This is a genomic window from Streptomyces sp. NPDC059371 (assembly GCF_042751995.1).
GTDB lineage: Bacteria > Actinomycetota > Actinomycetes > Streptomycetales > Streptomycetaceae > Streptomyces.
Map to the genome: position 1 here is coordinate 1 of NZ_JBHYXD010000071.1, position 46423 is coordinate 46423.

41 protein-coding genes and 1 riboswitch are annotated in these 46423 nt (G+C 71.0%); of the genes, 28 read left to right on the plus strand and 13 right to left on the minus strand.

The features are described 5' to 3' along the window. Positions 1–165: 165 nt before the first annotated feature. The 3 genes from ACFXGX_RS30370 to ACFXGX_RS30380 all read right to left on the minus strand — a co-directional run bounded on the left by ACFXGX_RS30370 (position 166) and on the right by ACFXGX_RS30380 (position 3208). Entirely contained in the window at positions 166–1191 is a 1026-nt protein-coding gene (locus ACFXGX_RS30370; RefSeq protein WP_384797218.1) for an ABC transporter substrate-binding protein, read from the minus strand. Positions 1192–1340: 149 nt separating this feature from the next. Further along, positions 1341–2105 (minus strand): amino acid ABC transporter ATP-binding protein, encoded by a 765-nt coding sequence (locus ACFXGX_RS30375; protein ID WP_384797330.1) that lies wholly within the window; start codon positions 2103–2105, stop codon positions 1341–1343. Between the two features lie 98 nt (positions 2106–2203). Continuing rightward, the gene (locus ACFXGX_RS30380; protein WP_384797221.1) at positions 2204–3208 is read right to left on the minus strand and encodes an amino acid ABC transporter permease; all 1005 of its coding nucleotides are present in this window, start codon (positions 3206–3208) and stop codon (positions 2204–2206) included. Between the two features lie 651 nt (positions 3209–3859). After that, positions 3860–4004, plus strand: a riboswitch (SAM riboswitch). A gap of 36 nt (positions 4005–4040) precedes the next feature. Here ACFXGX_RS30380 and ACFXGX_RS30385 point away from each other — a divergent pair. Together ACFXGX_RS30385 and ACFXGX_RS30390 are read left to right on the plus strand one after the other, a co-directional pair. Continuing rightward, positions 4041–4106: a putative leader peptide gene (locus tag ACFXGX_RS30385; protein ID WP_355773383.1), complete on the plus strand. Its 66-nt coding sequence runs from the start codon at positions 4041–4043 to the stop codon at positions 4104–4106. 112 nt (positions 4107–4218) lie between these two features. After that, on the plus strand, positions 4219–5010 hold the full coding sequence (locus tag ACFXGX_RS30390) for a glutathione S-transferase C-terminal domain-containing protein (RefSeq protein WP_384797224.1): 792 nt from the start codon (positions 4219–4221) through the stop codon (positions 5008–5010). Between the two features lie 219 nt (positions 5011–5229). On the opposite strand, the gene ACFXGX_RS30395 is transcribed toward ACFXGX_RS30390, so the two are convergent. Next, positions 5230–5520 (minus strand): hypothetical protein, encoded by a 291-nt coding sequence (locus ACFXGX_RS30395; RefSeq protein ID WP_384797227.1) that lies wholly within the window; start codon positions 5518–5520, stop codon positions 5230–5232. Positions 5521–5895: 375 nt separating this feature from the next. Between ACFXGX_RS30395 and ACFXGX_RS30400 the strand changes: the two genes are divergently transcribed. Next, positions 5896–7152: an acyltransferase family protein gene (locus tag ACFXGX_RS30400; protein WP_384797230.1), complete on the plus strand. Its 1257-nt coding sequence runs from the start codon at positions 5896–5898 to the stop codon at positions 7150–7152. Between the two features lie 38 nt (positions 7153–7190). Further along, positions 7191–8144, plus strand: a complete 954-nt coding sequence (locus ACFXGX_RS30405; protein ID WP_384797233.1) for an expansin EXLX1 family cellulose-binding protein — start codon at positions 7191–7193, stop codon at positions 8142–8144. 129 nt (positions 8145–8273) lie between these two features. On the opposite strand, the gene ACFXGX_RS30410 is transcribed toward ACFXGX_RS30405, so the two are convergent. The 5 genes from ACFXGX_RS30410 to ACFXGX_RS30430 all read right to left on the minus strand — a co-directional run bounded on the left by ACFXGX_RS30410 (position 8274) and on the right by ACFXGX_RS30430 (position 12272). Next, on the minus strand, positions 8274–9512 hold the full coding sequence (locus ACFXGX_RS30410; protein ID WP_384797236.1) for a PP2C family protein-serine/threonine phosphatase: 1239 nt from the start codon (positions 9510–9512) through the stop codon (positions 8274–8276). A 91-nt stretch (positions 9513–9603) separates the two neighbouring features. Then, positions 9604–10362, minus strand: a complete 759-nt coding sequence (locus tag ACFXGX_RS30415) for an IclR family transcriptional regulator (protein ID WP_384797239.1) — start codon at positions 10360–10362, stop codon at positions 9604–9606. A 442-nt stretch (positions 10363–10804) separates the two neighbouring features. Beyond that, positions 10805–11263, minus strand: a complete 459-nt coding sequence (locus ACFXGX_RS30420; RefSeq protein WP_384797242.1) for a MarR family winged helix-turn-helix transcriptional regulator — start codon at positions 11261–11263, stop codon at positions 10805–10807. An 83-nt stretch (positions 11264–11346) separates the two neighbouring features. Continuing rightward, positions 11347–11706 (minus strand): DUF6204 family protein, encoded by a 360-nt coding sequence (locus ACFXGX_RS30425; protein ID WP_384797245.1) that lies wholly within the window; start codon positions 11704–11706, stop codon positions 11347–11349. 209 nt (positions 11707–11915) lie between these two features. Beyond that, positions 11916–12272, minus strand: coding sequence for a hypothetical protein (locus ACFXGX_RS30430; RefSeq protein ID WP_384797247.1), 357 nt, complete (start codon positions 12270–12272; stop codon positions 11916–11918). Positions 12273–12637: 365 nt separating this feature from the next. On the opposite strand from ACFXGX_RS30430, the gene sigK reads away from it, so the two are divergent. From sigK to ACFXGX_RS30470, 8 genes are all read left to right on the plus strand, one after another. Beyond that, the gene (gene sigK, locus ACFXGX_RS30435; protein ID WP_384797250.1) at positions 12638–13240 is read left to right on the plus strand and encodes an ECF RNA polymerase sigma factor SigK; all 603 of its coding nucleotides are present in this window, start codon (positions 12638–12640) and stop codon (positions 13238–13240) included. Beyond that, entirely contained in the window at positions 13237–13971 is a 735-nt protein-coding gene (locus ACFXGX_RS30440; protein WP_384797253.1) for an anti-sigma factor domain-containing protein, read from the plus strand. The genes sigK and ACFXGX_RS30440 overlap by 4 nt, the downstream gene beginning before the upstream one ends. A 202-nt stretch (positions 13972–14173) precedes the next feature. Continuing rightward, the gene (locus ACFXGX_RS30445; protein WP_384797256.1) at positions 14174–15019 is read left to right on the plus strand and encodes an MIP/aquaporin family protein; all 846 of its coding nucleotides are present in this window, start codon (positions 14174–14176) and stop codon (positions 15017–15019) included. Positions 15020–15043: 24 nt separating this feature from the next. Next, positions 15044–16561 carry a glycerol kinase GlpK gene (gene glpK, locus ACFXGX_RS30450; protein WP_384797259.1) on the plus strand — a complete coding sequence of 506 codons (1518 nt, stop codon included), beginning with the start codon at positions 15044–15046 and terminating at the stop codon, positions 16559–16561. A 289-nt stretch (positions 16562–16850) separates the two neighbouring features. Beyond that, a complete protein-coding gene (locus tag ACFXGX_RS30455) occupies positions 16851–17342 on the plus strand; it encodes a peptidylprolyl isomerase (RefSeq protein WP_384797262.1) in 492 nt (163 codons plus the stop codon). Between the two features lie 377 nt (positions 17343–17719). Next, positions 17720–18307 carry a hypothetical protein gene (locus ACFXGX_RS30460; protein ID WP_384797265.1) on the plus strand — a complete coding sequence of 196 codons (588 nt, stop codon included), beginning with the start codon at positions 17720–17722 and terminating at the stop codon, positions 18305–18307. Positions 18308–18594: 287 nt separating this feature from the next. Beyond that, entirely contained in the window at positions 18595–19032 is a 438-nt protein-coding gene (locus ACFXGX_RS30465) for a DUF485 domain-containing protein (RefSeq protein WP_384797268.1), read from the plus strand. Continuing rightward, positions 19029–20639: a cation acetate symporter gene (locus ACFXGX_RS30470; protein WP_384797271.1), complete on the plus strand. Its 1611-nt coding sequence runs from the start codon at positions 19029–19031 to the stop codon at positions 20637–20639. The genes ACFXGX_RS30465 and ACFXGX_RS30470 overlap by 4 nt, the downstream gene beginning before the upstream one ends. 115 nt (positions 20640–20754) lie before the next feature. Here the strand turns inward: ACFXGX_RS30470 and ACFXGX_RS30475 are convergent, their stop codons facing one another. Further along, complete coding sequence (locus tag ACFXGX_RS30475; RefSeq protein WP_384797274.1) at positions 20755–22248, minus strand: long-chain fatty acid--CoA ligase; 1494 nt, start codon at positions 22246–22248, stop codon at positions 20755–20757. A 428-nt stretch (positions 22249–22676) separates the two neighbouring features. Between ACFXGX_RS30475 and ACFXGX_RS30480 the strand changes: the two genes are divergently transcribed. The 9 genes from ACFXGX_RS30480 (at position 22677) to ACFXGX_RS30520 (ending at position 32683) form a co-directional block, all read left to right on the plus strand. Continuing rightward, positions 22677–23678: an AraC family transcriptional regulator gene (locus ACFXGX_RS30480; RefSeq protein ID WP_384797277.1), complete on the plus strand. Its 1002-nt coding sequence runs from the start codon at positions 22677–22679 to the stop codon at positions 23676–23678. Positions 23679–24057: 379 nt separating this feature from the next. Beyond that, complete coding sequence (locus tag ACFXGX_RS30485) at positions 24058–25110, plus strand: 3-keto-5-aminohexanoate cleavage protein (RefSeq protein WP_384797280.1); 1053 nt, start codon at positions 24058–24060, stop codon at positions 25108–25110. A gap of 241 nt (positions 25111–25351) precedes the next feature. Further along, positions 25352–26326, plus strand: a complete 975-nt coding sequence (locus ACFXGX_RS30490; RefSeq protein ID WP_384797283.1) for a quinone oxidoreductase family protein — start codon at positions 25352–25354, stop codon at positions 26324–26326. A 149-nt stretch (positions 26327–26475) separates the two neighbouring features. Then, positions 26476–27384: a TauD/TfdA dioxygenase family protein gene (locus ACFXGX_RS30495; protein ID WP_384797286.1), complete on the plus strand. Its 909-nt coding sequence runs from the start codon at positions 26476–26478 to the stop codon at positions 27382–27384. Between the two features lie 128 nt (positions 27385–27512). After that, positions 27513–28799, plus strand: a complete 1287-nt coding sequence (locus ACFXGX_RS30500) for an MFS transporter (protein WP_384797289.1) — start codon at positions 27513–27515, stop codon at positions 28797–28799. Then, positions 28796–29479, plus strand: coding sequence for an RBBP9/YdeN family alpha/beta hydrolase (locus tag ACFXGX_RS30505; protein WP_384797292.1), 684 nt, complete (start codon positions 28796–28798; stop codon positions 29477–29479). Before ACFXGX_RS30500 ends, ACFXGX_RS30505 begins: the two co-directional genes overlap by 4 nt. Positions 29480–29509: 30 nt before the next feature. Beyond that, a complete protein-coding gene (locus ACFXGX_RS30510; protein WP_384797295.1) occupies positions 29510–31510 on the plus strand; it encodes an acetoacetate--CoA ligase in 2001 nt (666 codons plus the stop codon). A gap of 171 nt (positions 31511–31681) precedes the next feature. Beyond that, positions 31682–32056: a hypothetical protein gene (locus tag ACFXGX_RS30515; protein ID WP_355775584.1), complete on the plus strand. Its 375-nt coding sequence runs from the start codon at positions 31682–31684 to the stop codon at positions 32054–32056. A gap of 204 nt (positions 32057–32260) precedes the next feature. Continuing rightward, entirely contained in the window at positions 32261–32683 is a 423-nt protein-coding gene (locus ACFXGX_RS30520; RefSeq protein WP_384797298.1) for an ArsR/SmtB family transcription factor, read from the plus strand. Between the two features lie 151 nt (positions 32684–32834). Here ACFXGX_RS30520 and ACFXGX_RS30525 read toward each other — a convergent pair whose 3' ends face one another. Then, positions 32835–33809 (minus strand): helix-turn-helix domain-containing protein, encoded by a 975-nt coding sequence (locus tag ACFXGX_RS30525; RefSeq protein WP_384797301.1) that lies wholly within the window; start codon positions 33807–33809, stop codon positions 32835–32837. A gap of 200 nt (positions 33810–34009) precedes the next feature. Between ACFXGX_RS30525 and ligA the strand changes: the two genes are divergently transcribed. Then, entirely contained in the window at positions 34010–36103 is a 2094-nt protein-coding gene (gene ligA, locus ACFXGX_RS30530; RefSeq protein WP_384797304.1) for an NAD-dependent DNA ligase LigA, read from the plus strand. On the opposite strand, the gene ACFXGX_RS30535 is transcribed toward ligA, so the two are convergent. Both ACFXGX_RS30535 and ACFXGX_RS30540 read right to left on the minus strand, forming a co-directional pair. After that, positions 36091–36663, minus strand: a complete 573-nt coding sequence (locus ACFXGX_RS30535) for a GNAT family N-acetyltransferase (protein ID WP_384797308.1) — start codon at positions 36661–36663, stop codon at positions 36091–36093. The genes ligA and ACFXGX_RS30535 overlap by 13 nt on opposite strands. Before the next feature lie 65 nt (positions 36664–36728). Further along, positions 36729–37139 (minus strand): Fur family transcriptional regulator, encoded by a 411-nt coding sequence (locus tag ACFXGX_RS30540; RefSeq protein WP_355767177.1) that lies wholly within the window; start codon positions 37137–37139, stop codon positions 36729–36731. 592 nt (positions 37140–37731) lie between these two features. On the opposite strand from ACFXGX_RS30540, the gene katG reads away from it, so the two are divergent. From katG to ACFXGX_RS30570, 6 genes are all read left to right on the plus strand, one after another. Next, the gene (gene katG / locus ACFXGX_RS30545) at positions 37732–39954 is read left to right on the plus strand and encodes a catalase/peroxidase HPI (protein WP_384797312.1); all 2223 of its coding nucleotides are present in this window, start codon (positions 37732–37734) and stop codon (positions 39952–39954) included. Positions 39955–40112: 158 nt separating this feature from the next. After that, positions 40113–41513 carry a dihydrolipoyl dehydrogenase gene (lpdA, locus tag ACFXGX_RS30550; protein WP_384797315.1) on the plus strand — a complete coding sequence of 467 codons (1401 nt, stop codon included), beginning with the start codon at positions 40113–40115 and terminating at the stop codon, positions 41511–41513. 18 nt (positions 41514–41531) lie between these two features. Next, the gene (locus tag ACFXGX_RS30555) at positions 41532–42266 is read left to right on the plus strand and encodes a hypothetical protein (RefSeq protein WP_384797318.1); all 735 of its coding nucleotides are present in this window, start codon (positions 41532–41534) and stop codon (positions 42264–42266) included. A 155-nt stretch (positions 42267–42421) separates the two neighbouring features. After that, positions 42422–43255 carry an ABC transporter ATP-binding protein gene (locus tag ACFXGX_RS30560; RefSeq protein ID WP_384797321.1) on the plus strand — a complete coding sequence of 278 codons (834 nt, stop codon included), beginning with the start codon at positions 42422–42424 and terminating at the stop codon, positions 43253–43255. 261 nt (positions 43256–43516) lie between these two features. After that, positions 43517–44257, plus strand: a complete 741-nt coding sequence (locus ACFXGX_RS30565) for an FAD binding domain-containing protein (RefSeq protein WP_384797324.1) — start codon at positions 43517–43519, stop codon at positions 44255–44257. 417 nt (positions 44258–44674) lie between these two features. Further along, positions 44675–46237: an MFS transporter gene (locus ACFXGX_RS30570; protein WP_384797327.1), complete on the plus strand. Its 1563-nt coding sequence runs from the start codon at positions 44675–44677 to the stop codon at positions 46235–46237. Positions 46238–46423: the final 186 nt, after the last annotated feature.

Here is a 46423-nt window from a genome sequence, read left to right on the forward strand (position 1 = left end):
AGGACACCGGGGCGTGCCGGGCGCAGACCCTCGTACTGGACGTACTTGGGTCTTCGCCCGGTGCGGCGAGTGGGGGTCCCCCCTGCTCGCAGAGCTTGGGGAAGCGTGCCAGACGCCGCCGGGCAGGCGCGACTTTGCGGACACGACCTAGGGGCGGGCGGTGGTTCAGGAGTTGTCGAGCGGCAGGCCGGGCGGGTTGACCTGGGAGGTCTCCACCGCCTCGTTCGAGAGGTTCCAGGCGGCCAGCCACTTCGCGTACTGGCCGTTCTTGATCAGGTAGTTGATCGCGTCGGCGACCGGCTTGGCGAGACCGCTGTCCTTCTTCGCGGTGGCCGCGATCAGACCCTGGATCGTCGCGCCCGCGCCGGAGAACTGGCCGGCGTTGCGGGTCGGGTGGGGGGACTTGGCGTTCTGGGTGACGTGGTAGGCGACGGCCGGGTTGGGGCCGAAGGAGGCGTCGATCTTGCCGCTGTTCAGCGCCAGGGCCGTGGCGTTGTTGTCCTGGTAGTACTTGACGGTGAGCTTCTTGCCCGCCTTGGCCAGCTTGTCCTTCCACTCCAGGAGGATCTTCTCCTGGTTGGTGCCGGCGCCCACCGCGACCGTCTGGCCGGCGAGGTTCCGGTAGTCGCCGTCGAAGTTCCACGTGCTCTTCTTCGGCACCTCGAAGGCGAGGTTGTCCTGGCGGTACGAGGCGAACTCGTACTTCTTCTTGCGCTCCTCGGTATCGGTGACGTTGGAGAAGGCGACGTCGACCTTGCCGCTGTCGACCCCGACGAACAGGTTCTCCCAGGTCGAGTTCTTCACCACCGGCTTCAGTCCGAGGACCGCGGCGACCAGCTTGCCGAGGTCGGGTTCGCTGCCGGTGAGCGTCTTCTGGTCCTGTCCGACGAAGTTCAGCGGCGGCGACCCGGCGGGCAGTGCGCCGATGCCCACCACCAACGTGCCTCTCTCCGCGACGGACTTGGGCAGTTCGGCGCTGATGGACTTCACCTCGGAGACCTTCAACGTGGCCTCCTTCGCGGCCCCGTTGGAGAGCGCGCCCACGGTCACGGTTCCGGCCGCGTCGGTCTTCGTCCGGGTGGCGGCGTCGCTGTCTCCGCCGCAGGCGGCGAGGGAGACGGCGAGGGAGGCGACGGCGGCGGTGGCGGCGACGCCGCGGAGGGCTGTGCGGTTCAGGCTGAGGGTGCGCATGGCTGTCCTTGTCGAGTGTGCGATGAGAGATGTGGGGGAACGGTCCCGGCGGGCCGCCGAATCGGGGGTCCGCCCCGAACGTGGGTCGGGGCGGCAGGGCAGGGAACACCTCGTCGAGCGGTGTCCCGCTGCGCGTCGGGTGGAAGCGGTCAGAGCACCTTGCTCAGGAACTCTCTGGTGCGCGCTTCTCGCGGATGGTCCAGCACCTGCTCGGGCGGGCCCTGTTCGACGATGCGTCCGCCGTCCATGAACACCACGCGGTCGGCGATCTCGCGGGCGAAGCCGATCTCGTGCGTGACGATGACGAGTGTGGTGCCGCTGTGGGCCAGATCCTTGATGACGGCGAGGACTTCGCCGACGAGCTCGGGGTCGAGCGCGGACGTGGGTTCGTCGAAAAGGATGACTCCGGGACGCAGGGCGAGGGCGCGGGCGATGGCCACGCGCTGCTGCTGGCCGCCGGACAACTGCCGGGGATAGGCGGTGGCCTTGTCGGCCAGGCCCACCCGGGCGAGCAGATCGCGTGCGAGTTCCTGTGCCGCGGCCTTGGACAGCCTGCCGGTCGCCACCGGAGCCGCGGCCACGTTGTCGAGCACGGTCAGGTGCGGGAAGAGGTTGAAGTTCTGGAACACGAACCCGATCCGGCTGCGCTGGGCGAGGATGGCCCGCTCGCTCAGCTCTCGCAGGCGGTCGCCGTGCCTGCGTACGCCGATGAGCTCGCCGTTCAGGCTGACATGGCCGATCTCGGGCTTCTCCAGGTGGTTGATCACCCGGAGGAGCGTGGACTTGCCGGAGCCCGACGGACCGAGGACGACCGTCACCTCGCCCGGGCGCACGGTCAACTCCACACCGTCCAGAACCTGTTGGGCTCCGTACCACTTGTGCACGTCGTGCACCTCGACGGCTGCGGGCTCCACCCGCAGCGTGTCGGCGATCTCGTCGGCCGAAACCGCGTCCGCCACCTCGGCGGCCGGAGCCGTCCGCGTCCTCACCGTCGTCAGATTCGTCTCGCCGCTCATATCGCCGTCTCCCTCCGGAACCGGGCCCGCACGTCGCGCAGACCGTTCCGCGCCTTCTGCAACGGAGTCGGCGGCAGCGTGCGCAGGGCGCCCCGCGAGTAGTGCCGCTCGACGTAGAACTGGACGACGGACACGACGCTGGTGAGGATCAGGTACCAGGCGGTGGCGACGAGGAGCAGCGGCACGATGTCGCCGGGGTAGGTGCTGCCCATGCTCTGCACGGAGCCGAAGAGATCCAGCAGCGACACGTAGAAGACCAGCGAGGTGCCCTTGATCAGGCCGATCAACTGGTTCACGTAGTTGGGGGTGATGGAACGCAGCGCCTGCGGAAAGACGATCTTCGCGAACTGGTAGCGCCTCGGCAGACCTAGGGCGGAGGCCGCCTCGTGCTGGCCCTGGTCGACGGAGAGGATGCCGCCGCGCACGACTTCGGAGGCGTAGGCCGCCTCGTTCAGGCTCAGTCCGATGACGGCGACGGCCATGTCGGTCGCCAGTCGGGACTCGTCGAAGGTGAAGAAGGCCGGCCCGAACGGCACTCCGACGCTCAACGTCTGGTACAGCGCGCTGAAGTTGTAGAGGAAGAGCAGGACCACGATCAGCGGCACCGACCGGAACAGCCAGGTGTAGACCCAGCTCACCGCCCGCAGCACCGGGCTCCGGGAGAGCCTCGCCAGGGCCAGCAGGATGCCGCCGAGCAACCCCAGGAGCGCACTGTAGAAGGCGACTTCGAGGGTGATGAGCAGGCCGTCGAGAATGGTCGGGCGCAGGAACCAGTACTGGAAGCGATCCCACTGGTAGAAGGGGTTGGTCACCAGTCCGTGGGCGATCTGGGCGACGAGCACGAGCACGACGGCCGTGACGATCCAGCGTCCGGGCCGCCGGAGCGGAAGGACCCGCTGGGCCGCCGGACGTTCTGACGCGGCGGGGACATCGTTGCAAGGGATCGCCTCGGCGGGCGGTGCTGCTCCGAAGGACACAGCGGCGCCGGGAGGTTGACTCATGGAGAACTCCAGCGGATTCGGACACCCCGGATCACGGAGCGGCGGCGCACCGCCGAGCGGGACGGCTCGGTACACGGCGATGCGCGGGCCCCTGTGGGACGAGGGCTCGACGGGGAAAGGGCGTTTCGCGACAGCGGTGGTCGCCGAGGGCTCGGTGGAACCGGTCGGCGCGAGGTCGTCGCGTGGTCGTCGAAGACCTGGCGGAACCCTCAGCTCGTGATCGCCGCAGGCTCCGAGGAACCGTCGGTTCGTGATCGCGAAGGATTCGGACGAGCCGTCAGTTCGTGATCGCCGGCGACGTGAACGCCGATGACTCGGAGGAGCCGCGCGTTCATGGTCGTCGAGGACTCGGAGAGGCTGTCAGCCTTGGCTGAGGGAGCGACAGCTGCCCGTACACAGGGCGCTGTTGACACGCAGCAGGTCCACGGCGCGGTCGGCGCAGAGCACATTGCGGCCGAGGCGCCGCCATGCGGCCGTCCCGTCAGCTCCGTGCATCGCCGTCACCATTTCTTCTCCGGCCGAAAGGCATCCTGTAATGCGCCGCAGGTTAGGCCTGTCCGGAAAACAATGTCAATGCGGGTGACCACCAGGTGAGACCGCGCTTACGGCCTTCTTGACGGCGCAACTTGGTGCATCGAGACTGGCATGGACGGTCACGATTGTCAGCGCCACGGTACGGGTACACCCCGCTCCAGTGGTCATCGGCCCCGGCCCGCTGACAGGCAACCCTTCCACCGCGACGGGGTGCCCCGGGTGACGACCGGGTCCCGCCGGCGCGGCGGGGCAAGCGTGGTCTCGCGTCTCGCGAGCCCTGAGCCAGGACCGGTGGGAATTGCCCAAGAGCGGTTTGACGAGGCGCCTGCACATCGACCTCCTGCGCGTCTCCAGCGCTTACTGATCCGCGGCCGGTCCGTTCGATCCGGACCGGCGCGACGAGCGCAGTCAATCCGCATCCCGGCCGCCGGTGCCCACAAAGCGGCGGTGGCTTCCGTCTTCCCCCAGGGAGAGTCATGCCCGAGACAGCTTCGCGCACGTCCAGCACTGCCAACTCACGCCCCTGTGACCAGTTTTCGCTCCCCTCGGCCCTTCGGCTCAAGCCGACGACGACCTCGTCCGCACTCCCCCACCGCGTCGACAGCCGCATCGGCGTCGGACTCGCCGGCGGCTTCTACCCGGCTCCGCACCGCTACGAGCTGTATCTGTCGCGGAGTTGTCCGTTCTCGCTGCGTATCGCCATCACGCTCGGACTGCTCGGACTGCGGGACTCGGTCGCCACCACACTCCTGGCGGACCCCGCGCGGACACCCGACGCCTTCGCCTCACTGCGCCGCGCCTACGAGGCCACCGAGCATCACTTCGACGGGCCGCTCACGGCGCCCGCCCTGTGCGACCGGTGGAGCGGACGCATCGTCAGCAACCACCCGCCCGCCATCCTCCGCGATCTCGCCGGGCTGCTCTCCGGTCACACCACGACGTGCCCTTCGACGCTCCGTCCTCCGTCCCTGACCGCCGACATCGAAGCCCTCCGCGATCTGCTGGACCGCGATGTCACCCCGTCCGCCGCGCCTTCGGAACTCGCGGCGGCCCTGGATCTGCTGGACTGCCAACTCGCAGGGCGCACCTACGTGTTGGGCGACTCCCTCACGGCGGCGGACGTGGACGCATGGACGGCGCTCACCGGTCTCGGCCGGTCCCGCGCCCTCGGTTCGCGCCCCCGGCTCCTGGAATACGTACGCCGCCTCGGTGATCACCCGGCCTTCCGGCACGCGCACGACGTGGTGCCGCTCGCGACGGAGGTCTGACGCTTCCGGCGGAAGCGTGCGTGCCGGGCAGGTGGGTGGTTCCTCGCGCGAACGGCAAGCGCCGTACCGCGGCCACCGGCCCGGCGCCCGGACCGTCACCCGCGCGGACCGGTCACCCGCACGGACCGGTGCCTGCCTCGTTCGGACTGGTCACCCGCACGGACCTGTGCCTCGCGCGGACCGGCTCACCCGCGCGGACCGGTCACTCGCCCGGCCCGGTCACTCGCGCGGAACCAGCAGGATGCTGACACCGTTCACTGTGGAGGTCCACCGCCGGCCCTGCTCCAGGACCTCGCGCCCCGGACCCAGAATCCGCTCCTGGAGCACCAGCGCCGACTCGCGGAGTTCCTCCCACGGCTCGGTCGTCTCGAAGACACGCCGGGACCGCTCCACGGAGCCGACCAGAGAGCGGCAGGCCGCTTCCACGTCGGGGACGTTCTGGCCGGCCGATCCGACGCCCTCGAGCGACCACGTCATCCACAGGTGGCCCATGCCATCACTCTGTCCCATCCCCGGAAACGACGCATGCCCGGCGCGCGGAGCTTGCGCCGAGCGGGTCCACCGCTCCGCCCCCGTTCACGCCCGGTCCCACGGCGTTCACCGCACCCCCTGACCGCAGGGTGCACCAGCCCGTTCCACGACCGCACCCGAACCGGCCGTCACCGGCATCGCCCCCAGCCCTTGTAACGCTTACCGCACCCCCGCCCAAGAACAGGTCGGCGGGCCGTGAGACGCCGACCCGCACGTAGGCAATCCGGGCGAAAGTGAGCAATCCTGGCGAAAGCCGCCTCATCAGGGCGTGCCTCAAAGGACCCGGTCCAGGCAGGCGTCTCCATGAAACCCGCACCTCCTGTTGTCCGGCCGCATCCGCAGCGGCCTTCACCGGTGTCACGTCCACCCGCGTCCGGTGGATCCGCCGGGTCCCCGCGGCTGGGCCGGCTGGACGCACTGCGGGGGATCGCCGCGCTGCTCGTGGCGGTCGACCATTCCTCGTACTCCTTCATGGCGGAGTTCCGGGAGCAGGTGATGCCCCAGATCGACATCGGCCGGTACGGCGTCATGCTGTTCTTCCTGGTGAGCGGTTACGTCATTCCGGCCTCACTCGAGCGGCGGGGCTGCGTCAGGAGCTTCTGGATCGGGCGGGCCCACCGGATCTACCCGCTGTGGGCCGTGGTGGTGGGCTCGGCCCTGGCGCTGAACCTGGTCGGCGTCGCGCATCTCGGCACGCGCTTCGAGGGGCGGAATCCCTTCACGGTCGCCGTCGCGCACACCACCCTGCTGCAGGAACTGCTGGGGACGCCGAGCGTCGTCCTCGTCCTGTGGACGCTGTCGTACGAGCTGGCGTTCTATCTGCTGGTCGTCGCCCTGTTCACGGTCCGGCTCCACCGGCGCTCGGCGGGCGTCTCGGTGGTTCTGGGAGCGCTGGCCGCCGTGAGCGCGACCGTGGCGTTCGTGCCACCGGCGTCCGCGCTGTCCTCCGCGGTCGGCGCAGGACCGCTCGTCGCGCTCGCCTCCACGGCGCTCGTGACCGCCGTTCTCTGCGGGAGTTCCGGAAGGTCCCGGCTGCGGGTGCCGGGGGCCGTGGCGGGGGGCGTGCTCGCGCTGGTGCTGGTCTCCTTCAACGGCACCGTTCCGCTCTGGGAAGGCCTCGTGATCCTGGCCGTGATGTTCCTCGGCACCGCCGTCCAGCGTGCGGAGAGCGGGCAGAGCACCTGGCGGCGCGCGACCCGCAACGCCGCCGTGGTGGTGATCTGCGCCGTGGGGAGCGCGTACGCGTACGGCGACACCGCTCCGTTCGCGCGGCGCGGCTGGATCACGGCCTTCCTGCTGGCCGTACTCACCTTCGGCGCGGCCCTGGCGCTGCGCCGCCGGAGGATTCCCCGCGGGCTGACCTGGCTGGGGACGGTCAGCTACTCGGTGTACCTGGTGCATCCGGTCCTGCTGGCGGTGAGCGACAGCGTGATCGGCCGGTCCCGGCACGACAGCCTCGTACTCGAAGCGGTGTTCTTCGCCGTGCTGCTGCCGCTGTGCGCGCTGACCCATCGCTTCGTCGAGGTGCCGGGTCAGGCCCGGGGCCGGGATCGGATCCACCGCGTCAGCCAGAGAGCGGGCGGCAACCTTTTCGCTTCCGGCGGCCACTGAGGGGCAGACCACCGGATCGATCCTCCGAACGGATGCGCATGAAGGAAACGAGGCAGGCCGCGCGACGACGCGGACGTCGGCCGGCGCTGCGGGCCGTCACCCCGATCGCCCTGGTCGCGGTCGGTGCCCTGGTCTGTCTGGTCGTGGCGTTCCGGCCCGGCCATCAGGCCGTCACGGGAGGCAGCGCGGGCTCGGCGGTCGCCGGTTCCCGGGGAACCGCGACGCCCGGCCGGGAATCGGCCGGGCCGACGTCCCCCTCGGCGACCCGGTCGCACAGCCCTGCCGCCTCCCCGACCGCGACGGCCCGCCCCTCCACCGCGTCGGCGCGGCCATCGGCCTCGAACACCTCCCGCACCACGACGACGACCGCTTCGCTGTCGGGACGGATCCGTCCAGGTGTCGGCTACCGGGGTGTGGCGACCATGTACGACGCCGGGAGCGGCGACGGCGCCTGCTCCTACGGTCCGACCGACGACGTCATGACCGCGGCGATGAACCACACCGACTACGAGACGTCCAAGGCGTGCGGGGCCTACGTACAGGTGCGTGCCGGCAGCGGCGCGACCGTCACGGTCCGGATCACCAACGAATGCCCGACGGGCTGCGCCCCCGGCCAGCTCGACCTCAGCGCCCAGGCGTTCGCCCGGCTCGTGAACCCGGTGGCCGGCCGGATCCCGATCACGTGGAAACTGCTCAGCCCCGGCGACTCCGGCACGGTCGCCCTCCGCTACAAGACAGGGTCCAGCCGCTACTGGTGCGCGCTCCAGGTGATCGGTCACCGGAATCCGGTGGCCCGGCTCGAACTCGGCTCCGGCGGCGCATGGCGGCCTCTTCCCCGCACCGCCTACAACTACTTCCTCGCCGAGAACGGCGGCGGCTGCGGTGGCGCGATCCGGATCACCGACATCTACGGTGAACGCCTGACCGTCGACGGCATCGCGCTGCGACCCGACGCCGTACAGACGACCCGGCTCCAGTTCGCGCGCCACTGACCCGTCCCGTCGTCCCATCCCGTTCCGTTGCGTTCCCGGGAGTGCGCCCCGTCGCACGCCGGGGCGCGACCGGGGCGCGCCCAAGGCGACGGCTCCCTCTCCGGAACGGTCCTCTCCTGCCGGGACCGGCTACTCCGCGCTCCTGCCGCAGGCCACACCCGCGGCGGGCGGCCCCGGCGGGGAGGGAACGGTGGCAGAGCCACCACCCGCGACCACCGAGGTGGCCGGCTCGGCGGGTGCCGGTTTGCGGAGCAGCAGCAGGGCCGCGTCGTCGTGCAGCCTGCCGCCCACATGGGCCTGGAGCTCGGCGTCGAGCGCGGCGAGTGTGGAGGCCGGCTCGTCGGACACGTGCCGGGCCAGTCCCTCGGCGAGAGGGTAGAACTCCCGGCCGTGGTCACGGGCCTCGGTGACCCCGTCCGTGTACAGCAGGAGCTGGTCGCCGTCCGCCAGGGGCAGCACCTGGAGGCTCGGGGTCTCCCCCGTCAGGGCCCGCAGCCCGAGCGGCGGAGCGGGGTTCACGGGGTCGAACGACACGACGCTCCCGGACGCCCGGACGTGCAGCGGAGGCGCGTGTCCGCAGTTGACGACCTCCAGCCGGCCCGGCTCCGGGTATCCGGCGACCACGGCGGTCACGAAGTCGTCGTAGCCCAGGTTGCGCGCCAGACTCCGTTCGATCCGGGCCACGACGGTGAGGAGGTCGGGCTCGTCGTAGGCGGCCTCGCGGAAGACTCCGAGCACGAGCGCGGCGGTGCCCACGGCCGGCAGACCCTTGCCCCGGACATCGCCGATGATCATGCGGACTCCGTACGGCGTCGGCACCAGCGCGTAGAGATCCCCGCCGATCCGGGCCTCGGCCGCGGCGGCACTGTAGCGGACGGCCACCTGGAAGGGGCCGACACTCGACGGTATGGGAGCGAGCAGCGCGTGCTGGGCGGCCTCCGCGACGGAGCGGACGGCCGCGAGGACCCGTTCCCGGCGCCAGCGCAGCGCGCTGGCCAGGGCGCTGGCCCCGGTGACGGCCGCCAGGGCGGACAGGACGGCGAGGAGCTCGGCACCCGGAACACCGTCCCGGGTGCCGAGCAGCGCGCTCAGCACCGCGGCCAGGAACCCGACGCACAGAACTCCGAGCGGCCGGCTGGTGGTGGCCGCCAGCGCGGGTCCGGCGGCCAGCAGCGGCAGCCAGATCACCCCCGCTCCACCGGCCAGGTCGATGAGCACGATGGCTCCGACGACCAGTAAGGGCAGCACCGGTGTGCCGAAGGCGAGGTGGGCGGCGCGCTTGCGGGCCGCCGCTCCGGAACCTACGCCCCGGTTCCAGAACGTCCGTTTCGGCCAGTGCTCGCTACCGTGCTCTCGGGCCTGACTCATGCTCGTCCGCAGTCCTCACCTGGGTTCATCCCTGAAATGTCCGGTTGGTCTAGGAAAGACGTTCGAGACCTGAACCACAAGCACGGGGATTTCAAATAGTGAGCGACAGGCTCCTGGTCACCCGGTTCGCGGTCGGGATCAGCCGCGTGAGGACCTCGTCGAGCCGGGACAGCCGCTCGGCGGGGAGCGAGACACCCAGCGAGCCCAACGTGCCCCCGCTGTACACGGGTACGGCGACACAGACCGTGCCGAGAGCGTACTCCTCCAGGTCCGTGACGGCCGGGGCCACCGGCGACGAGGCCAGCCGGCGCAGCAGTTCCCGCCGACTGGTGATGGTCCGAGGAGTGAGATCGGGGAGGGCGTGCCGGGCGAGGTAGTCGTTGCGGGACTCCTCGTCCATCTCACGCAGGACGGACTTCCCCAGCGCGGTGGCGTGTCCGGCGTCCTCGAATCCGACCCACAGGTCGACCCGGGGCGCCCGTGGCCCGTCGACGATCTCGGCGACCCGGATCTCGCCGTCCTCGTAGAAGGTGAGATAGGCGGCCGAGGCGAGTTCGTCACGCAGAGCGGCCAGCGCGGGACGCACCCGGCTGAGCAGCGCCTGTCCGCGGCCCTGGGTGCGCAGCGTCTGCATCTTGTCGCCGAGGATGAATCCGCCGTCGTCGAGTTTGCGGATGTAACCGTCGTGGACGAGGGTCCGGAGCAGGTGGTAGGCGGTGGCGAGGGGCAGCTCGGTCTCACGTGCGAGCTGTTTGGCGGGCGCGCCGTTCTCGTGCGCGCTCACCGCCTCCAGAAGGCGGAAGGCCCGTTGGACGGAGGTGATGAGCGTGGGTCCGTCGCGAGCTCCCATGCCCCCAGCGTGCGCCGAGGCCACGAGACAGGCAAGGCGTCACCGGACACCCGCCCGATCCGGCCCCGCCGCGTGACGGACGCGACGCGACCGGTCACGCCCGGCTACGACGCCACCCGAGACGTCGGAGCCCGCCGGGACGCTGATCCCGGACGCCGCGCCCGGGGTGTCGCAGCCCAGCGGAACAGAACTCGCGCGAGGCACCGCGAGGCACCGCTAGGCACGCGGACTACCGCACTCGCCGACACCGATCCACGGCGAGGTGCCCGACATACCGCGTCGACCGACACCGGCCCCTGGCGAGGCACGCGGGGCATCGGAGCCCAGCGAGACGCCGACGCCAGGCGAGGCACCCGGGGCGTCGGAGCCCCGCGGGACGCCGACCGCGGGATGCCGACCCCGGGCGGAGAGCCCTGAGGCGCCCCGCCCGAGACCGGCGGGCTCAGGAGCCGTCGGGCTCGCGTCGGGTGAACCCGGTGCCGCCGAAGCGGCCGAGGAGACCGGCGAGCCGCGCCGTCTCCTCCTTGGTCCACGCCGGCTCGGCGAAGACCTCCTCGGCGACCTGTTCGGCGGTCACGAGCATCTCCGCCAGGCGTTCCCGGCCGGTCTCGGTCAGGGCCGCGTAGGCCACCCGCGCGTCACGGGCGTCCGGGTCCCGTCTGACCAGGCCGATCCGCTCCAGCGGTACGAGTCCGCGGGTGACACCGGAGGCGGTCAGCCCCAGCGCTTCCGCCAGGTCGACCCGGCGCATACGGTCGCCCGGGGCCTCGGACAGGCGCAGGAGCATCGTGAAGTCGGCCAGGCTCACCCCGTGCAGTCCGCCGAGACTCGCGTCGAACCGCTTCACCAGGGCGGCCTGCGCCCGCACCAGACGCAGTACCGCGTCCAACCCTCCACTCATTGACGTCTCCTTGATTTCTCTTTGATGTCTCTTTGACTACTCAAGCATCTGTGAAGCATAAGTCCCCCTTGGCCTTCAAGGGATCAGGGGGTGTTCTGGGCGATGGCCCGCCGCTGTCGTTTGCCGAGGGGCGCCTGGGAGAGATCCTCGGATTGGGACTTGAGCCGCTTGAAGCCGTAGCCGCGCTCGGTGAGCCAGGCCGTCGCGGCGGCCTCGGCCCGTTCGACGGCCTCCAGGATGTCCTCCTCCGCCTCTCCCGAGTCCAGGTAGCGGAAGGTGAAGGCCGGCCGGGCGGCCACGTCGTAGCTGAGGTGCCCTTCGGGGGTGAAGGCCGCCCGCAGAACGTCGTGTTCCGGGGCGTGTGCCATAAGTTCGGCACGCTGGTCGGCGCTGAGTCCGTCGAAGACACCGCGAACGGTGATACGGAAGGTGCGTGTGGTCATCGGACGAACGTAACCAACGGGATCGGCCCCGCTCCACCGCGTTTCCGGCGAGCTCACCGTCGGCGCCCACCAGGGGCAACGCGCACAGCGGGCGAGCCGGATGCGGGGAGCCCACGAACCGGATCACGGCCGGGGGCGGGGCGGACCGGGGCGGGGACGGACCGGGGCGGGGGTGCCCGCACCCGGTCCGCACGCCGCGACCGGGGCGCTCAGTGGCCGTGGTGCCGGCAGTCCCAGTGAGCCTTGACCCACACCTTGTCCCAGTGACCGGGAACGTAGACCCACTTCTTCACCCAGCCGTCGTGGTGGTGACCGTGGTGCCAGGAGTCCTGGTGGACCCACTTCTTGACCCAGTGTCCGGGCACCCACTTCTTCTCCCAGTGGCCCTTCTTCCACTCGCAGCGGTCGTGGTGACCGTGATGGTCGGGGGCCGTCACCGACGGTGTGGGCGACGGCGCCGGGCTCGCTGCGGCGGCACCGGACGTTCCCAGGGCGGCCCCTCCGGCCAGCAGCGCCGTCGCGGCCGCACCGGCGAGCAGCCGCCGGGGGCTGATGCGTGTGGTCATCGGACTCACCTCCCTCGCAATGTGATGGACGTGCGCAACGTGGCCCGGCGTCCGTGAAGTTCGCGCGGAAGCTGACGGTACGTTTCCAGGTCCTCGATGCGCGGGACATAGGGTATTCGGAGCGACAAAAGGTACGTATGAGGATAGACCTAGGTGGGTTTTTGGTACGAGTTTTCGAGAGGGGGCGGCCGCGGCCCGCCGCCGGGAACGCGCGGGGCCCCCGGCTCATCCAAGGGCCGGGTGGCCACGAATACACGGTGACGAGGCCCCTCCCCCGTCGTGGGACCGGTCGCCGACCGCACCGGTCCCGCGCCTGCCGAACACGACGGACGGGCCGGGCGAGAAGGAAGCAATGGACGGATTCTGTGAGCGATGCCAAGACCGGCCGGGACGGACAGGATTCGCGACGGCACCCTTCGGAGGAGGCGTGGCTGGACGCACGGCTCGAACGCTCCGCGCAGGGTGACCAGGACGCGTTCGCCGATGTGTACGACACCCTCGCGCGGCCGGTCAAAGGCCTGATCTGCCGCGTACTGCGGGACGAGGCCCAGGCCGAGGAGGTGGCACAGGACGTCATGGTGGAGATCTGGCGGACCGCGGACCGCTACCGCCCCGAACTCGGTACCGCCCGGGGATGGGTCCTGACCCTCGCGCACCGGCGGGCCGTCGACCGGGTCCGGCACGTCCAGGCCAGTACGGAACGGGAGCGGCGCAGCGCCCTGCTCGCGGAGGACCGCCCGTTCGACGAGGTGGCCGAGGCCGTGGAGCGGCACGAGGAGCACGACCGCGTGCACCGCTGCCTCGCCGACCTGGAACGTCACCAGCGCGTACCACTGGTGCTCGCCTACTACGAGGGCATGACCTATCTGGAGGTGGCCGCCTGTCTGGCCACTCCGGCGGGCACCGTGAAGTCCAGGATGCGCTCCGGGCTGCGGCTGCTGCGCAGATGTCTGGAGGCCGGCCGATGACGGCCGCCGACGACCCGCATCAGCTCGTCGGGGCGTACGTCCTGCACGCCCTGCCGGCGGCCGAGGAGGCCTCCTTCGAGAACCATCTCGCCGGCTGCGCCGCGTGCCGGGACGAGGTGGCGGAGCTGTCCGAGGTCACCCTGCGGCTCGCCTCGGCCCAGGACGCGACCCCGTCCCCCGAACTGCGCCGGAACGTCCTCGAACAGATCGCCCACACCCGCCAGGAGCGTCTGCCCCGCGCCCTTCCCGTTCACCGGCGGGCCCTGCGGATGGCGCTGGCCGCGTGCCTGGCTCTCGCGGCCGCGCTCGGCGGGATCGCCGTCTGGCAGCACACCCAGGCCGAGGACGCACAGGCCGAAGTCGCCGCCAGGAAGGCACAGGCGTCCGTCCTCTCCGACCTCCTGACCGCCCGGGACGTGAAGATCAGCACGCAGAAGCTGGACAACGGGGCCGCCATCAGCGTCGCCGCCTCCCGTTCCCAGGGCCGGGCGGCCTTCATCGCCTCGGACCTGCCCCGCCTCGGAAACGACCAGGTCTACGAACTCTGGTACGCCGCCGACTCCGGCGCCCTCCGCCCGGCGGGCCTGCTCACGGGCTCCGGCGGCGGGCAGGCCCGACTGCTCCACGGCCCCCTGCACGACGTCAGCGCCGTGGGCATCACCGCCGAACCGGCGGGTGGATCACGGCAGCCCACGAGTGAGCCGCTCGGCATCGTCACGGTGCCTGCCTGAGGGCCCCGAGCGAGCCCACGTCGAAGACCGCGGGCACCCATCGCCGGGAACCGCATCAAAGTTGCGGATTACATGATTTGACGCCTCAAAACAGGATAGTTAACTTTTGATGCAATTCATTCTTGATCATCCTATGCTGATGTGAGGGAGGGCTCGGGCGGCGGTCAACAGCCGGTCCTGGACCGGCGGGAAGCGGGCTTCCATGGCTGAGCGGTTCAAAAACTCGGGGCTGATCGGCGAGTTGTCCGGTGAGTTCCTCGGCACGATGATTCTCATCCTGTTCGGGTGCGGCGTGGTGGCCCAAGTGGTCGCCGGCGGAGCACTCACGACGCCGCCGGGCGGTCTCGGCAACCACGACAGCATCGCGTGGGCCTGGGGCATCGGCGTCACCATGGGCATCTACGTCGCGGCACGGCTGAGCGGCGCCCACCTCAACCCCGCGGTCACCGTCGCGCTGGCCACGTTCAAGGATTTCCCGTGGCGCAAGGTGGCCCCCTACGTGATGGCCCAGATCGTCGGCGCCTTCGTGGCGGCGCTGATCGTGCGCTGGAACTACACGGAGGCCCTGGCGAAGGTCGACCCCGGCCACACCATCAAGACCCAGGGCGTGTTCTCGACACTGCCTGCCAACGGCAACCCGAACCTGCCCGTCCACGAATGGGGCGCGTTCCGCGACCAGATCATCGGCACGGCCATACTGCTCCTGGTGATCTTCGCGGTCACCGACCTGCTCAACACCCCGCCCGGCGCGAACCTCGGCCCGTTCATCATCGGTCTGCTCGTCGTGGGCATCGGCATGGCATGGGGCACCCTCGCCGGCTACGCGATCAACCCGGCACGCGACTTCGGACCGCGTCTGGCCAGTTTCCTCACGGGATACGGAGGGGCCTGGCGAGATCAGTACGGCAACTTCTACTTCTGGGTGCCGATCATCGGTCCGCTGATCGGCGGCGTGCTCGGCGCCGCCGTCTACAAGCTCTTCATCGGCCGGTTCCTGCCGATGGCGGAGCCCGAGCCGCCGGGACAGATCCCGGCCCCCCAGGACTGACACCCGCAACAGAGGCGGCGACCCATGGCTGACTTCGTGGGCGCGGTGGACCAGGGAACCACCAGCACCCGATTCATGATCTTCGACCACGCGGGCAACGAGGTGGCGAAGCACCAACTGGAACACGCCCAGATCCTTCCGCGCTCCGGATGGGTCGAGCACGACCCGGTGGAGATCTGGGAACGCACCAACTCGGTGATCCAGAACGCGTTGCGGCACAAGAACCTGAGCGCCGAGGACCTGGCGGCGATCGGCATCACCAACCAGCGGGAGACCACGGTCGTGTGGGACCCGCGCAACGGCCGTCCGTACTACAACGCCATCGTCTGGCAGGACACCCGGACCGATTCCATCGCCGCGGCCCTGGAGCGTTCCGGCCGGGGCGACGTCATCCGCCGCAAGGCGGGGCTGCCGCCGGCGACCTACTTCTCCGGCGGCAAGATCCAGTGGATCCTGGAGAACGTCGACGGGGTCCGCGAGGCGGCGGAGCAAGGGCACGCCCTGTTCGGCAACACCGACGCCTGGGTCCTGTGGAACCTGACCGGCGGCCCGGACGGCGGCGTCCACGCCACCGACGTGACCAACGCCAGCCGCACCATGCTCATGGACCTCGAGACCCTCGACTGGGACGACGAACTGCTGGGCTTCTTCGGGGTACCGAGGGCCATGCTGCCCAGCATCAACCCCTCGTCCGACCGCGAGGCGTACGGCACGGCACGCACCTCCAGGCCACTGCGCGCCGCCATCCCCATCACCGGGGTGCTCGGCGACCAGCAGGCGGCCACCGTCGGGCAGGTCTGCTACGCGCCCGGCGAGGCCAAGAACACGTACGGCACCGGCAACTTCCTGGTCCTCAACACCGGTACGGAGCTGGTCCGTTCGCGGCACGGCCTGCTGACCACCGTGGCCTACCGATTCGGCGGCGAACCCGCCGTCTACGCGCTGGAGGGCTCCATCGCGGTCACCGGGTCCGCGGTGCAGTGGCTCCGAGACCAGATGAAGATCATCAAGGACGCGGCCGAGAGCGAGACACTGGCCCGCACGGTGGAGGACAACGGCGGGATGTACTTCGTCCCGGCGTTCTCCGGCCTGTTCGCCCCGTACTGGCGTTCCGACGCCCGCGGCGCGATCGTCGGACTCGCCCGGTACAACAGCAACGCCCACCTGGCCCGGGCGACGCTGGAGGCGATCTGCTACCAGAGCCGCGATGTCGTCGAGGCGATGGAGCAGGACTCCGGAGTCCATCTCGACGTCCTCAAGGTCGACGGCGGTGTGACCGCCAACGACCTGTGCATGCAGATCCAGGCCGATGTCCTCGGCGTACCCGTCAGCCGTCCCGTCGTCGCCGAGACCACCGCGCTCGGCGCCTCGTACGCGGCCGGTCTGGCCACCGGTTTCTGGCGGGACACCGACGAACTGCGCACCCACTGGCAGGAGTCCAGGCGCTGGGAACCCCAGTGGTCGGAGGACCGGCGGCAACAGGGGTACGCGGACTGGAAGAGGGCGGTGGAGCGCACGCTGGACTGGGCGAAGGTGGAATAGCCGGGGGCGCCGGTCGTCCCGGTGACCGACGGTGCCGCGTTCGGCTCCCGACCCGTATCGCGTCGGGGGCCGGATGCCGCCGGGAGCGCGTTCCCGGTGTGCGGTCGCGAACCCCCGCGGTCCCGCGCGAGGCCGCCGCGTCCCGGGTGTGGCCGGGGCGTATGCCACCGGCGGCCCATCATTCCATCTCCCGGGGCCACACGCCGAATGATCACCCCCGGTCACGCGTCCACCACCTCGGCTTCTCTATGCTCGGGGGCGAACCTTCGCATCCATGAGGAGCAGAGCAATGAGCGAAAACGTCTACTTCGAGGTCACGGCCGACGGCCAGCCGCTGGGCCGCATCGAGTTCAAGCTCTACGACGACGTCGTCCCGAAGACCGCGCAGAACTTCCGTGAGCTCGCCACCGGCAAACACGGTTTCGGTTACGAGGGCTCGCCGTTCCATCGCGTGATCCCGGACTTCATGCTCCAGGGCGGCGACTTCACGCGGCAGAACGGCACGGGCGGCAAGAGCATCTACGGCGAGAAGTTCGCCGATGAGAACTTCAAGCTCAAGCACACCAAGCCGGGTCAGCTGTCCATGGCGAACGCGGGCCCGAACACCAACGGCTCGCAGTTCTTCATCACCACCATCGTCACCGGCTGGCTGGACGGCAAGCACGTCGTCTTCGGCGAGGTCGTCGAGGGCATGGACGTCGTGAAGGCGATCGAGGCGCTCGGCAGCGGTTCCGGCACCACCTCGAAGAAGATCGTCATCTCCAAGAGCGGCACCGTCTGAGCGGTCCGGCAGCCCCTCCCGGGTCCGTCCCGCGGACTCGTGCCGGCGGGGGCGGTGGGTGACGCACCCGCCGCCACCGCCGGGCGGTCCGCCGCACGGGACCCCGCGGCCACCGGAACCGATCGTGCCCCACGGGTCGCGGCGCCTCGAAAGAGTTCAGCCGGATTCGTGGCCGGAACCCGTACTCCAGGGGACCGGCCCGCCCGCGAGGGGTAGCCCTCCCCGGACACGCCTAAGCGTGCTGGGGTTGGGGGGAGCTGGCCCGAGTGAGTTGGTGGGGGCGGACACCGGGTAGACGCTTGTCAGCACGCGCGCAGCGGCGCCGAGCCGTCCGCCGACTGCGTGCGGAAGGGGCTTACGGGCCCATACTGCGTGACGTGCTGCCCGCTCTCACGGGGGTCGTCATCACCTTGTGCGCGGTCGTCGCCGGACTCGCCGTCGGTTACCGCGTGGCCGGTATCGGCGTACCCGTCGCCGCTCTGGCCGTCCTGGCCGTCGTGACCCCCGCCGCGGTGCGGCGGCACCGGCCGACGGCCCGCCGGCGCCTCGGCTTCTACACACCCGAGGAACTCGCGGAGCTGGACACCCAGGGGCTGGCCCTGGCCGTCTCCCGGATGCTGCGCCGGGACGGCTGGCGCGTGCTCCAGCCGCGCGGAACCGAGGACCGCGTCCGGGTCCGCGCGCGGAACGGTCACGGTCACCGTCTGGAGGTCGCCTTCCGGCCCGTGGCCGAGCCGCTGCCGGACGAGGACACGCCCTCGCGTTCGGGCCGTCCGGGCGGTCCAGCCCCGCCTCTGAGGCTCGTGGTGCACCGCGGGGCCTTCACCCGGCGTGACGTGCAGTGGGCGCGACGCCAGGGCGGTGTCCGTCTCATCGACGGTTCGTGCCTGCGGCACTGGGCGCACGGAACCCCGCTGAACGAACTCGGCGACTCCTCCTGGAGCCCGTACGAACCCTCGTCCTGAGCCCGTACGAACCCCTCCTCCCGAGCCCGTACGAACCGATCTCCGAGCCCGCCCGGACCGGCCCGCGGCCGCATCACCCCCACCACAGTCCTCACTCCGAGCACGGGCGCAACAGCGGTTTCTTCGGCAACAGACGAGGTCAGCGGCATGTACACCCTCCGACCAGGTAGTTGAAGGAAAGCCCTTCGCACGGGCCGACGGGCCGCATAGCGTGCGAGGACCCGAGCCGTTCCCCCACTGTCCCGCGGCCCGTGCACGCCGGGCCCGCACCCCACCAGGAGGCCGGCATGTCGTACGACAGCTCCGCCCCGCGGCCCGCGCGACCGCCGCGGGGACACCACAACTCCTTCGCCCCGCACGTCCCGGACCCCTCCGCGGCGGAACCCTTACGCGGCGGGGCATCACCCCACGCCTGGACCGGGCACCACCGCGATCTGCGCATCCTGCGGCGCGCCTACCGCCGCCAGCGGCGCGTGACCACCTTCGCGGTGCTCGGCTGTTTCACCCTCTTCCTCGGCCTCTGCGCCGGATACCCCGGTCTGATGGACCGTCCCGTCGCAGGCGGTCTCTCGGCCGGCCTGGTCATCGCCCTCTGCCAGATCCCCGCCACCTGGCTCGCCGTGCTCGTCTACGAACGCACCGCCCGCCGCTACGTCGACCCGCTCGCCCACCGTGTGAACCGGAGCGTGCCGTGGGCGAGTGGCGAGCAGGGGCGGAAGCGGTGAGCGGCTTCGCCGGCTCCACGCAGTCCTGGTCCCTCGTCGCCTTCTCGATCGCCGTCACGGTCACGCTGCTGCTGTGCGTTCTCACCGGCCCCGACAGTGACGACCTCGCCGAGTTCTACACCGGCTACCGCTCGCTCTCCCCGCTGCGCAACGGGCTCGCCATCGCCGGCGACTACATCTCCGCGGCGACCGTCCTGACCATCGGCGGCGTGATCGCCCTGTGCGGTTTCGACGGGGTCGTCCTGGCTCTCAGCACCCTGCTCTCGCTGCTCGTGCTGATGTTCCTGCTGGCCGAACCCCTGCGGAACACGGGCACGTTCACCATGGGCGACGTGCTGGCCCGCCGGATGCCGAGCCGGACCGTGAGGATCACGGGGTGCGCGGTCACGATCGCGGCGCTCGTACCGATGATGCTCGTCCAACTCGCCAGTACAGGGCAGTTGTTGGCGTACATCCTCGGCTTCACGGACAGCTCCATGAAAACGGGCTGCATCGTCGGCGTCGGCACCCTGATGATCACCTACGCGGCCATCGGCGGCATGCGGGGCACCGCGTTGATCCAGCTCCTGAAGATGGTCGTGCTCCTCGGTTCCGGAATCGCCGTCGCACTGCTGATCCTCAGCCGGTTCCACTGGAACCCCGGGGCGCTGTTCACCACGGCCGCGCACCGCAGCGGCTCACCGGACGCGTTCCTGCACGGCGGACTCCAGTTCGCGGGAGGCCCGCACCCCCGGCTCGACATGATCAGCACCCAGTTCGCCATCGTGCTGGGCGGTGCCTGTCTGCCGCATGTGACCATGCGGATGTTCACCGCGAACAGCGCCCGCCAGGTACGGCGTTCGATGTCCTGGGCGGTGTCCTCGGTGGCGTTGTTCATGCTGGTGGCGGGCGTCATCGCCATCGGTGCGACGGCGATGATCGGCCGGTCCGGCGTCACCGCCGCCGACCCGCGCGGGCACACCGCGTATCTGCTGGGCGCACGTGCCGCGTTCGGCCCCGTGGTGTCCCGGGCGGAGACCCTGGTGTTCACCACGGTCACCACGGCGATCTTCCTCACCCTGCTCGCCTCCGTCGCCGGCATGACCCTCGCCTGTGCCAACTCACTCGCCCACGACGTCTTCGCGGGCCGCGGCACCACCATGTCGTCCCGGCGCGAGACGGCCTTCGCGCGCGGCTCCGCCCTGGTCGTCGGCGCGCCCGTGATCGCCCTCGCGGTCCTCGTCCAGGACCGGAGTCTTCAGCCGCTGGCCACGATGTCCTTCTGCGTGGGCGCCTCGGCGATCGCCCCGGCCCTGGTCTACAGCCTCTTCTGGCGCCGCTACACCCGCGCCGGTCTGCTGAGCACGCTCATCGGCGGCACGCTCGCCGTCCTGGTGCTGATGCCGGGCACCAGACTGGTGTCCGGCTCCCCGACGTCCGCCTTTCCCGCCGCCGACTTCAACTGGTTCCCGTTCACCACCACGGGGCTGGTGTCCATCCCCCTCGGCTTCGCGTTCGGCTGGCTCGGCAGCATGCTGTCCGGACGCCGCGCGGCGGACCGGGAACGCGGGGTGTACGAGAGTGTCGAGAGCCTGATCCTCGCGGGGCCGCGGCCCCGGGACCGGTGAGGGTCGCGGGCCGCGGCCGATGGAGCGATCGGAGCCGCGGGAGCGGTGAGAGTCGCGGGATCGCCGCCGCCCTCACCGGGGAGTCGCCCTCTACCCGACCTGTGCCGTCACCGGTTCAGGAGCCGTCGACCACGATCTCGCGCTTGAGGATCTTGCCGGTGGGTCCCTTGGGCAGTTCGGCCGCGATCGTGACGAGGCGGGGGTACTTGTACGCCGCGACCCGCTCCTTGGCGTGCGCGCGGATCTCCTCGGACGTGGCCTCGGCGCCGGGCCTGAGCGTGACCACGGCCGCGACCTCCTCACCGTGCAGGGGATGCGGCACGCCCACGACGGCGGCCTCGGCGACGGCGGGGTGCTCGTACAGCACCTCCTCGATCTCGCGCGGGTAGACGTTGTAGCCGCCGCGGATGATCATGTCCTTCTTGCGGTCGACGATGAAGTAGAAGCCGTCCTCGTCGACGCGGGCCAGATCGCCGCTGTGGAACCATCCGTCGCGGACCGCGTCCGCGGTGGCGTCCGGACGGTTCCAGTACCCGGTCATGACGTTCTCGCCGCGGATGGCGATCTCGCCCACCTCTCCGGGCGCGGCCGTGCCGCCGTCCTCGGCGACGAGCCGCATCGCGACCCCGCGGATGGGCACGCCGATCGAGCCCGCCTTGCGCGGACGGTCCGGGTGGTTGAACGCGGCGACCGGTGACGTCTCGGACAGCCCGTAGCCCTCGAGGACGGCCGCGCCGAAGCGCCTCTCGAATCCGTGCAGGACCTCGACCGGAAGCGCGGCCCCGCCGGAGACGGCCAGGCGCACCAGCCCGGCGTCGAAGCCGTCGGGGAGTTCGGCGTGCAGCAGCGCCGCGTACATGGTCGGCACGCCGAGGAAGACGGTGACCTTGTCGCGGGCGATGATCTCCAGCGCGCCGCGCGGGTCGAACCGGGGCAGCAGGGTCAGCGTGGCTCCGGTCGCGACGGCCACGTTGAGCGCGCAGGTCTGGCCGAAGGCGTGGAAGAGGGGAAGGCCGCCGAAGAGCACGTCGTCGGGTCCGACCCGGAGGAGGGTCTCGGCCGTGGTGAGCGTGTTGCTCGTCAGGTTCCGGTGGGAGAGTTCGGCGCCCTTGGGCGTTCCGGTGGTGCCGGAGGTGTAGAGGATGAGGGCGGGATCCTCGTCGGCCCGGTCCGGGGTGTCGCGCAGGGGCTCGTGGTCGCGCAGCAGGGCGTCGAAGGCCTCGGGGTCGGTCACCAGGCAGTCGGTGCCCGTCTCGGCGGCGGCCTTCGTCACCTCGTCGGCGAACAGCGGGAACACCAGCGCGACGCGCGCTCCGCAGTCGCGCAGGGTGAAGGCGACCTCGCGGGCCTTGAGCAGCGGGTTCATCGGGACGACGACACCGCCGGCCCGCAGGATGCCGTAATAGAGGACGGGGAACAGCGGGACGTTGGGCATGGTCAGCGCGACACGGTCGCCCGGCTGGACGCCGCGGTCCCGCAGCAGCGCGGCCACCCGCGCGCTCGCGTCGTCGAGTTCGGCGTAGGTGAGCGTGTGGTCGTCGTGGCGGACGGCTACGTTCTCGCCGTGGGCCGCGACGGTGGCGGCCAGAAGGGTGACGAGGTTGGTCATGCCGTGGATCTCCTTGCGTTCGTCGCGCGGGTCGCGGCGGTGCCGCGCGGTCGGATCACATCGCGAAGCGTGACCCAGCGGTGTGCGTCCTGGCTACCGGGCCCCGGCGGGAAGACCGGCCAGAGCCGCGGCAGATGGCGCCGGTGTTCCGGCGGGCCAGGCGCGTCCGCCACTGTTCGGGGTCCGTGAACGCGGGGCCCGCCCACACCGAGGGGCCCGAGAAGAGCGCGGGCCGGGACGGCGCCCGGTCCGTTTCGTCGGTCCTGTCATGTTCGCCTCCAATCCGTCGCGCGTTCACCTGCCGGTGAGCGGCCCCCCATGAGCGGCCCGGCAGGTGAACGGCGTCATGCTAGGTTCCTCGACCACCGCCGCGCTTGTCATGGCGGGACAGGAGACTTGGCTTTTCGGGACATCCCTGGAGCGTGCCCATGAGACCGCTGGTCCGCACCGCAGCCCTGAGCGGCTATGTCGAGCTGTGCCGCTCCCTGGACATCGATCCGCAGGCGTTGCTGAAGCGGGTGGGTCTGGACACCGCCGCCCTCACCGTCCAGGACCGGTGGATCTCCGGTACGGCGGCCGTCCAGGTGCTGGAGCTGTCGGCGGCCGAGTCGGGCCACGAGGACTTCGGGGTCAGGCTGGCGGAGTTCCGCCGCTTCTCCACTCTCGGCCCCATCAGCCTCGTGGTCCGCGAGGAACCGGACGTACGCAGCGCGCTGGAACTCCTGATCCGCCATCAGTACATGTACAACGAGGTGCTGCACACCCGGCTGTCCGAGGGCGACGGACTGGCCACGCTGAAGGTGGACCTGCGGCTCGGCGAGGCGATGGAGTCGCGGCAGGCGACGGAGCTGGCCGTCGCCGCCTTCCACCGCATCCTGAGCGACTTCCTGCACGCCCGCTGGCAGCCGCTGTCCGTGTGGTTCCGGCACTCCGCGCCGGCCGACACCTCCGCGCACCGGCACGCGTTCGGGCCCATCGTCCAGTTCGACCGCGAGATCGACGGGATCGTCTTCTACGCCGACGACCTGGACGCCCCCAACGCCATGGCGGACCCGCTGATGCGCGAGTACGCCCGTCAGTACTTCGACGCGATCGCCGTACCGAAGGACACCACGGCCGCGGACCGGGTGCGTGAACTGATCGAGGTCCTGCTGCCGACCGGGCGCTGTTCGATCGAGCAGGTCGCGCGCAGCCTCGGCGTCGACCGGCGCACGGTGCACCGCCATCTGGGCGCGTCGGGCGAGACGTTCTCCTCGCTCCTCAACGTCACCCGACGCCATCTCGCGGAGCAGTTCGTGGCGAACCCCCGGCGGTCGCTGACGGAGATCTCCGACCTGCTGGGGTTCTCGTCGCTGAGCGGGTTCTCCCGGTGGTTCCGCGAGCAGTTCGGGTGCAGCCCGCGAGCGTGGCGCGGGAGCAGGACTCCGTAGCGGCCCCCGCCCCGCCGGCGGTCCCAACTCCCTTGCCGGTACTGACGTGACGGGCGGGACGGCTGTACGGGCCGCACGTCGGTCCCTTCGCGTGCCGCCCCACCGATGTCCCCAAATGACAAATCATCTGTCCCCTGACGGCAAGCATGTCTCTGGACTCGGCCCTACCTTTGCACCACCGCACAGCACAACGCGGTCGGCCGTCGGAGGGAGCCGAACCACTCCCCCGGACTCCCTCCGGACCGGCCGACCGCGGCGGGCCGCCTCGCGCCCGCTGTCACCGGTGCCCCGCATCGATCCCCGCCGGACGTCCCAGGCCCGCGCAGCACGCGGCGATGCCCCCGGCGAGTGATCACCGATCCGACGAAGGAGACGGACCGTGCATTTTCACGACGACTCGCTCTTCCCCGAGAACCAGGAAAAACTCGTCATCCAGGCCGCCCCCTACGGGCCCGAATGGCTTCCCGGCGACGCCGACGACCTTCCCCTGACGATGGACGAGCACGTGCAGGCGGCCGTCGACTGCTACAACGCCGGTGCCACCGTTCTCCACATCCACGTCCGCGAGCTCGACGGCAAGGGCTCCAAGCGCCTGTCCATGTTCAACGAGTTGATAGGACGACTGCGCGAGGCCGTGCCGGACATGGTCCTGCAGATCGGCGGGTCGATCTCCTTCGCCCCCGAGGGCGCGGGCTCCGAGGCCAAGTGGCTCGATTTCGACAGCCGTCACATGCTCGCCGACCTGGACCCGAGGCCGGACCAGGTCACCATCGCGATCAACACCAGCCAGATGAACATCGTCGAGATCATGACCGACGACGATCTGGAAGGCACCTCGATCGCCAAGCCCGACTACTACAAGGCGTACCGGGACATGTACCTGGAGGCCGGCCCGGACTTCTACCTGGAGCACCTCAAGCGGCTGGGCGAGAACGGTATCCAGCCGCACTTCCAGCTCGCCACCCTGGCCCAGCTCGAAACCGTGGAACGGCTCATCCGGTCCGGCGTCCACACCGGCCCGCTGGTCCTCAACTACGTCGCGATCGGCGGCGGTTTCGCCGGCCGTCACCCCGCCGACCTGATCGAGTTCGTCCGTCGCGTCCCCGACGGCGCCGTCCTCACCATCGAGAGCTCCATGCGTGCCGTGGCACCCATGAACGCGATCGGCATCGCGCTCGGCGTGCACGTCCGGGTGGGCAACGAGGACAACCTGTGGCGGCGCAAGGGCGAGCGCATGTCCAGCGTCGAGCAGGTCGAGCAGATGGTGCAGATCTCCCAGGCGCTCGGCCGTGACATCGCGACCGGCGCCGAGGCCAGGAAGATCTACAAGATCGGCGAGACCTACTCGAGCACCGACGAGACCCTCGCCCGGCTCGGGATGGTGCCGAACCGCCGTCCGGGCCGGCGCGGCTTCATGCTGCGCGACGCCTGACCCCACCGCTCCCCGCCGCGCCGGTCCGCACCCGCGGATACGGCCCCCGCCCGCCCTACGGGCACGGCCCCCGGGGCGCCCCGTCCGGCTGCCGCACCGGCCGGCCCGGCGACCCGCCCCGGGCGGCGACCCGCCGTGGCCGCGGCCGCCACGCCACGGGGCCGCCGGGGCCAGACCCCCCGGTTCCGGCGGTCCCTTCCTCTCCCCGACCACCACCCGACACGAACAACGGAGCGCCCCCGTGGCCCACGCCATTCGATTCAAGGAGACCGGCGGTCCCGAGGTCCTGCGCCGGGAGGAGGTCGTCGTCGGCGACCCGGGCCCGGGCGAGGTCCGGATCCGCCACCACGCCGTCGGACTCAACTTCGCCGACACCTACTTCCGCACCGGCCTCTACCCCGCGCCGCTGCCCGCCGGGCTCGGTGTCGAGGCGGCGGGCGTGGTCGAGGCGGTCGGCGCGGGCGTCACCGGGTTCACGGAGGGCGACCGGGTCACGTACACCGGAAGTCCGCTCGGCGCGTACAGCACCGAACGTGTCATGCCCGTCGGCTCCCTGATCCGGCTGCCGGACGGCATCGGCTTCGAGACCGCCGCCGCGATGACCATGCGCGGTCTGACCTCCGCGTACCTGCTCCGCAGGATCCACCCCCTCGCGGCGGGTGACTCGATCCTGCTCACGGCCGCGGCGGGCGGTGTCGGCCTCATCGTCTGCCAGTGGGCCAAGCTGCTCGGGCTGAACGTCATCGGCACCGTGTCCACCGAGGAGAAGGCCGAACTGGCCCGGGCGCACGGCTGCGACCACGTCATCCACCATCAGCGGGAGAACGTGGCCGAGCGGGTGCGCGAACTCACCGACGGCGCCGGGGTCCCGGTGGTCTTCGACAGCGTCGGCAGGACCACGTACGCCGCCTCGCTCGCCTCGCTGCGACGCCGCGGCCTGCTCGTCTGCTTCGGCACCGCCTCGGGCCCCGTCCCGCCCATCGACGCCATGCAACTCGCCGTCCAGGGCTCCCTGTTCGTCACCCGGCCCGCCCTCGCCGACTACATCGCGGACCCCGCGGAGCGGGCCGAGCTCGCCGGCGAACTCTTCGAGCACGTCACCTCCGGACGCATCCGCATCCAGGTCAACCAGCGCTACGCACTTGACGACGCCGCCCAGGCGCACCGCGACCTGGAGGCCGGCCGGACCACCGGATCGTCCGTCTTCGTCCTCTGATCCCCGGCGTCCGCCGCGGTCGACACCACTCCCCTCCGCGCACTCCCGGGGACCAGCTCCCCCCCTTCCGCGTACTCCCCGCGGCCAACTCCGCCCCGTTTCCCAGCACTTCCCCGCGGTCAACTCCACTGCCTCCAGGAGGAAGCACCATGGAACACACGCTCGCTCCGCCCGAGGGCGCGCCGGTCCGCGCCCATCACCGCGGCTCGATCCGGGTCGAACCGCTGACCTGCTCGATCGGCGCGGAACTGTCCGGCGTGAACCTCGGCGACGCCGCGCGCGACGACGACCTCTTCGCGGAGATCAAGTCCCTGCTGCTCCAGTACAAGGTGCTGTTCCTGCGCGACCAGGACCTCACCCGCGCCGAACACGTCGCGTTCGCGGAGCGGTTCGGCGCGCTGGAGGACCATCCGGTGGCCGGCAGCGACCCCGAGCACCCCGGTCTGGTGCGGATCTACAAGGATCTGGACAGTCCTGCCGAGCACTACGAGAACGCCCTGCACACCGACGGCACGTGGCGCGAGAACCCCGCCATGGGCGCCGTACTGAGGTGTATCGAGGGTCCCCCCGTCGGCGGGGACACGATCTGGGTCAACATGGCCGAGGCCTACCGCCGGCTGCCCGAGGAGATCCGCACCAGGATCCGTGGACTGCGCGCCCGGCACAGCATCGAGGCCACGTTCGGCGCCGTCATGCCGCAGGAGAAGCGGCAGGCCCTCAAGGCGCAGTTCCCGGACGCGGAGCACCCGGTCGTGCGCGTCCACCCGGAGACCGGCGAGGAGATCCTCTTCGTCAACGCGTTCACCACGCACTTCGTCAACTACCACACGCCCGGGAACGTGCGGTTCGGACAGGACTTCGCGCCGGGCGCGAGCCTCCTGCTCAACTATCTGATCGCCCAGGCCGCGATCCCGGAGTACCAGGTGCGCTGGCGCTGGACCCCGAACAGCGTCGCCATCTGGGACAACCGCTCCACCCAGCACTACGCCGTACAGGACTACTGGCCCGCCGTCCGCCGCATGGAGCGCGCGGGAATCGTCGGCGACAGACCCTTCTGACCCCGTCTTTTCCAACAGCTCGTGAGGTGATGACAATGGAGTTGCACACCCCTGCTGGAACCGTCCCCGGGACGGACCCGACCGTCTCGTCCGTCTCGTCTGTCTCATCCGTCTCGTCCGGGTGGCCCGTGCCCCGACGTTATGCCTGGGTGGTCTTCGCCCTCAGTTTCGGCCTGCTGCTGTCCGACTACATGTCCCGGCAGGTCCTCAACGCCGTCTTCCCGGATCTCAAGAGCGAGTGGCTGCTCTCGGACGCCAGGCTCGGCACACTCAGCAGTGTCGTCGCCCTCATGGTCGGCCTGCTCACCTTCCCCATGTCCCTCATCGCCGACCGCTGGGGCCGGGTGAAGAGCCTGCTCCTCGCCGCGGTGATGTGGAGCGTGGCGACCCTCGGCTGCGCGCTCTCCGCGAACTACGACCAGATGTTCGTCGGCCGCCTCTTCGTGGGCGTCGGCGAGGCGGCGTACGGAAGTGTCGGCATCGCCGTCGTCCTGAGCATCTTCCCGATCGGGCTGCGCGCCACCCTCTCCGGCGCCTTCATCGCGGGCGGGGCCTTCGGTTCGGTCCTCGGCGTCTCGATCGGCGGCGCCGTCGCCGAACACCTCGGCTGGCGCTGGGCGTTCGGCGTCATGGGTGTCTTCGGCCTGGTGCTGGCCGCGGTCTACGGTTTCGTCGTCACCGAGAAGAGGCTGAGGCCGGAGGCCGGTTCCACCGGAGCCGGGGCCGATGCGGGGCCGCGCGGCCGGCTGCGCCAGCTGCTGCCCCGGCTGTTCTCCTCCGTCTCGGTGATCAGCGCCTACGTGGGCAGCGGTCTCCAACTGTTCATCGCCGCGTCCCTGATGGTCTGGCTGCCCAGCTACTTCAACCGCTACTACGACATGCCCACCGCGAAGGCGGGCGCGACGGCCGGCGTCTTCATCCTCGTGATCGGGATCGGCATGATCGGCGGCGGCATCGTCTCCGACCGCGTCAGCCGGGCGTTCCCCATCCGTAAGTGGGCGGTCGCCATCGGGTGCAGCCTCGGCTCGCTCGCCCTGCTCATGACCGCGTTCCGGCTGCCGACCGGGCCGCTCCAGCTCATGGTGCTGGCGGCCGGAGCCCTGCTGTCGGCCGCCACGGCCGGTCCCGCGACCGCCATGGTGGCCAACCTGACTCCCGCGGCCATCTCCGCGACGGCGTTCGCCACCCTGACCTTCGCCAACAGCCTCCTCGGGCTGGCTCCCGGCCCCGCCGTCACGGGCGCGCTCGCCGACCACATGGGGCTGCTCGGCGCCCTGCGGATCGTCCCGCTCACTGCGCTCGCCGCCACCACCGCGTTCCTCATCGGCCGTCACTTCTACGAGCGTGATCTGCGCCGCCTGACGAGCGGCCCCGCCCCGGCGGCGGAGCCGGAGGACGCGGTGGTGACCGCGTGAGCGGCGGAACCGACCCGGTGACCGCGAGCACCGGCCCGGCGGCCGTGACCACGGACCCGGTGGCCGAGACGACCGATCCGGTGATCGCGAGCACCAGCCCGGTGGCCGAGACGACCGATCCGGTGATCGTGATCGTCCCGGGGCTGCGCGATCATGTCGCGGACCACTGGCAGACCCTGCTGGCGGACCGGCTGACCGAGGCGGGACGGACCGTACGCACCGTCCCACCGCTCACCGAGAACGGCCTGAGCCGCGAGGCCCGGGTCGCGGCGCTCGACAAGGTGATCTCGGAGACCGAGGGCCCCGTCGTACTCGTCGCGCACAGCGCCGGCGTGATCACCACGGTCCACTGGGCCCAGGGAGACACGGCCCGGGTGCGCGGAGCCCTGCTCGCGACACCACCGGACTTCGGCACCCCGCTGCCCGAGGGCTATCCGACCCCGGACGTCCTCCACGAGAACGGCTGGACGCCGGTGCCCCGGACCCCGCTGCCCTTCCCCAGCCTCGTCGCGGCCAGCGCGAACGACCCCCTCGGCACGGCCGAGCGGGTCGCCGCACTGGCCCGCGACTGGGGCGCCACCCTGGTCGAACTCGGCGAGGTCGGCCATCTCAACCCCGCGTCCGGCCACGGCCCGTGGCCGCGCGCGGAGGAACTGCTCCACGACGTGGAAACCGGCTGAACGGCCGCGTCCAGCCCGGAAAGGCACCCGATGAACACCGAAACCGACCTGCTGTGGTCCCCCGGTCGCCGCGAGGTGGAGGACTCCGGCGTCGCGCGCTTCATGGCTTGGGTGGGCGAGGTACGGGGACTCCACTTCTCCGACTACGCCGAGCTGTGGCGGTGGAGTTCCACCGATCTCGCGGGATTCTGGTCGGCGGTGTGGGAGTTCTACGGGCTGGACGCGGTCTCCGGCTACGACGAGGTCCTGGCCGACGCGTCGATGCCGGGAGCCGACTGGTTCCCCGGCGCCCGGCTCAACTTCGCCGAACGCTGCTTCGCCCGGGCCACGGACGCCCGCCCGGCGCTCGTCAGCCTGACCGAGGGCGGCACGCCCGAGGAGACCTCCTGGCACGAACTGCGCCGGCAGGTCGCCGATGTCGCGGCGGCGTTGCGCGGCATGGGCGTCGAGTCCGGCGACTGCGTGGCCGGATACCTCCCCAACCTCCGGCAGACCGTGGTGGCGCTGCTCGCCACGGCCGCCGTCGGCGCCGTCTGGACGGCCTGCTCCCCGGACTTCGGCACGCCCGCCGTGCTCGCCCGGCTCCGCCAGGCACGGCCGAAGGTCCTGGTCGCGGCCGACGGATACCGCTACGGCGGCAAGACGTACGACAGACGCCCGGAGGTCGCCGAACTCGTGGACGGACTGCCCACCGTCCGCCACGTCCTCGCCGTCGACAGCCTGTTCACCGTCCCGGCCGACCCGTGGTCCGGGCGGCCCGGCGTCCGGCAGCACGCCTGGTCGGCGCTGCCCTCGGCGGACGGTGAGCCGGAGTTCGCCGAGGTGCCCTTCGACCACCCGCTGTGGATCCTCTGGTCGTCCGGAACGACCGGGATACCGAAGGGGATCGTCCAGGGGCACGGCGGCATCGTGGTCGAACTGCTCAAGGCACTGGGCCTGGGCATCGACCTGCGCGCCGACGACCGCTATCTCTTCGTCACGTCCACGAGCTGGATGGTGTGGAACTTCCTGGTCGGCGGGCTGCTGCACGGCACCACCGTCATCCTGTACGACGGCAGCCCGACGTATCCCGGCATCGACGGCGTCTGGGAGATCGCCGAACGGACCGGCGCGACCGTGCTCGGCCTGGGTGCCGCCTATCTCACCGCGGCGGAGAAGGCGGACACGCGTCCCGCGGACACGTTCGGGCTGGGCCGGCTGCGGACCGTCCTGCAGACCGGATCGACCCTGCCGCCCGGCACCTGGCGGTGGGTCCACGACCGGCTGACGCCCGGAGTGCGGCTCCAGTCCATCTGCGGCGGTACGGACGTCTGCTCGGTCCTCGCCGGAAGCACCCCGCTGCTGCCCGTCCGCGTCGGCCGCATCCAGGCGCCCGCCCTCGGCGTCGCCCTGGCCTCCTGGGACCCCGGGGGACGCCCGCTGACCGGTGAACAGGGCGAGCTGGTGGTGACCGCGCCGATGCCCTCCATGCCGCTCCGCTTCGTCGGCGACCCGGACGGCGCCCGCTACCGGGCCGGTTACTTCGACACCTACCCCGGCGTCTGGCGGCACGGCGACTGGGTCACCGTCGACACCGATCTGTCGGTCGTCGTCGCGGGGCGCTCCGACTCCACCCTGAACCGTTCCGGCGTACGCATGGGTTCCGCCGACATCTACGCCGTGGTCGACCAGCTCCCCGAGATCGCCGACAGCCTCGTCATCGGTGTCGAACAGCCCGACGGCGCCTACTTCATGCCGCTGTTCGTCGTGCCCGCCGAGGGCACCGCGCTCGACGACGCTCTGAGCCGGCACGTCGCCGCGGCCATCAGGAGCCGGCTGTCCCCGCGCCATGTGCCCGACGTGATCGTGCAGGTCCCCGCCGTCCCGCGCACCCTCACCGGCAAGAAGCTCGAAGTCCCGGTCAAACGCGTCCTCCAGGGCGCCCGCCCCGGCGAGGTCAGCAGCGAAGGGTCCATCACCCACCCGGAGATGCTGGCGTGGTTCGCGGAGTTCGCCGTCACCCGGGCATCGGACGCAGGACGCCAATCGTGATCAACGACCGGCCAATGACGATCAATTAGCGGTCCCTCGATATGCCTTTCGACGCTCCTTCCGTCAGTCCCGAAACAACCCGGCTGTCCCCTCCGGACGGTCCGTAGGGTCCGGGTCACCGGCCGGTCGGGAACTCCTCCGTCCGCGCGGTGACCCGAAGGAGACATCGGTATGGCAAATGTGGAGATCTCCCTCAAGGAGACGATGACGTCGATCGAGGGCGCGCTGGGCGTGGCCCTCGTCGACTACACGAGTGGCATGGCGCTGGGCACACTGGGGGGCGGCAAGGACCTCGACCTGAACGTCGCCGCGGCCGGCAACACCGACGTGGTCCGGGCCAAGGTGCGCACGATGGAGCACCTCGGGCTCAAGAGCAAGATCGAGGACGTACTCATCACGCTCGAGAACCAGTACCACGTGATCCGGCCCCTCACGGGCCGCAACGGCAACGGACTGTTCCTGTACCTCGTGCTCAACAAGGGGACGTCGAACCTGGCCATGGCCCGCCACCAGCTCGCACGCATCGAAGCCGAACTAGAGGTGTAGACAGCCACGTTCTCCGCGCCTTCGCATGCCCACGACTTGAAGACTTCTTCATTTAGGTACATCCAGATGGAGTCAATCCCGTGGGTGTGCGGAGGTGGAGCCGCCAGGATCGGTCCCTCGGGCACCGTTCGCGGCGCGCACGCGGACAGCCACCGCACCAGCCGGAGAAACAGCCCGTCCCCAGGCGGCAGGGAGCGAACGATTTTGAACAGGCAGGTTCCCCTCTACCAGGCCAAGGCCGAGTTCTTCCGCATGCTCGGACACCCTGTGCGCATCCGCGTCCTGGAGCTGCTGCAGAGCGGGCCCGTCTCGGTGCGCGACCTGCTCAGCGAGATCGAGGTCGAACCGTCCAACCTCTCGCAGCAACTGGCCGTACTGCGCCGCTCGGGCATCGTCGTGTCCATCCGCGAGGGGTCGACCGTCAGTTACGCGCTCGCGGGCGGCGACGTCGCCGAACTGCTGCGCGCCGCCCGCCGCATCCTCACCGAACTGCTCGCCGGACAGACCGAGTTGCTGGCCGAGCTCCGCCAGGCCGACGTCGGGACGGGCCTGCCTCCCGGTCCCCGCGAACCGCACCTCGTCGTCACCCGGTCCGCGGGGCCCTCGCCCGCGGGCCGCGGACACTGACGCACCCGCACCGCACCCCCGGCTGACGCCCCGACCCGCCCCGACCGACGCCCCGTCGCACCCCGGCTGACACCCCGACGCGCCCCGGCTGACACCCCGTCGCACCCCGACCGACGCCCCATCGCACCCGGAACGGCCACGGGGCGGGCCCTCAGGCCCAGCCCCGGCGCGCGGCGTGCCAGCCGAGCTGGATTCGGCTCTCGGCACCGGCCCGCGCCATGAGTTCACCGATGCGCCGCTGCACGGTGCGCCGGGAGACGCCGAGGCGGGCTCCGACCGCCTGGTCGGTGAGTCCGGCGAGGACGAGGGCCAGCATCCGGGCGTCGAACTCGTCTATCCCGTCCGGACGTTGCTCCTCGATTCCGTCGCCCGCCGTGTGCGGCGACAGCGGATACGCGTGCTCCCAGGCCAGCTCGAAATAGGCGACGAGGGCGTCCAGCAGTCCTCCGGCGTGCACGAGCACCGAGGCCGCTGCGGTGTTGCGGCCGCTGTACAGGGGGAGCATCGCCAGATCCTGGTCCGCGATCATCAGTTTCACCGGGACGGCGTCGGCGACCCTCACCTGCTGTCCGGCCGCCAGTACGGCGAGGGCCTGGTTGACCATGCCGGGCTCGGTCAGCGCGTCCCGGTGCAGGATCGTCCGGTAGAGCACGCCCCGGTCGATCCCGCCTTCTTCCGCGGTGTTGTCGTCGCGCGACACGACCGTCTGTTCGGGCACCATCATCGACCGCACCTCGTGCCGGGCGGACTCCTGGAGCTGCCGGAACCGGTGCCGGACCGCGTCGATGTCGCCGATCACCTCGACCGCGCCGCCCTCGGCCCCCGAGCGATGCTGCTCGGCGAGCGTGAGCACCGCGTGCTCCGCCGCGCTCAACTCGTCACGCCGAAGCCTCAGTTCCCCACCGAGCGCGACCGCGGGAGGCGCCGCCACGAAGACGGTGGCCGCGCCCTCGGCCGTCTGCGGGACGACGAGACCACGCCCGGCCAGCGTGGCGAGGATGTCACGCGTCTCGGACTCGGGGCGGCCGCTGCGGACCGCCAGTTCCTGGACGGCCGCCCGTCCACGCGCCACCAGGAGGCGGTAGATCTCCTCCTCGGCCGGACCGAGACCGAGCGCGGCGAGCATGGGCACTCCTTGAGATCGGCCGGCGGGCCCGGGGCGAGGTCTGCCGGTGCGGCCCGGGACCCGTCCGGACCCACGGTCGTCCAAGGTCTACTTCACCCCCCGGCCCCCTGTCACCTCCGGGTGACGCAGTTGCCCGCATCGCCCCAAGTGCCTGCCCCGAGGAAGCCGTCGGGAGGGCATTGTCAGTGGTGGCAGGCAGGATGACGGGTATGACAACACCTGTTGCAGTGATCGTGGACGCCGTCGCCTACGCGCAGGCGGTCGAGGACGCGTTGAAGGCGTCGGCCGCCTACTACGAGGGCGGCACGTCCGTGCTGGACGACGACGCGTACGACCGGCTGGTGCGCGGCATCGCCGCGTGGGAGGCCGCCCATCCCGAACAGGTGCTGTCCGACTCGCCGACCGGGAAGGTCGCGGGCGGCGCCGTCGAGGGGGACGTCCCGCACACGGTGCCGATGCTGAGCCTGGACAACGTCTTCTCCTCCGAGGAGTTCACCGCCTGGACGGCGTCGCTGGCCCGGCGGACCGGTCACGAGGTGGAGCGGTACAGCGTCGAGCCGAAGCTCGACGGCCTGGCCATCGCGGTGCGGTATCAGGAGGGCCGGCTCACGCGGCTCATCACCCGCGGGGACGGCACCGCCGGTGAGGACGTGTCGCACGCGATCGGGACGATCGAGGGCCTGCCCGGCGAGCTCGCCGAGCCGCTCACGCTGGAGGTGCGCGGCGAAGTCCTCATGACGACGGCGCAGTTCGAGCACGCCAACGAGGTACGCACGGCGCACGGCGGGCAGCCGTTCGCGAACCCGCGCAACGCCGCGGCGGGCACGCTGCGCGCCAAGGACCGCGCCTACACCGTTCCGATGACCTTCTTCGGCTACGGGCTGCTGCCGGTGCCCGGCACCGAGGCCGCCACGGCCGCCCGGCTCGACGAGCTCGCGCACAGCGAGCTCATGGCCCGGGCGGCGGAGCTGGGCGTGAACACCACCGCGAGCACGGCGGTCCCCGGCATCACCGCGGCGACCGCCGAGCAGGTCCTGGCGCGCGTCCAGGAGATCGGGTCACTGCGCGCCGAGCTGCCGTTCGGGATCGACGGGATCGTCGTCAAGGCGGACCTGGCGGCCGACCAGCGGGCCGCGGGGTCCGGTTCACGCGCGCCGCGCTGGGCGATCGCGTACAAACTCCCGGCTGTCGAGAAGATCACCCGGCTGCTGGCGGTCGAGTGGAACGTGGGCCGCACCGGCATCATCGCCCCGCGCGCGGTGCTGGAGCCGGTCGAGATCGACGGCTCGACCATCACGTACGCCACCCTGCACAACCCGGCGGACATCACGCGTCGCGATCTGCGGCTGGGCGACCATGTGATGGTCCACCGCGCCGGGGACGTCATCCCCCGCGTCGAGGCTCCCGTCGCCCATCTGCGCACCGGCGAGGAACAGCCCATCCTCTTCCCCGAGACGTGCCCGAACTGCGGGTCCGCCATCGACACCAGCGAGCAGCGGTGGCGCTGCGAGCAGGGCCGCAACTGCCATCTGGTCGCCGCGCTCTCGTACGCGGCGGGCCGCGACCAGCTCGACATCGAGGGCCTCGGTCACACGCGGGTCGTCCAGCTCGTCGAGAGCGGTCTGGTCGCCGATCTCGCCGGTCTGTTCGGCCTGACCCGAGAGCAGCTCCTCGGACTGGACCGGATGGGGGAGACCAGCACCGACAACCTCCTCGCGGCGATCGGGACGGCCAAGGGCAGACCGCTGTCCCGGGTGCTGTGCGCGCTCGGTGTCCGCGGCACCGGCCGTTCCATGTCCCGGCGCATCGCCCGGTATTTCGCGACCATGGAGCACATACGCGCTGCGGACGCGGAGGCGATGCAGCGGGTGGAGGGCATCGGCACGGAGAAGGCCCCCTCGATCGTGGCGGAGCTGGCAGAACTGGCCCCGCTGATCGACAGACTCGTCGCCGCCGGGGTCAACATGACCGAGCCCGGTGCCACCCCGCCCGCCGCGCCCGGCGAGGACGGCCCGGACGCGGAGGAGGGTGAGACGGCCGGCGGGCCGCTGGCCGGGATGACGGTGGTGGTCACCGGCGCGATGACCGGAGCCCTGGAGCAGCTCAGCCGCAACCAGATGAACGAGCTCATCGAGCGCGCCGGCGGCCGTTCCTCCTCCAGCGTGTCGAAGAAGACGACCCTGGTCGTCGCCGGCGAGGGTGCCGGATCCAAGCGCGCCAAGGCCGAGAGCCTCGGGGTCAGGCTCGCGGCGCCGGAGGAGTTCGCCGAGCTCGTCGCCGACTACCTCGCCTGATCGCTCCGCGCACGCGGTACGCCGACCCGCCGGGCCAGCACCTGGCCCGGCCAGCTCCCGGACAGGAATCGCTCGGTGGGGGTGAAGCCCTGGCGCTCGTAGAACGCGACCAGTTCACCCCCGCCGCCCGCCCAGCAGTCGACCCGCAGCAGCTCGACGCCGGACCGCCGTGTCTCCTCGGCGGCGTGGGCGAGGAGCGCGGCCCCGATGCCGCCGCCGGCGTGCCGTCGGTCGGACACCAGCAGCCGGACGTACCGCTCGGGTTCCCCGGCGGGCTCGATCGGCATCTGCGGGCTGGGCCCGCTGTCGAGGACCATGGCGCCGACGGGTGTTCCGTCGGCTTCCGCGACGAACGGCGCGTTCTCGGTCATGTACCGCCGGACGCGCTCGGCTCCGCCCGCCGTCGCCGAGTACGGGGTCGTGCCCCACTGCTCGGTGTTGCCCCGGGCGTTCATCCAGGCCACCGCTCCGTCGAGCATGTCCAGAACGGCCTGCGCGTCGGCCGGTCCGCCGGGCCTGATCCGTATCGCCGGTGAGAAATCCCGCTCGGTCTCGATCATGGCCGAAGCCTAGGGCGTGTCCGCGAGGTCCCGTCCGGGGTGTGCCGGGCGACGCCTGTCCCGCCCTAGGCGCACGAAGGGCACAGCCCCCGGTACGTGACCTCGACGGCGGCCACGGTGAAGCCGAATCGTTCTGTCGCGGGAAGGTCTGCCAGCGGGTTGCCGGTGGGGTGGACGTCACGGACGGTGCCGCAGGCGGAGCACACCAGATGCTGGTGCGGGCGGTGCGCGTTGGGGTCGTAGCGCTTGGCGCGGCCGTCGGTGGTGACCTCGATGACCTCGCCGAGCGAGACCAGCTCCCCCAGGGCGTTGTAGACGGTCGCCCGGGAGATCTCGGGCAGCCGTTCGGCCGCGCGGGCATGCACCTCGTCGGCCGTGAGATGCACATGATCGCCGTCGAGGACCTCCGCAACGACGCGTCGCTGGGAAGTCATCCGCCAGCCACGCCCTCGCAGTCGCTCCAGCAGGTCACTCATATCGGTTCACCTTTTCAGGATCGGCGGGAACCCGCAGTTTATCGGTGTGCATCCTGGGTCCGATCGAATATGGGTCTGGTGTCCTTCTTGACTTGGACTCTGTCCATCGTAGGATCGGTTTTGGCACTGGCCAAGGGACAAGAACGCTTCGGCACGAGCAGGAGAGACACAGATGTCGGGACCACCGCCGTGGAACCACGCGGCGCCGGCCTGCGTGTGACGGCCGCCGTGACACGCAGCCCGGGAAGCTCCCGGAGCCCGGGACCGCCCCGGCGACGACGCGATCGCCGCCACGGCGGGCGACCCGGCGCCGCACCTCCCCGCACGTGGCACACAGCCCTCCGTCCGCTCACCGTGACGGGATGCGTACCCCGTGGCGGACCGGTCCAGCCGGTCGGCCGCGAGCCGCGTACGGCACCCCCGCCTCCGGCCGCGCGACGGAACGCCCCCTTTGCCCGTTATCGTCCGAAAGAAGCGGCCTCCCCTTCGGCTCTGCCGAAGGTTCCGGGGCCGGCCGCCGGGGCCCCGCCCCGGCTGTTCCCCCCACCCGTAGTCGCTGAGCACCGAGATCGGCCCATCCGGAAGGATTCCCATGTCTGAGAACCACGACGCGATCGTCACCGACGCGAAAACGGAGGGAGGGGGCGGCTGCCCGGTCGCACATGACCGCGCTCCGCACCCGACCCAGGGCGGCGGAAACCGCCAGTGGTGGCCGGAACGTCTCAACCTGAAGATCCTTGCCAAGAACCCCGCCGTGGCCAACCCCCTCGGCGAGGACTTCGACTACGCCGCGGCCTTCGAGGCCCTCGACCTCGCCGCGGTGAAGCAGGACGTCGCCGAGGTGCTCACGACCTCGCAGGACTGGTGGCCGGCCGACTTCGGCAACTACGGCCCCTTCATGATCCGTATGGCCTGGCACAGCGCGGGCACCTACCGCATCAGGGACGGCCGCGGCGGCGCCGGTGCCGGACAGCAGCGCTTCGCCCCGCTCAACAGCTGGCCGGACAACGGCAACCTGGACAAGGCCCGCCGTCTGCTGTGGCCCGTGAAGAAGAAGTACGGCCAGAGCCTCTCCTGGGCCGACCTCATGATCCTGACCGGCAATGTCGCCCTGGAGCAGATGGGCTTCGACACCTTCGGCTTCGCCGGCGGCCGCGAGGACGTGTGGGAGTCCGAGGAGGACGTGTACTGGGGCCCGGAGACCACCTGGCTCGACGACGAGCGCTACACGGGCGACCGTGAGCTGGAGAACCCGCTCGGCGCCGTCCAGATGGGTCTCATCTACGTCAACCCCGAGGGCCCGAACGGCAACCCGGACCCGATCGCCGCGGCCCGCGACATCCGTGAGACGTTCCGCCGGATGGCGATGAACGACGAGGAGACGGTCGCCCTGATCGCGGGCGGTCACACCTTCGGCAAGACCCACGGCGCCGGTCCGGCGGAGAGCGTCGGCGACGACCCCGAGGCCGCTCCGATCGAGGCGCAGGGCCTGGGCTGGAAGAGCACCTACGGCACTGGCAAGGGCGCCGACGCGATCACCTCCGGCCTGGAGGTCACCTGGACCACCGCGCCCACCCAGTGGGACAACGGCTTCTTCGACGTCCTCTTCGGCTACGAGTGGGAGCTCACCCAGAGCCCCGCGGGCGCCAACCAGTGGAAGCCGAAGGACGGCGCGGGCGAGGGCACCGTCCCGGCCGCCCACGACCCGGCGAAGAAGATCGCTCCCTCGATGCTCACGACCGACCTGTCGCTGCGCTTCGACCCGGTCTACGAGCCGATCTCCCGCCGCTTCCACGAGAACCCCGCCGAGTTCGCCGACGCCTTCGCGCGAGCCTGGTACAAGCTGACCCACCGTGACATGGGCCCGAAGTCCCTCTACCTCGGCCCGGAGGTCCCGGAGGAGACCCTGCTGTGGCAGGACCCCCTGCCGGAGGCGGAGGGCGAGGTCATCGGCGCCGAGGACATCAGCGCCCTCAAGACGAAGATCCTCGGCTCGGACCTGACGGTCGGACAGCTCGTCTTCACCGCGTGGGCGTCGGCCTCGACGTTCCGCGGCAGCGACAAGCGCGGCGGCGCCAACGGCGGCCGCATCCGCCTGGAGCCGCAGCGCGGCTGGGAGGCCAACGACCCCGACACGCTGGCCACGGTGCTGCGCACGCTGGAGGGCGTCCAGCGGGACTTCAACGCCGGTGCCAAGCATGTCTCGCTGGCCGACCTGATCGTCCTCGGTGGCGTCGCCGCGGTCGAGAAGGCCGCCCAGGACGCCGGTCACGACATCCAGGTGCCCTTCACCCCGGGCCGCGTCGACGCGACGGACGAGCACACCGACGCGGAGTCCTTCGCCGCGCTGGAGCCCACCTCGGACGGCTTCCGCAACTACCTCGGCAAGGGCAACCGGCTTCCGGCCGAGTACCTGCTGCTCGACCGCGCCAACCTGCTGACCCTGAGCGCGCCGGAACTCACCGTCCTCGTCGGCGGTCTGCGCGCCCTGGGCGCCAACCACGGCCAGTCCTCGCACGGTGTCCTCACCGCGACCCCCGGACAGCTCACCAACGACTTCTTCGTCAACCTGCTCGACCTGGGCACGACGTGGAAGGCGACCTCCGAGGACGCGACCACCTTCGAGGGCCGCGACGACGCCACCGGCGAGATCAAGTGGACCGGCACGCGTGCCGACCTCGTCTTCGGCTCGAACTCCGAGCTGCGCGCGCTCGCCGAGGTCTACGCGAGCGACGACGCCGGGGCGAAGTTCGTGAAGGACTTCGTCGCGGCCTGGGACAAGGTCATGAACCTGGACCGGTTCGACCTCGTCTGAGGTCGGGCGGTGCCTGACAGCGCCTGACACGGCCTGACGTACGGGCCGGCCCCCGCCGGGGCCGGCCCGTACGTGTGCCACGGTCCGCGTCTCCCGCGGCTTCCACGGCCGCGCGCCCGTCACGTCGCCGGGAGTGATGGCGTTCTAGGCTGAACGCCATGAGCGCACACTTTGACGTGGTGGTCCTGGGCGCCGGCCCGGGAGGATATGTCGCGGCGATCCGGGCCGCCCAGCTCGGACTCAGCACGGCGATCATCGAGGAGAAGTACTGGGGCGGTGTGTGCCTCAACGTGGGGTGCATCCCGTCGAAGGCGCTGCTGCGCAACGCGGAGCTCGCCCACATCTTCACCCAGGAGGCCAAGACCTTCGGTATCCAGGTGAACGGCGAGGTGAGCTTCGACTACGGCGCCGCCTTCACCCGCAGTCGCAAGGTGGCGGACGGACGCGTCAAGGGCGTCCACTACCTGATGAAGAAGAACAAGATCACCCAGTACACCGGCCGCGGCACCTTCCGCGACGACCACACGCTCGACATCGCCCTGGCCGACGGCGGCTCGGAGACCGTCACGTTCGGAAACTGCATCATCGCCGCCGGCGCCACCACCAAGCTGCTCCCCGGGACCTCGCTGAGCGAGCGTGTGGTGACGTACGAGGAGCAGATCCTGTCGGACACCCTCCCGGACAGCATCGTCATCGCGGGCGCCGGCGCCATCGGCGTGGAATTCGCCTACGTGCTCCACAACTACGGCGTCCAGGTCACCCTCGTCGAATTCCTCGACCGGATCGTCCCGTTGGAGGACGAGGAGGTCTCCGCCGAACTGGCCCGCCGCTACAAGCGGCTCGGCATCAACGTGCTGACGTCCACCCGCGTCGAGGCGATCGACGACTCGGGGGGCTCGGTCAAGGTCATGGTGACGACGGGCGGGCAACGGCAGACCCTGGAGGCCGGCAAGGTGCTCCAGGCGATCGGGTTCCAGCCGCGCGTACAGGGCTACGGCCTGGAGAACACCGGTGTGAAGCTCACCGACCGCGGTGCGATCGACATCGACGGCCGCTGCCGTACGAGCGTGCCGCACATCTACGCCATCGGGGACGTGACGGCGAAGCTCATGCTCGCCCACGCGGCCGAGTCGATGGGCATCGTGGCGGCCGAGACGATCGGCGACGCGGAGACGATGGAACTCGACTACGTCATGATCCCGCGGGCGACCTACTGCCAGCCCCAGATCGCCAGTTTCGGCTGGACCGAGGCACAGGCCCGCGAGCGGGGCTTCGACGTCAAGGTGGCGAAGTTCCCGTTCACGGCGAACGGCAAGGCCCACGGCCTCGGCGAGACGGCGGGATTCGTCAAGCTCCTCAGCGACGCGCGCCACGGCGAACTCCTCGGCGCCCACCTGATCGGCCCCGAAGTCACCGAACTGCTCCCGGAGTTGACGCTCGCGCAACAGTGGGACCTGACGGTCCACGAGGTCGCCCGCAACGTGCACGGCCACCCGACGCTCGGCGAGGCGGTCAAGGAGGCCGTTCACGGACTGGCCGGTCACATGATCAACATGTGACGCGCGACAATCACCCGCATGCACGATGGATCGAACGACACCGAGAGCCGGCTGGTCGGGATCGAACGGCTCCTGGAGTCCGGCGAACGTGAAGTGGCCCCCGCCTGGCGGAGGGTGACGCACGGCGAGCCACGCTTGGCGGTGACCGCCGCGATCCTGGCGGCGGTCATCCTCCAGCTCAAACTTCCGGAGCGGCTGACCCTTCTGCCCTTCGGCGTGCTGCCGGCCCTCGAAGTGGTCCTGCTGATGGGCCTCGTCGCCGCCAACCCCCGCCGGGTCGAGCCCCGGAACAAGCGGCTGCGGTCGCTGGGGCTGGCCCTCATCGGGCTCATCAGCCTGGCCAACGGCTGGGCCGCGGCCGAACTGGTGCGGGGCCTCGTGCACGGCGACGAAGGGGCGAACGCCGCGAAGCTGCTGCTGACCGGCGGCAACATCTGGCTCACGAACGTCATCGTGTTCGCCCTGTGGTACTGGGAGTTGGACCGCGGCGGACCGGCGAACCGGATGATGGGCCATCGGCAGTACGCGGACTTCCTCTTCGTCCAGATGCAGAGCCCCGAATCCGCGCCGCCGGACTGGGAGCCGGCGTTCCTGGACTACCTGTATCTCTCCTTCACCAACTCCGCCGCCTTCAGCCCGACCGACGTGATGCCGCTGTCCCGTTGGGCCAAGATGCTGATGATGCTCCAGTCCACCGTCTCCCTGGTGACCGTGGTGCTGGTGGTGGCCCGCGCCGTCAACATCCTGAAGTGATCGCGAACCGCTCCCGCCGGAAGGCCGCCGCTCGACCCACCGCCCACGACGCCCACGCGACCCACCGGGCCGTCCACCCAGCGGACGCACGGGCAACAAGGTGCGCACTGCATCTACTGTGCGGGACGCGACGACCGATCGAGGGGAGACCGGACATGACCGAGGTGCGGACCGAATCGGACACGGGCGGCCCGGGGACGGTGGTCGCCCTCCGCGACGTGAGCGTTCACCGTCACACGAACCGTCAGGTGATCCTCTCCGAGATCGACTGGACCGTGCGGGCCGGTGAGCACTGGGCCCTGCTCGGCGCCAACGGCGCGGGCAAGACGACCCTGCTGCGCCTGCTCGGTGCGCTGATGCATCCGACGACCGGGAGCGTCGAGGTGCTCGGCTGCCGGCTCGGCCGGGTCGACGTGCGCGAACTGCGCGCCCGCATCGGCCATGTCAGCACGGCACAGCGCGTACCGCAGGACCTCGACGCCCACGGCGTCGTCCTGACGGGCCACACCGGGACCGTGCAGCCGCTGTGGCGGAAGTACGACGCCGAGGTGCGCCGGCGTGGTCACGAACTGCTCGCCGAACTGGACATCAAGGAGCTGGCCGACCGGCCGTACGGGGTCTGCTCGGGCGGGCAGCGGGCCCGCGTCCTGATCGCCAGGGCGCTGATGGCCGAGCCGGCCCTGCTGCTGCTCGACGAGCCGTTCAACGCCCTGGACCTGCCGTCCCGCGAGGACCTTGTCGAGGCCATGCAGCGACTGGCCGAGAGCCGCCCGGAACTGGCCACCGTGACGGTCACCCACCACCTGGAGGAGCTGTCCCCCGCCGTCGGCCAGGCGCTGCTCCTGCGCGAGGGGCGCGTCCTGGCGCAGGGGTCCGTCGAGGACACCCTGACCGATTCCCGGATGACCGACTGCTTCGGCCGGCGGATCACCGTGGTCCGGCACGGCGGGCGATGGGCGGCCTATTCCGGCTCCCACCAGGGTAGTTGACAGCGGTACGAAGCAACTCGCGGCGCGGGAAAGGAAAGCGACGGGCGCCATGGCCGCCCAGTGAGTGCGGACAACGCGTCTGGGCCGCCGCCGGTGAAGTCCCCCCGATGCGAGTCCAACCGCACGGCGGGGCGCATCAGTTGGTGGAGTGTGCCCTGTACGCGCCCCCGTCCGTACGGCGAAAATGCGCCTGTCGACGGTCTTTTCGCCAAGACACCGAGTACCCCGCCGCCAAGTCACCAGGAAAGCAGGTCGGCTGTCGTGCTGTTGCGTCTGCCCACGTCCGTGTCCGAAGCACAGGAGTACCTGACCCAAGGAGCGGTGCCCATCGGCGGCGCCACACTGGTGTGGGCCACCTGGCAACGGGACGGGTTCCCCGACCACGCCATGTCGCTGCGCGACCTCCCGGAAGCCAACACCATCGAGCCGGAGGCCCTGGGCGCGGCCGTGGTGCTGAACCGCATCGACGACCGCGTACCGGAGGTGCTGCGCCGGGCGGCCTCCACCGTGGGGACCGGCGCGGTACGCCGGACGGCCACGGTGGGCGGCAACATCGTGGGCAGCACGCTGCGTTGTCTGCTGCCCGCGGCCCTCGTCCTGGACGCCCGGGCGGTGATCCTGGAGCCGGAGGGTGTCACCGAGACCGATCTGGCCGAGGTGCTCGCCAAGCGTCATCTGCTCCTGAGCCTGATCTGGCGCACACCGATCACCAGCAACTACGCCAAGGCCGCCGCCGAGCCGGGCGGACCGTCGCCGCTCGTCGTCGCCGCCGCCCTGCACTCCGGCGACGGCGACCGTGACAGCAACGGCGACGGGACCCTCCTTCGCGTCGCGGTCCGCTCCGAGGACGAGGTGTTCAGCGAGAACGCCGTGTGTCACGGCGACACCGACGCGACGTTGCGCGAGCTGCGGGACGGCTCCCTCGGCCGGCTCCCGGCCCCGGCATGGGAACTCGTCGGCCGCCAGGTGACCGGCCTGCTGGCGCGCCCCGCCGACCACTAGAGCCGTCCGACAACTCCCGCCTGCCGGGCGGCGCCACGCACGCCCTGGGGCGGGTCCACAAAGTCTCGACTGCCCTCCGGCGGACGACGCGACGTTGCGAACACGCTCCAGGACCTGCTCCCCCGGCCCCCGACACAGGACGACCGGAAATTCAACAGGTGGCGAACGGTCGCACCGATCCGGGGACGGGGGCGTCGGCGCGCTCGTCCCCGGCGGTCCGCCGGCCCGTGCTCCCCGGGCCCCTGACCGGCGTCTCCGCACGATCCGGCTCAGGGGGCCGCGTACAGACGCGGCCCCCAAGCACCGGCCGCCGGACCGCACCCCTAATTCATCAACGTGGAAATCGCAGGGCCGACTCCCGACTCTGGGTCCAGGCACCGGGAACCTCCCGGACCGCTCGGACGAAGGACGGAGCCCATGCCCTCCACCCGCACCCCTGCCGCCGGTCAAGAACCGGCCGTACGACACAACCTGGTTCTGGTGGTCACCTGCGTCGCCCTCGGCACGGTGGTCGCCGCCATGGCATCGCTCAATGTGGCGCTTCCCGATCTCGCCCGTGAGACCCATGCCACGCAGACGCAGTTGTCCTGGATCATCGATGCCTACAGCCTGGTCTTCGCGTCGCTGCTGCTGCCGGCCGGCGCCCTGGGTGACCGCTTCGGCCGCAGGCGGGCCCTGATCACGGGGCTGACGATCTTCGGCGCCGGGTCCGCCGCCGCCGCGCTGACGACCGAGCCCTCGGCGCTCATCGCGCTGCGGGGCGTCCTCGGTGTCGGTGCGGCGCTGGTCATGCCGGCCACGCTGTCGACCATCACCACGACGTTCCCGCGCGCCCAGCGGGCACGGGCGGTGAGCGTCTGGGCGGCGGTCGCCGGAGCCAGCGCACTGGTGGGACTGTTCGCCTCCGGGGCCCTGCTGGAGGGCTGGTCGTGGCGCTCGGTGTTCCTGCTGAACGTCACTCTGGCCCTGGTGGCCCTGGTCGGAACGCTGCTGTTCGTGCCCGAGTCCGCGGAACCGAAGCAGCCCAGGCTCGACGTCGGGGGCGCCCTGCTCGCCGTGGCCGGTCTGGTGGCGCTCGTCTACTCGGTCATCGAGGCACCGACCCGCGGGTGGGCCGACCCGGTCACGCTCGCCGGGATCGGGCTGGGTCTGGCCGTGCTGGCCGGGTTCGTCCTCTTCGAGCTGCGCCGCGAGAACCCGCTGCTCGACCCCCGGCTGTTCCGCAACCGCCACTTCGCCGCGGGCTCGCTGTCGATCATGCTTCAGTTCTTCGTGTTCTTCGGCTTCATCTTCGTGATGATGCAGTACCTGCAACTGGTGCGCGGCGACAGCGCCTTGATGGCCGCGACCGCCATGCTGCCGATGGCCGTGACCATGGTTCCGGTCTCCCGGGCCGCTCCGGTGCTGGTCGGCCGGTTCGGATTCCGGGGACCCTGGGTCGCCGGTCTCGTCGGTGTCGCGGCCGGCATGGGGATCCTCTCCCTCCTCGACGCGTCGAGCCCGTACTGGCTGATCGCGACCGGGCTCGTGCCGCTGGGCGCGGGGATGGGCCTGGCCATGACACCGGCCACGACCTCCATCACGGACGCTCTGCCTCGCTCGCTCCAGAACGTCGGTTCGGCCATGAACGACCTGGCACGGGAGCTCGGCGGCGCGCTGGGGATCGCCGTCCTCGGCAGCCTGCTCAGCGCCGCCTACCGCGACCACCTGAGCCTGCCCGGTCTGCCGCAGCAGGTGGCGGACGCGGCCCGCTCCTCGCTGGCCGCGGCCCACGCCATCGGCGGCCCGGTCTCCGGCCGGGCGACGACCGCCTTCGTCGACGGCATGCACCTGGCGCTGCTCGGCGCCTCGGCGGCCGCCGCCCTGGCCGCCCTCGCCGTCGCGGCCCTGCTGCGGTCCGCCCCTCGGCCGGAGGCGGCCGCCGAGGCCCACGAGGTCCCGGACACCCCCGGCGCACAGGAGCAGCCCTCGTACCTCTGAGCCGCCCCGCCGTACCGAGGACCGATGCCCCGCAGGACCGAAGCCCGGTGCCCCGCCCAGTGCGGGGCCCCCGGGGTTGGTGGCGCGGGGGCCCGCCCGGGATTATGGGTAAGGCTCGTCCGCCGCGGGCGCCGCAACCGCCTCCGGGGCCCCCCCCCCCCGGTCCCCCCCCCCCCCCCCCCCCCC

What these genes read in the sequence shown, in the direction of transcription:
- ACFXGX_RS30405 (WP_384797233.1), top strand. Translation starts at nt 7,191, where the DNA reads ATGAAGGAAACGAGGCAGGCCGCGCGACGACGCGGACGTCGGCCGGCG.
- ACFXGX_RS30570 (WP_384797327.1), top strand. Translation starts at nt 44,675, where the DNA reads ATGCCCTCCACCCGCACCCCTGCCGCCGGTCAAGAACCGGCCGTACGA.
- glpK (WP_384797259.1), top strand. Translation starts at nt 15,044, where the DNA reads ATGGCTGACTTCGTGGGCGCGGTGGACCAGGGAACCACCAGCACCCGA.
- ACFXGX_RS30480 (WP_384797277.1), top strand. Translation starts at nt 22,677, where the DNA reads ATGAGACCGCTGGTCCGCACCGCAGCCCTGAGCGGCTATGTCGAGCTG.
- ACFXGX_RS30410 (WP_384797236.1), bottom strand. Translation starts at nt 9,512, where the DNA reads ATGAGTCAGGCCCGAGAGCACGGTAGCGAGCACTGGCCGAAACGGACG.
- ACFXGX_RS30475 (WP_384797274.1), bottom strand. Translation starts at nt 22,248, where the DNA reads ATGACCAACCTCGTCACCCTTCTGGCCGCCACCGTCGCGGCCCACGGC.
- ACFXGX_RS30425 (WP_384797245.1), bottom strand. Translation starts at nt 11,706, where the DNA reads ATGACCACACGCACCTTCCGTATCACCGTTCGCGGTGTCTTCGACGGA.
- ACFXGX_RS30535 (WP_384797308.1), bottom strand. Translation starts at nt 36,663, where the DNA reads ATGATCGAGACCGAGCGGGATTTCTCACCGGCGATACGGATCAGGCCC.
- ACFXGX_RS30455 (WP_384797262.1), top strand. Translation starts at nt 16,851, where the DNA reads ATGAGCGAAAACGTCTACTTCGAGGTCACGGCCGACGGCCAGCCGCTG.
- ACFXGX_RS30415 (WP_384797239.1), bottom strand. Translation starts at nt 10,362, where the DNA reads ATGGGAGCTCGCGACGGACCCACGCTCATCACCTCCGTCCAACGGGCC.
- ACFXGX_RS30430 (WP_384797247.1), bottom strand. Translation starts at nt 12,272, where the DNA reads ATGACCACACGCATCAGCCCCCGGCGGCTGCTCGCCGGTGCGGCCGCG.
- ACFXGX_RS30465 (WP_384797268.1), top strand. Translation starts at nt 18,595, where the DNA reads ATGTCGTACGACAGCTCCGCCCCGCGGCCCGCGCGACCGCCGCGGGGA.
- ACFXGX_RS30445 (WP_384797256.1), top strand. Translation starts at nt 14,174, where the DNA reads ATGGCTGAGCGGTTCAAAAACTCGGGGCTGATCGGCGAGTTGTCCGGT.
- ACFXGX_RS30420 (WP_384797242.1), bottom strand. Translation starts at nt 11,263, where the DNA reads ATGAGTGGAGGGTTGGACGCGGTACTGCGTCTGGTGCGGGCGCAGGCC.
- ACFXGX_RS30555 (WP_384797318.1), top strand. Translation starts at nt 41,532, where the DNA reads ATGCACGATGGATCGAACGACACCGAGAGCCGGCTGGTCGGGATCGAA.
- lpdA (WP_384797315.1), top strand. Translation starts at nt 40,113, where the DNA reads ATGAGCGCACACTTTGACGTGGTGGTCCTGGGCGCCGGCCCGGGAGGA.
- ACFXGX_RS30440 (WP_384797253.1), top strand. Translation starts at nt 13,237, where the DNA reads ATGACGGCCGCCGACGACCCGCATCAGCTCGTCGGGGCGTACGTCCTG.
- ACFXGX_RS30525 (WP_384797301.1), bottom strand. Translation starts at nt 33,809, where the DNA reads ATGCTCGCCGCGCTCGGTCTCGGTCCGGCCGAGGAGGAGATCTACCGC.
- ACFXGX_RS30560 (WP_384797321.1), top strand. Translation starts at nt 42,422, where the DNA reads ATGACCGAGGTGCGGACCGAATCGGACACGGGCGGCCCGGGGACGGTG.
- ACFXGX_RS30370 (WP_384797218.1), bottom strand. Translation starts at nt 1,191, where the DNA reads ATGCGCACCCTCAGCCTGAACCGCACAGCCCTCCGCGGCGTCGCCGCC.
- ACFXGX_RS30380 (WP_384797221.1), bottom strand. Translation starts at nt 3,208, where the DNA reads ATGAGTCAACCTCCCGGCGCCGCTGTGTCCTTCGGAGCAGCACCGCCC.
- ACFXGX_RS30395 (WP_384797227.1), bottom strand. Translation starts at nt 5,520, where the DNA reads ATGGGACAGAGTGATGGCATGGGCCACCTGTGGATGACGTGGTCGCTC.
- ACFXGX_RS30390 (WP_384797224.1), top strand. Translation starts at nt 4,219, where the DNA reads ATGCCCGAGACAGCTTCGCGCACGTCCAGCACTGCCAACTCACGCCCC.
- ACFXGX_RS30515 (WP_355775584.1), top strand. Translation starts at nt 31,682, where the DNA reads ATGGCAAATGTGGAGATCTCCCTCAAGGAGACGATGACGTCGATCGAG.
- ACFXGX_RS30510 (WP_384797295.1), top strand. Translation starts at nt 29,510, where the DNA reads ATGAACACCGAAACCGACCTGCTGTGGTCCCCCGGTCGCCGCGAGGTG.
- ligA (WP_384797304.1), top strand. Translation starts at nt 34,010, where the DNA reads ATGACGGGTATGACAACACCTGTTGCAGTGATCGTGGACGCCGTCGCC.
- ACFXGX_RS30540 (WP_355767177.1), bottom strand. Translation starts at nt 37,139, where the DNA reads ATGAGTGACCTGCTGGAGCGACTGCGAGGGCGTGGCTGGCGGATGACT.
- ACFXGX_RS30495 (WP_384797286.1), top strand. Translation starts at nt 26,476, where the DNA reads ATGGAACACACGCTCGCTCCGCCCGAGGGCGCGCCGGTCCGCGCCCAT.
- katG (WP_384797312.1), top strand. Translation starts at nt 37,732, where the DNA reads ATGTCTGAGAACCACGACGCGATCGTCACCGACGCGAAAACGGAGGGA.